Here is a 57671-nt window from a genome sequence, read left to right on the forward strand (position 1 = left end):
ATTATATGTGCACTGGCCGGCAGAAATCTGATTAAAAACACACAACAGGCAGAAGATAAAAAAGGCGGTGAATGATGAATGAAGCATTTACACTGGCAACTTGTTTTGCCCTTGCCGGTGGCTTTCTGGGCTCGCTGGTAGTGTCTGATTATCGACGCTATGGGGTAATGCTTACTGTGACATTCATCATTATAGGGATGGTTTTTTCAGCCGCTATAACAGAGTATTTCTTCACGCAGAATCACCCGTGGCTGTTTGCCGGTGCCGGTGTGTTTGCCGGAATGGCTTCGAAATCTCTGTTAGATGCATTCAAAGCAACTGCGCCGAAGCTGGCTAAAAAACTGATCAATGCTGTGTGTAACAGGGCAGAAAAGATAATCGGTGATACAGATGATAAGCAGAAATAGTGATTTGATTACGTAACTGATTCAAGCCGGCTAAATGCCGGCTTTTCTATTTGGAGCGCTGGTGCCATTGATACAGTTATAACTATAGAAGATATGAAAAAATCATCTTTATAAAAATTAACTACTTGTTGTATATTTAAAATATAAATATAATATACTTACAACTAAGGGGATAGAATAATTAATGGCTTTGAATGGAATCAGGAAAAAGCAGCAAGCAATATCAAAAAGCACGGTGTATCATTTGATGAAGCTGTTACGGTACTTTGGGACGAAAATGCTTTAATAATTAATGATCCAGATCATTCCGAAGATGAAGACCGTTTCATATTGCTAGGGATGAGTGAGAATTTACGTGTATTAGTGGTTATTCATTGCGAAAGAGGCAATACAATTCGTTTGATTTCAGCAGGGACGGCCACCAAGCAAGAACGCAAACAGTACGAGGCACATTTATGAAAAAAGAGTACGATTTTAGTCAGGCAAAACGTAATCCGTATTCAGGACAGCTAAAAAAAACAATCACTATTCGGATTGATGAAGATAGTATTACTTATTTCAAAGATATGGCTGATGAAACCGGATTGCCGTATCAGGTTTTAATGAATATGTATTTAAAGGATTGTGCCGAAAACAAGCGCAAGCTTGATATTAAATGGACTAAGTGAATTTTAAAGAATTGAATAAGCTGCCAGTAGGCAGCTTTTTTCATGTCAAAAAAATACCCTCACGACTGAGGGAAGTCTCTGAGGGTTAATCGTGGTAAGAAGTTTTAAAGCAATTCAATAATACAAGAATAAATTTAAATTATCTATACAAAGCAGCCGTTATGGCTGCTTTTTTTATGCATGAAAGGTTTAGCAATGAATGAATTATCATGGATTAGTGAGGCACGCAGGCACATAGGTTTACGTGAGATTAAAGGTGCTAAATACAACCCGACAATCATGGCATGGCTTGACAATATGGGTAAGTACAGCAAGGAAAGCACAGCATGGTGGCGTGATGATGAAACGCCATGGTGTGGCTTATTTGTCGGGCACTGTTTGGGTGAAACTAGGCGGTATGTAGTCAAAAACTGGTTCAGAGCCAGAGAATGGGATAATGCTCAATTAATGACCAAGCTGGATAAACCCGCATATGGCTGTATTGTTACCTTTACCCGGCAGGGTGGCGGTCATGTTGGTTTTGTTGTGGGAGTAGATGCAAAAGGTAATGTGATGGTACTAGGCGGTAATCAAGGGGACGAGGTCAAGATTGCCGCTTTTTCACGTAGTAGGGTAACCGGTTATTACTGGCCTAGCATATGGTCTGATAAAGCAGTTAAATCATCTCCTTTACCTGGTCGATATGCGCTCCCTGTTTTAACTTCTTCCGGAAAACTCTGTACTAATGAGGCTTAGTTATTAGAAAGTAAAGCCAGCTAATTTTTGCTGGCTTTATTTATGTTCATCAGGACTTTCATAAAAAATATACCCGTCGACTATTCCGCCATTGATATTTTCAATATTGATAGTGTTAACGTCTCCATAAATCAATCCACCATCGTTAATAATTTCATCGGCATCAACAAAACCGCGGATTTGACCACCTTTAAAATTAATAACCTTAGCTTCAGTATTTCCGAAAATCAGAGCAGAACGCAATCTTATACTATTAGCTACAATATCCCCGCCAATAACAGCATGATCACTCATGATAATAGAATTAGCTTTAACTTGTGCGTGAATAGATGCTTCTCCACTAATATAAATTTCATCAGCATTTACACAGCCTTTAGCCGAGCAGACATCCAAATGTTTGTTGATTGTTAATTTCCCATCTACCTTAAGATTTCCTTTGATGCGAATAACCCCTTGTGTAGAAATATCTCCTTTAATATGTACATCACCGGGGTAGAGAAGATTACCTACAAAAGTATTAAGCTCTAAAGGTGGATAAGTGAGAGGCAATAAACTTATCAACCATGTTCCAAAATATATATCATTTAACTCTACACATCGCTCTAATACCTCTAAAGCTTCTCCGCCATTAGGGAAATACTTTTCAAAAGCTTGAAGCTCATCTACACAAGCGCCCATTTCTTCAAGCCACTCTTGAGTAACTATAAACTCTTCTTTTTTGGCTTCCATTTTTTGATCCTTTAAATAATAAAGCCCAGCCAAAACGCTGGCTTTTTCTATAATATGTATCAGATTAATTGAGGTTGGCATATATAGGTATTTGATCGGTATTAATCTCTAGTTTTCCTTCAAATTTAATTTTACCTTTTATATAAATCGAAAATTCTGAACAGTTATCAATAATTATATCTCCTTTAACAATAATATCGCCATTATGAACAATGCTAGCTTTTAATGTATCAACCACTACAGGTATATTTGTGGGAGTTACTTGTTATATCAGCCAATACACAGTGGTTATCTCCACCACAACTTGATTTTAGAATGCTAATTGCATTTTTCCATTCCGCAAAAAAATAACAGCATTTGATTTTTCAGCATTTATTTTCAAGTAAAAAAGCATATTTGCGGAACAAGAAATAAGCTAAAACCCCCGCAAAAGGTTTTTTTTTGCTGATAAGTAGTCATTATTAAAAAAGCAGCTTTTCCTCTAAGGAATAAGCTGCTTTTGTTTAAACGGAAAATCTATTGATTAATCTGTGCTGTTAATTCGCGGGTTTCATGAAAACGAATATCCGGCCAGCGTTCTTCTGTCAGAGACAGGTTTACACGGTTGGGAGCCAGATAGGTTAGGTTACCACCTGCATCTGTAGCGAGATTAAGTATGTTGGCTTTTTCAAATTCAGCCAGTTTTTTCCGATCAGGGCAGGATACCCAGCGTGCAGACCAGATGCTGACAGATTCAAATACGGCATCAACACCATATTCGTTGGCGAGACGAGCGGTAACTACTTCAAACTGCAATACACCTACAGCACCGAGTATTAGATCGCCGCCATTGTGGGGTCTGAATACCTGTACTGCACCTTCTTCACCAAGTTGTTGTAATCCTTTTTGCAGCTGTTTCATTTTCAGCGGATTTTTAATTCTCACAGCACGAAACAGTTCCGGTGCGAAAAACGGGATGCCGGTAAAGGTGAGGCGTTCACCTTCTGTGAAGCTGTCGCCAATCTGGATGTTACCGTGATTAGGGATACCGATAATATCACCGGCAAAAGCCTCTTCAACCAGTTCACGGGTATGTGACATAAAAGTGACAACACTGGATGCAGCAATGTCTCGGTTAAGACGCAGGTGTTTGATTTTCATGCCCCGGGTAAATTCACCGGAACACACGCGTAAAAAAGCAATACGGTCGCGATGCTTGGCGTCCATATTGGCCTGTATTTTGAATACAAAACCGGAAAATTTGTTTTCAGTTGGTTCGATCACACGCTCAAGTGCTTCTCTGGGCTGCGGAGCCGGTGCCCAGTCAATCAATGCATTGAGGATTTCCTGAATACCGAAATTGTTGATAGCTGAACCAAAGAAGACAGGTGTCAGCTCGCCACGCAAAAATGCTTCTAAATCAAATTCATTTGAAGCAGCCTGCACGAGCTCAATTTCTTCGCGCAGTTGCTGAATTTCTATCGGAAAGAGCTCATCCAGTCGGGAATTATTGATACCTTTGATTACATCAAATTCATGTGGCAGCTTCTCGCCACCGGCTTCAAAGAGGTAAATCTCATCATTCAGGATGTGATAGACACCTTTGAAATTTTTTCCCATACCAATCGGCCAGGTAATCGGAGCGCAGCGGATGTGCAGTATGTTTTCAACTTCATCAAGCAGTTCAAGTGAATCGCGAACTTCGCGATCATATTTGTTCATGAAGGTAACAATTGGTGTGTCACGCAGGCGACAAACATTTAAAAGTTTGATTGTTTGTGCTTCTACGCCTTTGGCTGCATCGATAACCATCAAGGCACTGTCAACGGCAGTGAGTACGCGATAAGTATCTTCAGAAAAATCTTCGTGGCCGGGTGTATCAAGTAGGTTAACAACATATTGACGATAATCAAACTGCATCACAGATGAGGCTACGGAAATACCACGCTGTTTTTCGATTTCCATCCAGTCTGATGTGGCAAATTTACCGGATTTTTTTCCTTTTACTGTACCTGCAGAGAGGATAGCTCCTGAAAACAGTAGCAGTTTTTCTGTTAGGGTGGTTTTACCGGCATCCGGATGGGAAATAATCGCAAATGTGCGGCGTCGTGCCGCTTCCTGGGCAATCTGACTCATGATTTTTATATTCTGAAAACAATAAAAACAAGACGGCTGTGGCCGTCTTGTAAAGAGATACATATTGTAGCACAGGTTGATATGAAATCTGTTAATTGGATATTTTAGTGCTGTTAATCATGACTTTTTATGAATATAAATTTTATTTATCGGCTGTTTACTAGTGATTTAAACTGGTTAGTCATTAGCTGTAGAAAAAAAGCATTTTTTCATATTTAAAACTTGGTTGTTACATTGTAGCTGCGCCTGGGCAGCATTGTGTTTAATAACTGCCAGTGCCAATGAAACTGAGTCTTTTTGTACCTGATTGATAATCAGCCCCGCTTCTTCATTGTTGCTATCATATATGCTGTCTCCGTCGGAAAGCGGGGTAGTACTTTCAATAAGTACCAAGCCGCGTTTTACCTGACCGCGGTACTGGGCCCGGGCGATAATTTCCTGTCCTGGATAACATCCTTTTTTAAAATGCACGGCACCGATAAGCTGCTGATTGAGCATTTGTGCCACACATGTTTCTGTGGTGGCTGCACTAATCCATGGATTGCCGCAGGTAATTTCATGAGTTTTCCATGCTATGGCATTTTCGGTATTCAGTGGTGGTAGCTGATCGATTTTGCCGACGCTGACCTCTGAGTGATCTGGCAATTGTATCTGCCAGATCTGATTGGTCGTCGTTGCTGATAAAACATATTGAGGTTGTTCTGGTGCATTTGATACAGGAATATCATTTGGTAAACCAACTGCCACACCCCATTCGGGCATGGTTTCTAATTTTACTTTGCTGCGCAAAATGTACATTTGCAATTTTTTCTGTAGCGTTTCACACAGATCGGCTGCAGCAATCAGAATAATATCGTCTCCTCTGTTAAGTAGAAGCATATTGGCGATGACACGGCCTTTGGCTGTATTATAAGTTGCCAGACATGCCTGTTCTTCTGCAAGATGATTAATGTCATTTGAAAGCTGATTATGCAAAAATGTGGTGCGATCTTCGCCGCTAACCCGAATAAGGCCGAAAAAGGGCATCAGGGTAGATGCTGTGTGTGTCATGTTGAATCCTGATTAATTTAAATTCGCCGGTTCTTATTATAAATCTGAATTTTTAGTAAACAAATAAAAAGCTCCGCCCAAATTCTGGGACGGAGCCAGGGAAAATACTATTAATTAACCTATTTTCCTTCAGCTTTTGCTTTTAACTGCTGATACATATCAGGATGTTCGTTTTTAAGCAGTTCTGCTACCTCCATATTTGCACGATTCAGTTTGCTTAATTCCAGTTGTTCGACATGAACCAGACGAACCAGCTCGCGAACTGGTTTCGGAATATTGCGTCCTGCTTCGTAACGCGAACCACCGGATTGGGTAACACCAACCTGACTCCAGAACTCAATTTGATTTAAACCAAGTTTTTTACGGATTTCACGCACATTGTTAATAGGTTTGAATGCTTTCATAATTTTTATACCTTAAAAGCGAGTTGTCTATGTGTTAGTAAATTAATATGGTCATTCATAAATAATTAATTATTTTGGTAAAATTTGTCAGGAAAACTGATGGCAAATGTTTTACCATTATGCATAATTATCTATTGGCTTCAATATTATCACAATTGTTTTTACATTCAATACAATATTGCTATTGTTTTATTAAAATGTGGTATAACAGGATAATACAGATTTATTTTAATTAAACTAAATAAAGATTTATTGTTTTATATCAGATATTAATATTATATTAATGTAAAGTTATGATATTTTTATGCTTTTAAGGTTTGCCTGTTAAAGGGCTGACTGTAAGTATTTCATAGCCGTTTTCAGTAACCAGAACCTCATGTTCCCATTGTGCTGAAAGCTTATGGTCTTTGGTCACAACCGTCCATCCGTCATTTAATATACGTAAATGACGTTTACCTTGATTAACCATTGGCTCGATTGTGAAAATCATTCCGGGTTGTAATTTTAATCCTGTATTGCGACGACCATAATGCAACACTTGCGGTTCTTCATGAAAGCCGCGACCGACTCCATGTCCGCAAAATTCCTGCACCATAGAGTAACCCGCATTCTCAGCTACTTGCTGGCAGGCGTAACCAATATCACCAAGTGTTGCCCCCGGTTTGACTACTGATATACCGGCCATCATACTTTGATGGGTAATGTTGATCAGGCGCCGGGCCTGCGGGCTGATTTCTCCGACGGCATACATACGGCTTGAGTCTCCATGAAAACCATCTTTGATAATGGTGACATCTATATTTAATATATCGCCGTTTTTTAGGGGTTTATCATCGGGTATGCCGTGACAAATTACATGGTTGACAGAAGTACAGCATGACTTGGGAAATGGCGGGTTGCCATAGCCTAATGGGGCAGGATAGCCGCCCTGAACATTGATATGATAATCGTGGATCAGACGGTCAATTTCATTGGTGGTGATTCCCGGTTTGATAAACTGGCCTATGTAGTCAAGTGCTTCGGCAGCCAGTCGGCCAGCAACACGCATTGCAGCAATTTCTTCTGCATTCTTAATAATCACGGCCATGATTCTTCCTTTTACGGTAATTAAAATAATTCAGTTAATGTGTATAATAATTTAAGCATTCACCAGTAAACTTAGTTCATCGGTAATATTCTGTTTGCGCATAAGACTTTCACCGATAAGAAAAGTGTTCACCTGATGTTGTCGCATCATATGAATATCATTTGTGGTGAAAATACCACTTTCAGCTACAACAGTTTTTCCTGTCAACGCGGGCAGAAGCTTGATGGTTTGTTGTAAATCTACTTCAAAAGTACGCAGATTACGATTGTTTACACCCCATAGTGAGGTTTGCATATTGGTACATTTTTCAAGTTCGTCTTCATTATGTATTTCAAGCAGTACGGTCATACCTAGTTCATGAGCAATAGCCTCATATTCGGTCAACTGAGCACTGCTCAGTGCCGCAGCAATAAGCAGGATTGCATCTGCATTGTATGCCCGGGACTGGTATATTTGATAGGCATCAATGATGAAATCTTTGCGCAGTACTGGCAGATTGCAGGCATTGCGTGCGATATTCAGATAGTCAAGGCTACCCTGAAAATAGTTTTTATCTGTTAATACAGACATGCAGGCTGCGCCACCAAGCTGATAATCTCTGGCAATCTCTGCTGGTGAAAAATCAGGACGAATCAAACCTTTAGATGGGCTGGCTTTTTTTACTTCGGCAATAATGGCAGCCTTTCCCTGATGATGTTTTGTCTGTATTGCTTCAAGAAAAGGACGCGCAGGGTTCTGTTCATAGGCTTTCGCCCGTACTTCAGCCAGTGTTTCAGCCGTTTTGGCAGTAACCATTTCAGTTTTTTTGGTGGCAATAATTTTATTTAAGATATCACTCATGAGTTGTGTCCAAAAGTGGATGCTGAAGCAGAATTAATCAAAAAGGGAAGGCGGGTTATCGCCAGAAGGAAAACCATCTTTTAGAAAGAACTATCTTCACTAATTTCTGCTTTCAATACTTGAAAAATAGCCCGGAAAGCTTTAGGTGGTTTTCCTGCAGCCTGTTCCTTACGGGCATTGCGAATTAATGTGCGCAGATTGCTGATATCAATATGCGGATAGCGGCTGATGATTTCAGTAAGGCTGCTGTCATCGGAAATTAAACGATCACGCAGATTTTCCAGCCGTTGTAAATAAGCATTATGTGTACTGTTTTCACCTTTGAGGCGCGCAAGATAATCGCTGATGGGTTTGGTATCGGTTTCACGCATCAGACGACCGATAAACTGAGCCTGGCGTTTAAGCGCGCTGTTGGAGCTGATTTTCTGATAGCTTAATACTGCCTGTAATAAATCTTCAGGCAAATTCATTTTTTTCAATGTATCTGCAGATAATTTGGTTAATTCCATACCTAATTGCTGCAAATCATTCATTTGCTTTTTCAATTGGGTTTTACTTATCCATTTTTCGTCTGCAAAAGCCTGGCTATCGGGATTACTGTTCATATTTATCGGGTCATGTGTGTATCTGAATTTCAAGTATCTATTTTAGCAAAAAATCCATATTATTTCAGTTGGCACGCTTGTTTAACTGCTGCCAGTGCCTAAACCGGCATGTTAGAATGCAAACTTCTTTGCAAGAGAGTAGATTAATGTTTCATCATAGTGCCGACCAGTTACAAGAATTGTGCCAGCAGGCAATCAATAAATCGAGACTGCAAGGGGCAACTGCTGTTGAAATCGATATTAGCGAATCTGCAGGCCAGAATGTACAAGTGCGTCAGCAGAATGTTGAGCATATTGAATACCAGCAGGATAAATCCTTAGATATAACAGTTTACCTGGGTCAGGCTAAGGGGCGTGCGAGTACTGCTGATTTCAATGAAAAAGCAATAGAAGAGGTAATCAGAGCAGCTTTAAGTATTGCCCGTTATACAGCTCAGGATGACTGTGCCGGTCTGGCAGAAGCCGCATTACTGGCTACAGAGTTCGGCGATACAGAATCTTTTTTCCCCTGGTCACTGTCTGCCGATGAAGCGATTGAGATTGGTAAAAAAGCCGAACAGGCCGCGCTTGATGCCGATGAGCGTATCAAAAATTCTGAAGGAGCAGAGGTACAGACTGATCATTATCAGTTTGTATATGCCAACAGTAATGATTTTTGTGCTTATCAGCGCGGCAGCCGACACAGTATTTCCTGTAGTGTGGTGGCTGCGGATGACTCAGGGATGCAGCGTGATTACTGGTATGATTTGGCACGAGATGCACGAGATCTTGATAATGCTGAAATTATCGGACAGACAGCAGCAACACGTACAGTACGGCGTTTAAACGGTCGGTCAGTTGCTACAGGGAAATATCCGGTTATTTTTGATACTACGGTTGCCGGAAGTTTAATTGGTCATTTGGTAGGTGCACTGAGTGGTAGTGCGTTATACCGGCAAACCAGCTTTCTGGTGGACAGTCTTGGCAAACAGGTTATGGCGCCCTGGGTATGTCTTACAGAGAAACCACATGTAAAAAAAGCACTGGCCAGTACTTATTTTGATGCAGAAGGGGTGGCTACACTTGACCGTACTGTTATCAGTGAAGGACAGGTTGCAGGTTATTTTCTTAGTAGTTACAGTGCGCGTAAGCTGGGTATGCGCACCACGGGAAATGCCGGTGGTGTTCATAATTTATATCTGAATCATACTCATGCCAGTCAGGCTGATTTGTTGAAAACGATGGGAACCGGTTTACTGGTTACTGAGCTGATGGGGCAGGGTGTAAATGCTATTACCGGAGACTATTCGCGCGGCGCTGCAGGTTTCTGGGTGGAAAACGGAGTAATTGCCTATCCGGTTGAAGGTATTACCATTGCTTCACGTTTACAGGATATGTTTATGGCAATGGCTGGTGTAGCAGATGATTCGTTAAAGCGCAGTACGCATAAGGTTGGTTCGATTTTGATTGATAATATGATTATTGCTGGAGCCTGAAGTGTAACTGGTAATGGGAATTTGTATGGATAATGGTCAGGCGAAAGTACAAATATTTGATAACTGCGTGTTTAAAAGGATTGAAAATGAGCTTCCGTAAAGCATTGTGGTGTGTATTTTTTCTGGCAGTACTTTGTGCGGCAGGGTCGTTTATAGGTCAGTATGTTCTGGGAATGAACCCGTGTGTGTTGTGTATAGTTCAGCGTGTAGCGGTCATTGCTACTGCGTTACTGGCTTTTTTGTGTGCCTGCTGTCCTAACCGCAGCTGTATTGAGCGGGTGATAAATGCCATTGTAGTCAGTCTGGCACCCATAGGCGGACTGGGTGTAGCTGTATATCAGATATATATTCAGCATCTTCCTTTGATGGATCAACCTTCCTGCGGCGCACCGTGGACGTTCCGTTTGCGTGATGCGCCGTTATTTCATTGGTATGAACCGATTATTCGCGGTACAGGTAATTGTGGTGAGGTTCAGAAAATTTTACTGATACCTTTACCGATATGGAGTGCGTTATTTTTTACTGCTGTATTACTTTGGGTCTGGGTATGGTTCTGGCGCAGTCGTAAATGCTGAAGCTGTGCCGGATCAGCGGCTGATAATTTGTTTTGTTTGAATGAATGCTATGGTATGAATGCTAGATTTTTACTGAAGACAATTGGTCATATTACACTGGCTGGATTATTCCTGTGCGGTATGTCTGCCTGTAAGGACAAGGGCAGATGGTCTGGCGGGGATGATAATTCGCCGGATGACAGCAGCCGGGTATTAAATCAGCCAGCACAGATAAGCCGGTTGATTCCGGCTCGGGTAGCAGATCGTGATGCATGGGCTGCAGATATCAGTCGGATCATGGATGAGCTGAAAATCAGTAAGACTCAGGAAAATGTATGTAGTGTGATTGCTGTGGTTGATCAGGAATCAAATTTTGTTGCAAACCCTTCGGTTCCTGATCTTGGCAATAAAGCAATCAAGGCTTTTCAGACGGAAGTGCCGCAAAAATTTGTCAGGCAGTTTGGTCCGGCTCTGGGACCGGCAGTTTCACGTTATTTTAATTCAGTACTGGTTAATGAACCGAGCAAAGAAAACAGTTTTCTGGTACAGATGCGTAATGTAAAAACTGAACAGCAGCTGGACTTAATTTACCGGCAGATATTTGCTTATGTATCAAAGCAATTTTATGCTGATTCAATTACTAATGCCGCAGCCAGGTTTATGGGTAAGGATATCGGAGAAGATAATAATCCTATTACTACTATTGGTTCGATGCAGGTATTAGTAAAATATGCACGTGAACATCAGCGCGATAATGCTACGGTAAATGAGTTACGTGATTATATGTATACCCGGGAGGGTGGTTTATATTACGGTATCCACCGGTTGATGAAGTATCCTGCGGCCTATGATAATCCTCAATACCGTTTTGCTGATTATAACTCCGGCATGTATTCGAGCCGCAATGCAGCCTTTCAGCAAGATATAAATAAACTGCTCAATACAGATATGGCTTTGGATGGGGATTTATTGCTATATGATAAAGATGATAAGGCGCAGTCAATGCCTAGTCAGACTGAAACAGCATTGAATCAGTTATTTGCTGATCATGGTGTCGCAATGAAAACGGAACAGATACGTTCAGATTTGTTGCAGGAAAAACAGGCAGAATTTGAAAATACATCCACCTATCAGAATGTAATTGCTTTATATAAACAGCAATTCGGTAAAAATCCGCCATATGCTATTATGCCGCAAGTGATAATTAGCGGACCGAAGTTAAGCAAAGATTATAATACCAACTGGTATGCTACTAATGTCACCCGTCGTTATGAAACTTGTATGCGGCATGGTGGCGGTACCGGACGCCACCGTAAAAGATAAATTCGAACATAAAAAAGCCAGTATATTCATATACTGGCTTTTTTATCGGATTATTCCTGATTTTTTTGTTTTGCTTCAAGGATTTCCCAACGTTCAAGTTTTTCCAGCAGCAGCTCTTCAATTTCAGCAATACGTGTTTGCCATTCAGTTGCCAGTTTATAGTCATTTTTGAATATTTCCGGATCGGAAAGTTTATTATTCAGCTCTTGTTGTTCTGCTTCGAGAGCAGCAAGCTCGTCGGGTAAGCTGGTGAGTTCACGTTGTTCGTTGTAGGAAAGTTTATCGTTGCGTCGGCTTTTTTGCCGGTTTTTATCAGGATTACTGGTATTTTTGCTTGTTGTGGGCGCTGGTGTTAGTAAGCTTTGTTCACGTTTTTGGGCGTCAATATAATCCTGATAACCGCCTATGTATTCTTTTAATTGACCATTACCTTTGAAAACTATGGATTGAGTAACTACATTATCCAGAAAAGTACGATCGTGACTGACAAGAAATACGGTGCCGTTATAATCCCGCAATAACTCTTCCAGTAATTCCTGCGTATCGATATCCAAATCATTTGTTGGTTCATCAAGTACCAGAATATTAGCTGGTCGGATAAATAGTTTGGCCAGTAATAGCCTGTTGCGCTCGCCACCAGAAAGTGATTTGACTTCACTACGAACTCTGGCCGGAGAAAACAGAAATTCTTCAAGATAACCAATTACATGTTTACGCTGACCACCAATATCAATGTAATCATTACCCTGACCTATAGTATCAAAAACAGTATCGTTTTCATTTAATGCACTACGAAACTGATCAAAATAGGCAACTTCCTGACGTGAGCCCAGCCGAATTTTGCCTGAGGTTGGCTGTAATTCACCTAAAATCAATTTTAAAAAGGTAGTTTTGCCAACACCATTTGATCCGATCAGACCAATTTTGTCACCGCGCTGAATAACACAAGAGAAATCACGCATAATAAGGTGTTCACCATAAGCAAATCCGGCGTGTTCAAGCTCTGCTATAATTTTCCCGCTGGCTTCACCGCGATTTAAATTAAAGCTGACCTGCCCCTGTACTTCACGACGTGCAGCGCGTTCGCGGCGTAGTTGTTCCAGCCGTTTAACCCGCCCCTGGTTACGTGTGCGGCGTGCTTCAATTCCTTTGCGAATCCATGCTTCTTCCTGAGCATGAAATTTATCAAAAAGCCGGTTATGTTCAGCTTCAACAGCTAGTTCCTGTGCTTTTTTTTCACTATAGGCACTAAAACTTCCCGGGTAACTACGTAAATGTCCGCGATCTAGTTCGATGATACGCGTAGCTACACGATCCAGAAAGCGTCGGTCATGTGTCACGACAATCAGACTGCCGGCAAAATTACCAAGCAGATTTTCCATCCATTCTATCGCTTCGATATCCAGATGATTGGTTGGTTCATCCAGTAACAGGATATCCGGTTTTTGTACCCATGCCTGAGCCAGTGCAACACGCTTTTTCTGACCACCGCTTAAGTTGCTGATTAATTCGTTTTCCGGTAGTTGTAATTCACTTAAGGTTTGCGCAATTAAGGCATCAAATTGCCAGCCGTTAAGGTTTTCAAGCTTATTCTGTAATTCAGTTAACCGATTCAGACTGGTTTCATCACCAATATTCTGGCTGAGCTCATGATACTCACGTAACAGATTTTGCAGTTCGCCCAATCCTTGGGCTATGGTGTCAAATACAGTAGCCTGCGGTTCAAAAAAGGATTCCTGCGGTACATAAACAACTTTTTGGTTGTTCTGGATAGTTAATAATCCGTCATCCAGTTTCTGTACTCGGGCAAGAATTTTCAGTAATGAGGATTTCCCGGCACCATTGCGACCAATAAAGCCTATTTTTTCACCTGCATCCATTTGCAAAGATGTATGATCCAGTAAGGGGTGGTGACCTACAGTAAAGCAGGCATTATCGAGTGACAGAATACTCATGATTAAGACGAATACGTTTGATTATGGTTTATGGAAATGAGTTATTGTATCAGGTTCATAGTTAATATGTTGCAGCAATACTGAACTTACCTTTAATTAAAAAATCCGGCAATTTTTGTCTGGCTGTCCTTTGCCATTAAAAAAATGATTTTCTTCATCGCAGCGGCTGGAGCTGCTTTGGCAGATAAATATTCTTCCATCCTGATTTAATTTGATTATACGAGGTTCAGCTTCGGTATCAATCGCCACTGCTTTGAGTGTGAAATGTTCTTCAGGTGCAAAACGCGGATTTCCCTGTATGCGAAAACAAAAATGCTGGTTCTCAATAATAGGTAATTCTGGCCAGTTGTGTTTGTTTTGCTTATAGCTAATGTGTTTTTGATAATGTTTGGACAGGAATTGAGCATTGATAAGCAATGCCGCCTTTGCCTGATTTAATCTACCCTGTAGTACATGCTGGCGATAATATGGATAAGCAATCAGAATTATCATGAGGATAACAGTCAGTATAAGCATAAGCTCAAATAAGCTGTATCCCTGTTCGGTTTTTCGGAGTGAAGACATACGATATCTGTATTTATGCTTATAGAATATACTAACCATTTATTTGATAAAAGAAATTATTTTTCGAATTAATAGTATATATGAATATATCTATATTGTATATTTTATTTTTTTATGCTATGAATTTATTGTTAAATTCTATAATAAATAAAATTATTTATGATACGCATAAATAGTATAATTATTTTGTTTTTTGTTTATTTAAAATTCAAAATATTTATAATAAATAGTCAGGTATTAGTGTCCAGATAATTCTTGTAGATATTATTAATTAAAATCAGGATTTTATTTTTTATTTAAAAAATTCATGATCAGTTTGTGTTGACAGGTATAACAGCAGTAAAAAAACGGGCTATAACGCCCGTATTTAAAAAATTTATTTGGCTGATATGGAATTAACGATGATGTAAGCTTTCCATCCGGATCATGGTAACCGGGGATAAAACTCGTGGTAATGCCTGAATTCTAGCCATTGACTGTTTGATAAAACGTTCTTTGGTTGAATGTGTCAGGATAACAATTTCGGCAGATTCCTTATTAATAATACCTTTTTGGATGAGAGCCTCAATAGAAATATTTTCTGCAGCAAGAATATTCGCAATTTCTCCCAGCACACCCGGTTCATCGCAGGCAGATACACGCAGATAATAACTACTGGTGATTTCATCCATTGGCAGAATGGAAATATTTTGTAATGAATTAGACTGAAAAGCCAGATAGGGAACACGGTAGCTGGCTTCAGCATTCTGTAATCGGGTTACATCAATAATATCAGCCATCACTGCACTGGCAGTTGGGCCGGCACCAGCACCAGCACCATAATAGAGTGTCTGCCCAATCATATCTGCCTGAACAGATACAGCATTCATTACTCCTTCTACTTTTGCCAGTAATCGGCTTTCAGGGATTAAAGTAGGGTGTACACGCAGCTCGATACCTTGCGAAGTTTTGCGGGTAATACCAAGTAATTTAATGCGATAGCCTAGTTCCTCAGCATAACAGATGTCCAGACTCTCCAGATGACTGATGCCTTCCAGATAACACTGGCTGAAATTAATCGGGGTTCCGAATGCCAGTGCAGAAATAATACTTAATTTATGACCGGCATCATGACCTTCAATATCGAATGTAGGATCGGCTTCTGCATAACCCAGTTCTTGTGCCTGTTTTAATGCTTCCGGAAAAGTACTGCCTCGGGTACGCATTTCACTCAGAATAAAATTACTGGTGCCATTGATAATGCCGGCAATAGATTCGATATGGTTGGCAGCCAGCCCCTCACGTAAAGCTTTAATAATGGGAATACCGCCGGCAACTGCAGCTTCATACATCACCATTACATTGTGTTCAGAAGCCAGTCGGAAAATTTCGTTACCGTACTCTGCCAGTAGTTTTTTATTGGCTGTAACGATGTGTTTTCCGTTTTTGATTGCCTGAATCACAGCGTCTTTAGCTATTGTTGTACCGCCAATTAGTTCTACTACAACATCAACATCAGTTGCATTTACTACTTCAAATACATCATCACTAACAAAAGTGTTATTGCCGCATATTTCCCGGGTACGTTCAATATTACGACTTGCTGCTCGGGTAATAATTAATTCGCGGCCAAGCCGGCGGGTAATTTCATCCGCATTATTCTGTAATAACTTGACGGTACCACCACCTACTGTGCCGACGCCCAGCAAGCCTATACGCAGAGGCTGCATGTTTACTCCTTCAAATAGACAAATTTAATTTATGGACTGCCTGATACTTGCAATTTTACGTGAATAATCTACTATGCTAGCCGAAAACTGCTTTTTTGACTACTACAGCCATAGTATGTTGTGTGGTTATGCATAAGGAAATTTTAATGCAAATTGAAGAAATTCGGGATAAACAAGGATTATGGATTGAGGAAGTTGATATCGGAAAAATTACTGTAAACGGCCGGCAATATACTCAACCTGTATGTATTACTGCTGATGAAGTGCTCACACTGGATAAGCAAGCAGCCAGTGAGTTAACCATTGATGATTTTACTCAGGCTTTACAGTTTAAGCCTGAAGTGATTTTAATCGGTACCGGAAATCATCATGTGTTTATTCATCCGCGTCTGACTTCACAATTAGTCGAAAAAGGAATCGGTGTAGAAAGTATGTCTACAGCTGCTGCTTGCCGTACTTTTATGGTGTTGCGCAGTGAAGGCCGCAGTGTCTGGGCATGGTTGTGGCCGTTAATAGAAGAGTAGTATTTATTTAAATATATTGCTTTTAAAAAGAATAATTTAGAAATAATCAGTATCAGGGTTAAGGATAAAAAATCAGGCTGCCGGTATCATTAACCGGAACCTGATTTTTTAATAGTTACGTAAGTTATTTATTTAACTGCTGTGCTGTTCTGACCTTTGATAATGCTCATGCCAGCACTTACCAGACTACCAATATCTGCAACATTAGCAGGCATAATCAGAGTGTTATTGGTTTTTGCCAGTTTAGCAAAAGCATCTACGTACTGTTCAGCCACTTTCAGATTCACAGCTTCTGTACCGCCCGGTTCTTTTACTGCGGCAGCTACCTGACGAATTGCTTCCGCGGTCGCCTGAGCAACCAGACGCAAAGCTTCAGCTTCACCTTCAGCGCGATTAATTTGTGCTACTTTTGCACCCTGAGATTCATTGATAGAGGCTTGAGCTTCGCCCTGTGATTTCTGAATTTCCGCTTCACGCTGACCGGCCGCCAGATTAATCTGTTCCTGTTTAATCCCTTCAGACTGAGCAATACGTGCGCGTTTTTCCCGTTCGGCCGTGATCTGAGCCTGCATTGAGCGCAGAATTTCCTGAGGCGGAACCAGATCCTTGATTTCATAACGCAATACTTTAACACCCCATGAAACCGCTGCTTCATCCAGAGAGGCTACCACGGTATGGTTAATATCATCACGTTCTTCAAAAGTTTTATCCAGTTCCATACGACCGATAACTGAACGTAATGTTGTTTGTGCCAGTTGGGTAATGGCAACTACAAAGTTACTGGAGCCATAGGATGCAAGTTTAGGATCAGTTACCTGAAAATAGATAATACCATCCACTGTAAGCTGAGTATTGTCACGGGTAATACAAACCTGACTGGGTACATCCAGTGGGATTTCCTTTAAGGTATGTTTATAAGCGACACGGTCGATAATCGGAATAATAAAATTAAGACCGGCCACTAGAGTAGCATGATAGCGGCCTAAACGTTCAACTATATAGACTTCCTGCTGCGGTACAACTTTAAATGCCATGCAGATAAATGCGACAATAGCGGCGAGAAAAATAAATGTCAAAATCATAATTATTCCTGCGAAGTAGATGGGACCTGAGAAGTAATATTTAAAATGTTGCCTTGATGGCTGATGATTTGCGCACTGTCACCGGATTTTGCTTCTGCCGGATGATTAAAACGAGCCTGCCAAATAGTACCCCGATATTGTACCTGCCATAATCCGTCGGGTAGCAGCTGACTAAGTATCACTGTCTGACCGTAGTCCGGATCATCAGTTGGTTTGGCCATGTTTTCACGCGGATGCTTCTTTTGCCAGGCACGTACAATGACAATACCCAGAATAGAAAAAACTATTGCAATAACAGCATTGACGCTCTCACTGGTTTTCAGCAGCCATTCAGCCAGACCGGCACTAAGTAATGAGGCACTGATTACCAGCATATAAAAAGTGCCGCTAAACATTTCCAATACAAACAGAACCAAAGCTGCAATACACCAAATCATCATTATCTCCTTAATTTTATAATCTTTAACAGAAATATGTTGTATTGTAAAGTAATTTTAGGATGATAGTATCCGTTGCCTACGGGTTTCGCTCAGAACGATACCAGTGCTGACAGAAACATTCAGGCTTTCAACGGTTCCGAACATAGGAATGGATACCAGTGTATCACACAGATCTCGTGTTAAACGGCGCATGCCATTACCTTCTGCACCCATTACCCATGCTACTGCTTCCGGAGCCGTAAAGTGATATAAGTCATCACTACCGTTCATATCAGTACCGATAATCCAGATACCGCGCTGTTTCAATTCACGAATGGTGCGTGCCAGATTTGTTACTGTAATATAAGGTACTGTTTCAGCAGCACCACAGGCTACTTTACTTACGGTAGCATTTAATCCGACACTTTTATCTTTGGGAGCAATTACTGCGTGAACTCCCATAACATCTGCTACACGCAAACAGGCTCCCAGATTATGCGGATCTGTAATGCCGTCAAGAATCAGCAATAACGGTGGTTCATTCAGATTTTCAAGTACATCTTCTATGTCTACATGTTGTCTGGAAGCATCGATAAAGCCCACTACACCCTGATGGCGGGCATGTTTACTCAAAGTATCGAGCCGTGCCTGATCTGCGCTGATAATGCGCACATTTTCTGCTTCAGCTTTATTTAATACATCGCGCATACGGGCATCATGTTTACCCTCCAGTACATAAAGTTCAATTATGCTGTCCGGGTTTTGCCATAAACGGGCATTAACTGCGTGAAAGCCAATGATGAGGCGCTGATTTGACATGTATATTTCATTTAGTGTGTAAAGAAACCAATTATAACGGAAATTAGTGTACTAATCTGATTATACCGAATAAATATCATTCTTCATTTAAAAATGTAATTGTGATGTAATTTTCCTGATAAAAGAAATAAATACCGTTGACAGGTAATTAAATTTTCCGCTCAGGGTTAAGACAGTATCAGTTACATCTTGATAAAAATTTCTTGCTTATAAAATGTTATCTTTATCATTTATTTAAAATAAAGCAAATTAAACTAAAGTATCTTAATGTTCATTTTCAGAGTTTATGAATAAAGTTAAGAATAATGCTTGTATGAGGGGAATAAACTCTGACCGGTAATAGCTGGTCGGGAATTTAACTTTAATACAGGAAAAATTCTTATGGAATATTATTTATGGGTGCTGGCTAAGTTTCTTGTTGGTTTTATTATTGTCATTCTGCATTTGAATGTAACAGGTAAAACGCAGTTGAATCAGATGACCCCGGTAGATTTCATTGGTAACTTTGTACTTGGCGGTATTATCGGTGGGGTGATTTATAATCAGGATATTCCGATTTATCAGTATATTATTGTGTTATTAATCGGTGTTTGCCTTATTTCATTATTAAACTGGGTATGTAAGCATGTCAGCTTTATCCGAATGTTTGCTATTGGTGAACCGATTCCGATTATGAAAGACGGACATTTTTTGATGGATAATATTCTGCGTAAAAAGAATAAGATTGATATTCTTAATGTGGCTTCACTTTTGCATGCTCAGGGTATTACTTCGTTTCAGGAAGTCAGTTATGCACAGATTGAGCCCAGTGGTTCGCTGACGGTGTTAACAGATAAAGGCAAATATCCTTCATTAATTTTATTTAAGGAAGGAGAGGTGCGTACAACGGAATTGCATCGGATAAATAAGGATGAAAAGTGGCTGGAGCAAAAAATTCAGCAGCAGCACCTGACAGAAGATGATTTATTTCTGGTTGAATTCTGGAATAATAGTTTAAATTTTGTACTGCGTAACGGCGAAGTAAAAAAAGATACGCTAAAAAGTTAATTTTTATTGCAGATTAGTGGCTGGAGAAATATCCGGAAAAGGTTACAATACTGTTTTAGGTTAATTTAATTTATTGCTGTGCAGCCACTCGAATATTGTCTTCAGAAAATTTGCCATAGCAGGAATGCTATGGCTTTTCGTTTTCCTTTTCTTTCCTCGGTGCAGCGTCATGCACTGATAGCTTTGTATGCTTTGCAGCAAGAATTAAATGATGTAGTTGAAGATTGTTCTGATGCTAATGTGGCTTTGACAACACTGCGATGGTGGGAGCAACAACTAGATAAGCTGTATAACTCTGATTCTGTTCCTGAACATCCTTTATTACAGGCTTTGAAACCATTTATTACCCGATATTCTTTACCGTTGGCTGAAATACTGGTTTTGCCTGATGCACATCGTACGCAATTAACTCAGGCCAGATTTCAGAATATGGAACAGTTATGCCATTATAGTAAACAGGCAGGGATGGTGCAGGGACGTTTAACAAGCAGAGTTCTGGGGTTCAGTGCAGAACAAACTTTGGATTTTGCCGATAAAGTGGGTGAAATATGTCAGCTAGTGACGATTTACTCACGGATTGGTGCGGATACAAGGCTGGGAAAGCTGTATATTCCAGTAGAGTTATTACAGCAATTTAATGTTTCGGCTCATTTGGTACTTAACCGACACGGTGGAGTTGAATTTACGGCATTGATGAACGCATGGCTTGCTACATTAAAACAGCAGTTTAATTCTGCTCTTGCTTTGCTGCCCTCCGCAGATAACCGCAGGCAGCGCCCCAGTCTGGCCATGCTCTCAGTAGCCTGGGCTCAGCTTAATGAAATTGAGCAGGACGGTCTACAAAATATCATGCAATATCAGCTGGTCGTACCGCGACCGCGTCAGCAACGGTTATTCTGGAAAACATGGTTGTGTGGTTTTCGGCCGGTATAGATTAAAAAATGTGAAGCAGGGTGTTTTCTAATAAAAGTGCGATATGGCGAGTATTATGAGTTATGAGAACTATTTTTGTAATTTAATTATTTTTTTAAAATTTTATTGCTTAAATAAATAAAATATTGAAATTATATTTCAATGTAAAAGCGTATGTCTGAGCAATTTTAATTACTCAATAAGGCTGGTTTTTTGTATAATTTATGCCATCATCTGCTTACTGGTGCAGGTGTAAGCAATTTTATTGCTAAATTGCTTCCGGATTAATCCTGTGCTGAGGAACCTCATATGCTCAGAGCAAAAAAAACCTTATTTATTCTGGGTTTAACTGCTGCCTGTTTGCTTTCTGCCTGTTCGCAATCCGAACAGGGAAATAAAACCAGCGATACCAATACGAAAAAAGTAGCCATTACGGCAATTGTTGAACATCCTGCTATGGATGCTGTACGTCAGGGTGTGATTGATGAATTGCGTGCTGAAGGCTATGAGCAGGGTAAAAATCTTCAGCTGGATTTTCAAAGTGCACAAGGGAATACTGCTACTGCCGGTCAGATTGCTAAAAAATTCGCTGGTAATAATCCGGATGTAATTGTTACTATCGGCACGCCAAGCGCGCAGTCTATGGTTGCAGCAACGCGCAAAATTCCGATAGTGTTTGCAGCAGTAACCGATCCGGTTGCAGCCAAACTGGTAACAAGCTGGGAACCCAGCAAAACCAATGTTACCGGTGTATCTGATAAACTGCCTTTACAGCCACAGATTGATTTAATGAAACAAGTGGTACCTAACCTGAAAACAGTGGGTTATGTATATAGCCCGGGGGAAATCAATTCAACCGTTGTGCTCGGACAACTACAGTCTTTACTGGCTAAGGACGGTATTACTGTGGCAGCAGCTCCGGCACAGCGTACAACTGATGTCCCCATGGCTACTAAAAGCTTGCAGGGTAAGGCAGATCTGATTTATACCTCTCTGGACAATAATGTGGTTTCTGCTTATGAATCCATGTACAAAGTTGCCAAAGATATGAAAATGCCCTTGGTGGCTTCAGATACCGGCTCAGTAAAACGCGGTGCAGCTGTAGCACTGGGGGTTAATTATCATGAGCTTGGTACAGCTACTGGTAAAATTGTAGGTCGGATTCTCAAAGGAGAGCAGGCTGGTAACATTGCTCCGCAGCGTATGACCGCAGATCAGCTTGATTTGATGGTAAGTAAATCTCATGCTGCCGAACAAGGTATTACATTTTCGGAGCAATTACTCAAACAGGCTAAATTAGTCGATTAGGATTATAGAAAGCCTCTGGGACGGATACCGTAACATCGGCAAGCTGATTCAGGCTTTGCCGATGTTGTTTTTATTTTCAACCACAATTTATTAATTGGTTAATATGTCTTCTATAGCTTTATTTGGCGCTTTAGAAAGCGGACTGATATATGCTCTCGTTGCTCTGGGTGTACTGATTTCATTCCGTATTCTGGATTTTCCTGATTTAACTGCCGATGGCAGTTTTCCGCTCGGCGGTGCTGTATTTGCCATTTGTGTTACCCATGGTATTAATCCGTGGCTGGCTACTGCACTTGGCGGAGTTGCCGGTGCATGTGCAGGTTTGGTAACAGCATGGCTGCATGTTTCTTTAAAAATCATGCAGCTGTTGGCCAGTATTCTGGTTATGGTTGCTTTGTATTCGGTTAACCTGCGTATTATGGGGGCACCTAATTTGCCTTTACTGGATCAGCCCAGTGTATTTACGCCGTTTTTTAATGCAGACGGAAGTAACCAGTATTGGGTGCAGCCGCTGGTAATTTTTGGTTTTGTGCTGATTGCCAAATTTTTTCTGGACTGGTTTTTTGCTACAGAAATTGGCTTATCAATGCGAGCTACCGGCGTAAATGCACGAATGGCTCGTGCTCAGGGTGTAAATACCTCACGTATTTTACTGTTAGGCATGGCGATATCAAACGCATTTATTGCCTTGGCCGGTGCACTATTTGTGCAGACTCAGGGCGGTGCAGATATATCAATCGGTATCGGCACGATTGTCGTCGGGCTGGCCGCAGTGATTATTGGTGAAACCCTGATTCCGGGAAAACGGTTCATCATTATTACACTGGCCGTTATAGTGGGAGCAGTACTTTACCGTGCATTTATTGCGCTGGCGCTGGGCAGTGATACATTGCAGCATATAGGCTTTGGACCGCAGGATTTAAATCTGGTTACAGCAATTTTAGTTGTACTTGCGCTGCGGTTGCCGGCAATCAAAGGTTACTTTAAAAGGAAATTCAAAGCATGATGCGCGCAGATAATTTACGCCTTACATTCAATGCGGGAACACCAATTGAAAATCCTGCTTTGCGAGGCATGAGTTTAAGTATTGCAGATGGTGAGTTTGTTACCGTTATCGGCAGTAATGGTGCCGGTAAATCTACTTTTCTTAATGCCATCAGCGGTGACACCATGGTGGATTCCGGTACGATTACTATCAATAGTAAAGATGTTACCAGTGAACCTGCTTATAAACGTGCTCCATTAGTAGCACGTGTTTTTCAAGACCCTCTTGCCGGTACCTGTGAAGCCTTAACCATTGAAGAAAATATGGCTCTGGCACTGCGGCGTGGCAGCAGTCGTGGTTTGCGTCCGGCTATTAAACGTCAGTATCGTGAACTGTTCCGTGAAAAACTGGCAATGCTTAACCTGGGGCTGGAGAACCGATTGAGCGACAGAATTGGTTTGCTTTCCGGTGGGCAGCGACAGGCAGTCAGTTTGTTGATGGCTTCGTTGCAAAGTTCTAAAATTTTATTGCTTGATGAGCATACTGCGGCACTGGATCCTAAAACAGCCGCTTTTGTACTGGAGCTGACAGACCGTATTGTGCGTGAAAATAAATTAACTGCAATGATGGTAACACATTCGATGCAGCAGGCTCTGGATCACGGATCACGTACTGTTATGCTACATCAGGGGCGTGTGGTGCTGGATGTGGCTGGTGACAAACGTGCTGGTATGAGTGTGGCGGATCTATTAAAGATGTTCGAACATACTCAGGGCGAAAAAGTATCTGATGATGCTTTATTACTGAGCTAAACCTTTGTGTTTATAAAACAGGCTGTCAGCATTCCTGACAGCCTGATTTTCTGATTGGAAGCATAATGTCTGTACCTGAACTGATTGTACTGAATAAACCCTATGGTGTGATTTGTCAGTTTAGCGCTCATGAGAAACATCCTACCTTGAAGCAATATGTATCATTACCCGATGTCTATCCGGCAGGCCGGCTGGATACAGATAGTGAAGGATTGCTTTTATTAACTGCGAACGGACGTTTACAGGCAAAAATTGCTCATCCTAAGTATAAACTGATAAAAACATACTGGGCACAGGTAGAAGGTAAACCGGATAATGAACGCATGCAGCAATTGGCTGATGGGGTAAATCTGAGCGACTTTATTACACAGCCGGCTCAAGTCCAATTGGTTAGTGCTGCTGATAGTGCCCGTTTATGGCCACGAGTACCGCCAATTCGAGAACGCAAAACAGTAAGTGATTTCTGGTTGCAAATTCGAATCAGTGAAGGTAAAAACAGGCAGGTACGACGCATGTGTGCAAAAGTCGGCTGGCCTTGTTTACGTTTAGTGCGAGTAGGAATAGGGCAGCTTGATGTTTTTTCCCTTAAGTTACCTTTGGGTAAGTGGCAGGCTGTGAATCCAAAAGATTTATCATAAATATTTTTTGAATTGCCCTAAATTAAAAATAACCCTTATGTTATAAACATAAGGGTTATGTGTATTTCCTAAAATGAAATAATTAATCAGAATGCAGGGATGATGGCACCCTGATATTTTTCTTCAATAAATTTTTTCACTTCAGGTGAAGTCATGGCCTGTTTCAGCTTTTGGATTGCATCACGGTTTTCATCCCCTGTGCGGACAACCAGAATATTTGCATAAGGTGAATCTTTTGATTCAATAAATAAAGCATCTTTGGTTGGTACCAGTTTAGCTTCCATAGCAAAATTGGTATTAATTACAGACAGAGTAGCATCATTTAAAGTACGCGGTAACTGAGGCGCATCCATTGGTGTAATTTTGAGATGTTTCGGATTATCAACAATATCACGTACAGTAGCACTGATACCCGCATCTGCTTTTAATTTAATTAAACCGGCTTTTTGCAGCAATAACAAAGCTCGACCACCATTGGTAGCATCATTTGGAATAGTAACCAGCCCGTCATCAGGTATTTCACTGAGTGCTTTTACTTTTTTAGAGTAAATACCCATCGGTTCTACATGAATATTGGCAATCGGTGTTAACTGCATTTTGTGTTTCTGGACAAAATCTTCCAGATAAGGTTTATGCTGAGAGAAGTTAGCATCTACATCTTTCTCATTCAGGGCGATATTCGGACGTACATAGTCAGTCATCTGAATGATTTGTAAATCAATTCCTTCTTTTTCCAGTAATGGTTTAGCTACCTGAAGAATTTCTGCATGGGGAACAGGTGAAGCAGCAACTTTCAGTATTGTTTTATCTGTTGTTGCAGGAGTACTGCCAGAACTGGCGGCCGGTACGGATTCAGTTTTCTGAGTACAGGCTGTCAGTACTGTACTGATTGCTGCCACTGACAATAATGCAAATAACAATTTTTTCATATTTAACCTTGAGTAAGATACGCAATAAAAATATACAGCTGAACATTAACACAAAATGCATGTTACTTGTATTTTTTACATGCATGTTTACTTTGGTTAATAGTTTTTTAACTGGTAATTAAACTGTGCGGCCGATAACAGCTCCACAGTTTAATTTATTCATTTGCCAAGCATTGGCTTAAGGTATTTTCCGGTATAGCTTTTAGGATTGGCTGCAACTTCTTCCGGAGTACCTTCCGCGATAATCGTACCGCCGCCATCACCACCTTCCGGACCCAGATCAACGATATAGTCAGCTGTTTTAATCACATCCAGATTATGTTCGATAATAACAATGCTATTACCTTTCCCTTTCAGGCGATGAATAACGTCCAGTAACAGAGCTATATCGGCAAAGTGTAAGCCGGTGGTTGGTTCATCAAGTATATAAAGTGTCCGCCCAGTATCGCGTTTGGAGAGTTCCAGCGCCAGTTTTACCCGTTGAGCTTCCCCGCCGGAAAGTGTGGTGGCAGACTGTCCTAATCGTACATAACCCAGTCCTACGTCCAGCAATGTCTGCAATTTTCGTTTAACTGTTGGTACAGCATCGAAAAATATGCAGGCTTCTTCCACGGTCATTTCCAGAATTTCACTGATATTTTTGCCTTTGTATTGTATTTCCAGTGTTTCACGATTATAGCGTTTTCCATGGCAAACCTCGCAGGGTACATAAATATCAGGAAGAAAATGCATTTCTACTTTAATAACCCCATCACCCTGACAGGCTTCACAGCGTCCGCCTTTTACATTAAAAGAGAATCGGCCAACTGTATATCCGCGTTCACGAGAAAGGGGTACCCCGGCAAACAGTTCGCGGATGGGTGTAAACAGGCCGGTATACGTGGCAGGATTAGAACGCGGAGTCCTTCCTATGGGAGACTGATCAACATTAATGACTTTATCCAGATGCTCCAGTCCTTTGATATCTTCATAAGGAGCAGGCTCTTCACTAGCACGATTTAATTCACGTGCAGTAATTTTTGCCAGTGTGTCGTTAATCAAAGTTGATTTGCCACTCCCGGAAACGCCGGTAATACAGGTAATCAGGCCGAGAGGTAAGGTAAGGGTTACATTTTTAAGATTATTGCCACTGGCGCCGCTTAATATCAGTAAGCGCTCTTTATCAACCGGACTGCGCTGTTCCGGCATGCTAATGGCTTTTTTCCCGCTCAGATATTGTCCTGTTATGGATTCTTTGCATGCTGCCACCTTTTCAGGTGAAGCTGCGATAATAACTTGTCCGCCATGCTCACCGGCACCGGGTCCCATATCGACAACAAAATCGGCGGCACGGATAGCATCTTCATCATGCTCAACGACAATTACGCTGTTACCCAGATCGCGCAGATGTTTCAGTGTATCGAGCAGGCGGTCATTATCGCGCTGGTGCAGGCCGATAGACGGTTCATCCAGTACATACATGACACCTGTCAGGCCGGAACCAATCTGGCTGGCCAGCCGGATACGCTGAGCTTCACCACCAGATAAGGTTTCAGCACTGCGTGCCAGACTCAGGTAATTCAGGCCGACATTAATCAGAAAACCAAGGCGCTCATTAATTTCTTTAAGAATTTTTTCAGCAATCTGTTTTTTATTACCTTCCAGATTCAGATTCTGGAAAAAATCAAGTGTCGCTGTTAACGGCCATGCATTGACATCCGGTAATGATTTTCCGCCTATAAAGACATATCGGGCTTCTGTTCGCAAACGAGCACCGCCGCAGGCCGGGCAGGCTCGATGACTTTGATACTGGGCTAATTCTTCGCGTACAGTAGCGGAATCTGTTTCGCGGTAGCGCCGCTCCAGATTGGGCAGAATACCTTCAAACGGATGACTGCGGGTAAATTTTGTGCCCCGTTCAGACAGATAGGTAAATTCAATCTGCTCTTTACCAGAACCATAAAGAATAATATTCTGGATTTCTTCCTTTAATTCATTAAATGGCGTATTAACGTCAAATTTAAAATGTTGCCCGAGTGACTGAATCATCTGGAAATAGAAAGTATTACGTTTATCCCAGCCCTTGATTGCTCCAGCGGCCAGCGATAAATCCGGATGCATTACTACTCGCTCAGGATCAAAATAATCCATGCTGCCGAGTCCGTCACAACTGGGACAGGCTCCGACAGGGTTGTTAAAGCTGAAAAGACGTGGTTCGAGTTCCTGCAGACTATACGAACATACCGGACAGGCAAAGCGTGCTGAAAACCAGTGTTCTTTACCACTATCCATTTCGATGGCCAGAGCACGCTCATTACCCAGACGCAGTGCAGTTTCAAAACTTTCAGCCAAACGCTGTTTGATATCCGCGCGTACTTTTACCCGGTCAATAACCACATCTATATCATGTTTGATATTTTTTTGCAGTTTTGGTACTTCTTCAATCGCGTATACCTCACCATCAACACGAACTCGTGCAAAACCCTGTACTTGTAAATCAGCAAAGTATTCAAGAAATTCACCTTTGCGACCGCGTACCGCCGGAGCCAGAATCATTACCCGGCTTTCTTCAGGCAGGTTCAGTATATGGTCAACCATCTGGGAAACAGTCTGACTGGATAAAGGCAGGTTATGTTCAGGACAATACGGTGTGCCGACACGTGCATACAATAAGCGCAAATAGTCATGAATTTCAGTGACTGTTCCTACGGTAGAGCGCGGATTATGACTGGTTGCTTTCTGCTCAATGGAAATAGCTGGTGACAAACCTTCAATTAAATCTACATCCGGTTTTTCCATCATTTGCAAAAACTGGCGAGCATAGGCCGACAGGCTTTCTACGTAGCGTCGTTGTCCTTCTGCATACAAAGTATCAAAAGCCAGCGAGGATTTACCACTACCGGACAAACCGGTAATGACAACCAGTTGATGACGGGGAATATCCAGATCTATATTTTTAAGATTGTGTGTGCGTGCACCGCGAATATGAATCGTATCGTTATCTGACATAATGCCTTGCCCAAACTAGCTGGATAAAAGAGGATACCGGCTTTAATTAAATTGCTGTTTATTAAAACCATCCGGTATTATACCTATTTCAAAACGCTAATTTAAAGCTATCAGGTAAACGTTTTAATGTTTTCGTAAAATAAATTCCTTAAAATCAATACGTAACTCTTGACTTCGTAATAAGTAAATTAAAATGGGCACATTTCCCAGCGCCACAATCATGTATAGGGCATTAATACTGTTAAACAGCCAGATCAGTACAGCACTTAATATGGCTGCACAAACCATAAACAGACCGTTGATAATATTATTGGCAGCAATTGCATGCGAACGGAACTGATCGCTGCTGGCTGTTTGCAACCATGTGTATAATGGCAGTGAGAAAAAGCCGCCGAAAAAACCAATACCGATTATGCAAATGATTATTGCCATGCTGTCCGGCCGGCCGATAAATGTACCGATACCGGCAACTGGCAGATTAGGTTGTGACGGTGTGAACCATACCAGCAGCAGACCGAATATACTCAGGCCGATTGTCCCGATCACAACCAGACTAAGATGTAACTGATGGCGGCTAATCCGTGCACAAACAATAGAACCCGTACCTATGCCAAGGGAGAAGAGTGTTAGCATTAAATTAAATACAGCCTCGTTTCCACCAAGATTCAAACGGGTAAAAGTAGGGAGCTGGGTTATATATACAGAACCAATCAGCCAGAACCAGGAAATACCGATTATGGCAATCCAGAGATTTTTTTGCAGATAAGTTTGCCGAAGTAGCTGTTTTGTACTCCGCATGATGTTTGAATCAATATATTGCTGTGGAATTTTTGCGGGTACCCTTGGCATAAATATACTGGCAATCTGTCCCAGAATAGCGACGAACAGCAGGATACCAAACAGCCATGCTGTATTGGTGCCAGCCAGAATAGTACCTAAAATCTGCCCGAATAATATGGATAGAAAAGTACCGCTTTCAATCAGGCTATTACCGTTGAGTAGTTCATATTTAGGGAGATATTCTGGTAACACCGCATATTTCAACGGACCGAACAAGGTAGAATGTGTGCCCATCAGAAACAGGCATAACATCAATATTGTCACAGACTGCATCCAAAAGCCGATACCTGCTATCAGCATAATGCAGATTTCAGCAGTTTTTATCCAGCGCGCCAGAATGGCTTTATCCATTTTATTAGATAATTCACCAGATAATGCAGAGAAAAGAAAAAAGGGCAGAATATATAGCAGGGCACCAGCATTCAGCATCTGGCTTGCTGGTAACCATGAATTAGCACCAAGCCCATAAAAACTGATTAAAACGAATAATGAGGTTTTAAACAAATTATCATTAAACGCACCAAAAAACTGAGTACCAAACAGCGGTAGAAATCGTCTGGTACGGGCAAAAGCAAACTGGTTGCCGGATGGGAGCATATCAGGTGTAGACATAAATAACCTTACCAATACATATGTTGTGGTTACAGGGTGCCGGTGAGGTCATTCAGTACAAAATGCTGACCACATAAGATGAGATATTGTTGCTGTAAACGCCCTATAATATTGTTTTCAGCATCACAAAGCTGAACATAATCGGCTTTGCGAAACCAACGAAGGCTTTCTTGCTCTGATAATTGCTGCAATATCTGCCATTGTACCGGACAGGCTTGCTGGTCTGTTTCATCAGCCTGTGCTTTAACAGCATAATAGCCAGTAGCTCCATCAGTATAAGCTGAATTATCTTCATCCATGAGTACCAGAAAACCAAGATGACAGTTGTCCGGGCTGTTAATACTAAAATAAAACATAGTCAAAAATTTCTTTTAATTCTGAGAAGAGCTTAGTCAAATTATTTATTCTGCTGGGAGGATTCTAGCAGTTTATAAATGTTTGTGTATGCTAATATGCATGCTTTTGTGTACAGAAAAGCGTACTGGCTTTGAAACGTATTGCAAATAGACATGATATTTGGTTAAAACACTGACAAATATTTGTTCAGATTGATTGAATCATGTATTTAAAACGGGTCAGTGCGCAGAATTTTTGGTTGGTTTTAGTTTGAAATTATGCTTTATCTCTTAATTGCTTCATTTATGTGGGGTAGCTCGTTTATTGCTACAAAAATGGCTTATGACATGCTGGATCCGTCACTTGTGGTACTCGGCAGGCTGATATTGGCAGCAGTAGTTACCTTACCCATCACGTGGAGCTATTTTAAAAACCATAATGTTATTTCCAAAGTACAACTGATCAAAATTATCGGACTAGGATTGCTGACATATCCTGTAACTTATCTGTTACAGGTTACAGGTTTGAAACTTATTCCTGCGGTCAATGCGGTCACCATTATCGGTATGGAACCAATTATTATAGTACTGGTGGGTCTGATTTTTTTTCGCGAAAAAACACCATTGCTGGTATTTATACTGGGCATTGTGGCTTTTATAGGGGTGCTGCTGGTAGTAGGTAAACCGGAAAAAGCCAGTGGTAATACTGCCTTGTTGGGAGCCTCGCTGGTATTTACTTCAACTATTGTCATGGCTTTCTGGATACGTTTGTCACAAAAGTTACTACGCGAAATAAATGTTAAGATATATACAGCCTTAACGTTGCAAACGGGTACTGTATTTGGTTTGCCGTTTATGCTGTTTCTAGTTGAAAACTGGGATATTCATTATTCTTTTCAGGGTGTTGGTGCTATAGCTTATCTGGGTATAGGATGCAGTCTGGTGGCTGCATGGTGCTGGAATAAAGGGCTGGAAAATGTTTCTGCCAGTGTGAGTGGGATATTTCTGGCTATGGAACCGGTTTTCGGAGTAATAACGGCCATTCTGTTATTGAATGAAACGGTAAATATACAGGCTTTTGCCGGAATAGTTATGGTTATTGGAGCGGCAACTACCTGTATATTTATTCCAAAAAAGAATTAAATTTATATAGCTAAAAATAAAAGGTTAGTGAATGTACACTAACCTTTTTGAGTTAATTGCAATGATATGCTGTAAAACTACAGATTGGTCAGCTTAATTTTCTGACCGGGACGTAATACTTGTTTCCCATGTACTTTTTGCAATTTACTTACAGGAATATTCAGGCGCTGAGCTATGCTGCTAAGCGTATCGCCTTTTTTTACCGTGTATGAAACAGGAACTACACCGGATTTGGAGTCTTTACCTTTACGTACAGCAGCCAGCATCCGTTTATTATCCTGATTCGGGCTAATTTTCAGTACCTGACCAACCTGCAGATTATGACCGCGCAGATTATTGGCAGTAACCAGATCAGCTACATTAATATTATAGCGCTGGGCAATTGAATACAATGTATCACCCTTATTTACTTTATGAGCAATATTACTGCGGCTGTCCGCAACGTTGATGACATTGCGTGTTGTGCGTTCATTACGGTTTTCTGCCAGACGGGCAGCATTCTGAACTTCTTCACGTTCAGCCTGTGCCAGTGCTTTTTGAACGGAAGCTGCAGCAGCTGCCTGTAATTGCGCATCCTGTGCAACCTGCATCAGTGCATCCTTATTGGTTGCAACAGGGGCAGGCAATTCTGCTGGGGTTGCTGCGTTTTCAGCCACGGTTATGGTTTGGGTTTGTACTGTTGTATTGACCGGTGACGGCTGGTCAGTATTCAGTACAGTGGATGTTGTGGTTGTAACTGTTTCAGTAAGAGCTGGTACAGGTGCATTGCCGGTATCAGTAACTTTATCAGCCTGAGCAACATTGGTTGCTGCCGGATGAGTCACAAACGTGCCCGGAGGTAATACTGGTTTTGCCATAGCAATATTCAGTAATGGATCTGTATCACTGTTGCGGAAAGAATCCATAAGCTGAGTGTTCAAACTATTTTTACTGATAAGCAGGCTGCGACCGGCTGGTACAGTATTGCTGGTCAGATTATTCAATCGCTTGATTTCAGCACTGCTCATTCCAGTTTGTGCAGCTAAATCAGCTACACTGGTGGTTGAATATGCTTTAAAGATATTCCATGAAAGCAGAGTATTTTTATCTGCGTTGCGATAATTGCGTTCAAAAGTATTTACTGCGGTAATAGGCAGCAGCATTTTACGATTTTCTTTAGGAATAAAAACCGGACTCTTGAAACTTGGATTAAGGGTTAGAAATTCTGAAGTCGAAATATTCGCCAGTCGAGCAGCTGCATCAATATCAATCGGCTGATCAATACTGATTGCTTCAAAGTAAGGACGGTTCGGTACAGAAACCAGATTAACACCAAAGGCCTGCGGATTTTCGATAATATTCCGCACAGCCAGCAATTTCGGCACATAATTACGGGTTTCATTTGGCATGCGCAGATTTTCATAGGTAGGATCTATACCCGCCAGCTGAGCACGTTTAATGGCCTTACCAACATTACCCTCTCCCCAGTTATAGGCCGCAAGAGCCAGTGACCAGTCACCAAACAGGCTATAAAGATATTGCAGATAAGTTAAAGCAGCATCAGTCGCTGCATATACGTCGTGACGACCATCATACAGATTAGTCTGCTCCAGTCCGTACTGTCGACCGCTGCTGGGCATAAACTGCCACAGACCGGAAGCTCCTACCCGTGACTGAGCTTTGCTGACGAAAGCACTCTCAATAAACGGCAGTAAAGCTACTTCAGCCGGCATCTGACGTTTTTCTGCTTCATTTACGATGTGATATAAATAAGGCTGGCTGCGCACAACCGTGCGGTTAAAGTAATCGCTGTGGCTTGAATAATACTGCTCCTGCCGGCGAATAATTTCAGGATTAACCTCTGTCATACGGAAATCCTGACGCAAGCGTCCCCAGATATCATGATTGGAATTCGCTTTTCCCTTCAGGGTAGCCGCATTTAGATTCATTATTGATAAGCCAATACCATTACTGGTGTAAGATTGGGCAAATGATAATGAGGGAGCAAGTATCAGGCCAGTAAGTGCCAGTACCATATGCTTCAATTTAGCCATTCGTTTAACCGTAAAATTTGTGCAAAATCCTATTAATATTAAAGAGGAAGTTCTTAACGGTCAAGGATAAATCCCTATTTTTACAGTAATGATGTAAATGCAATAAAATAATTCAATAGTCTGCAGCTTAGATTTAATATGGTACATAATGGTGTTTAAATGAATACTCAGCAATTGGAAAACTGGCTGGCCGAACATAAATTTGGTCTCTATTTAAGCCGGCTGGAGCAGCAGTTCATCCTGCATAAATTAGCAGGGTTGCGTTTTGGCACCATATTACAATGCGGTATATCACAATGGCAGTTCCGGCATGTTTTTGCAGCTGATTCCCAGTATATTGTACAAAGTAATATAGTCGATTGTGGTACAGCAGTTATTGCTGAATGTAAGGCCTTACCCTGGGCTCAGCAAAGTATAGATACCATTATCTGGCCTCATGGTCTGGATACTTTATCCGATTATGAAGAGTCTATAGCTGAAATAGCTCGTGTTCTGGTGCCCGGTGGGCATCTTGTAATGACTGGCTTAAATATTCATGGATATTGGCGCCTGTTTTATCAGAGCAGTCTGAAAGGCCATTTTGCTTTAAAGTTACTGTCTGCTCGTACGGCTGTTGATAAGATGCAACGCTTTGGCCTGTTTCTGGAAGAAGGACAGTTTATGGGTTATGGTATTCCGGCCTGTTACGGTGATAGTCACAAGGCTATAGAATATATGGGTAATCGCTGGTGGCCGCATCTGGCAGCTGTTTACGGGCTGGTACTGGTCAAGCGAACTGTACCGCTCACTTTAACTGCGCAGAATGCAAATATATTACTGAATCCAGCACCATCGGTTGCTTTGAAAAGCATAGAATAAGAGCGATAAATTCACTCTCTAAAATAAACAAAAACCTGAGCTATCACTCAGGTTTTTGTTTAATCAAATTCAGGCAGCCTTATCTGTATCACAATCCAGCTTTTTGTCCATAAGTTCCTCAAATTCGCGCATACACACACTGGCGATTGCCAGCATATTATCAATTTCCTTTTTGGAAATAATTAGCGGAGGAGCCGCTACGATGTGGTCACCGCAGGCGCGGAAAATCAGATTGTTCTTAAAAAAGATATCCCGGCAAATCAAACCTGTAGCGCCGAAATCGTCAAAGAACTCGCGATTATCACGATTTTTTACCAGTGTAAAACCACACATCAATCCTTCACTGCGAATATCAGCAACATATTTAAACTGACTGAATGTTTCCTGCCAGCGCTTGCGCATATAAGGACCTGTTTTATTACGTACCTTTTCAATCAGATTCTTTTTATCAATTATATTCAGGTTTGCGCAGGCAACTGCAGCTGAAACCGGATGCCCGCTGTAAGTGAAACCATGATTAAACTCACCCCCGGCCAGTAGACCTTCTGTTACTTTGTCATTGACCAGAACTGCCCCGATTGGTAAATAGCCGGAAGACAGTCCTTTAGCGGTCGTAAAAATATCTGGCGTGAAACCAAAGGTTTCGAATCCAAACCATCTGCCAGTACGCCCATAACCGCAAATTACTTCATCAGCCACCAGTAGTACGTCATATTTTTTACAGATGGCTTCAATTCGCGGCCAGTAACTTGCAGGAGGAATGATCACTCCGCCAGCACCCTGAATCGGTTCTGCAACAAACGCTGCAATTTTGTCCGCACCCAATGACAGAATTTTTTCTTCAAGCCAGTTAGCAGCACGAATGCCGAATTCTTCTTCACTTTCACTAGTTTTGGCTAAGCCGTAATACCAGGGTTGTTCAATATGAACTATATTGGCAATCGGTAAATCACCTTGCTCATGCATGCCTTTCATACCTCCCAGACTTGCTCCGCCTAAGGTAGAGCCGTGATAACCGTTCCAGCGACCAATGATCACTTTTTTAGAAGGCTTGCCGACAGAAGCCCAGTAATGGCGAACCATGCGTATCATGGTATCAACCGATTCAGAACCAGAATTGGTATAAAACACATGGTTAAATCCCTCTGGTGTGATTTCAACTAGTTTTTCCGATAACTTAATGATTGCAGGATGGGTTGTTTTGAAGAAAGTATTGTAAAATGGCAGCACTTGCATTTGTTTCTCGGCAATTTTAGCCAGTTTTTTTACTCCGTATCCGATATTGACACACCATAATCCGGCCATACCATCGATAATTTCATTGCCGTCACTATCGTATACATAAATGCCTTTTGCTTTAACCATCATGCGTACACCGTGTTTTTTAAGCTCAGCATTATCGGAAAAAGGATGTAAATGATGTTTTACAGCCAGTCTGACATCGGTTTTATTATTCATAAAAACTCCTTTGTTATAAAATGTTATAAGCTATCATTCAATGTATTAGCACAAGTATAACAGATGAAATATGCTATTAAGATGGTTTTAGACATGCAACAGTAGATATTTGCGCTCCCAAGGACTGATAACACGAAAATATTCAGAAACTTCCTGTTCTTTTACGGCAATGTACATTTCAACAAAGCGCTGCCCCAGTATTTCATGAATTGATTCACACTGGCGTAAACGTTCTATCGATTCTTCCAGTGTAGTAGGGAACTGATAAGGTAATGAATACGCATTACTACTCAACGGAGCACGCGGTTGTAGCTGTTCTTTAATTCCCAGATAACCACAGGCCAGTGAGCAGGCAATTGCCAGATAAGGATTGACATCCACTCCGGCCAGTCGGTTTTCAATCCGTCTTCCTTTGGCTTTGGCTCGCGGAACACGTAAACCCACAGTGCGATTGTCATAACCCCATTCAACATTAGTTGGTGCAGCTGTAAACCGGGTCAGCCGGCGGAAAGAATTAACATACGGAGCAAAAAAGGGCATGGTTTGCGGCAGGTATTTTTGCAAACCGCCAATAAAATGAAAAAATAGTTCTGAAGGAGTGCCATCATCACTGCTGAATGCATTATTACCATTTTCTACGTTGTTCAGACTCTGATGGATATGCATGGCACTGCCCGGTTCTCCTTCCATAGGCTTAGCCATAAAAGTGGCATACATTTTATGATGAAAGGCAGATTCACGTACTGTGCGTTTGAATAAAAATACCTGATCGGCTAAATCTAGAGCATTACCATGCAGGAAATTGATTTCCATCTGTGCGGCACCAATTTCATGAATCAGCGTATCAACTTCAAGGTTCTGTTCATGGCAGTAGTCGTAAATTTCTTCAAACAGAGGGTCAAATTCATTTACTGCATCCACAGCATAAGACCGTCGTCCGAATTCACTGCGTCCAGTACGTCCGATCGGAGGTTGCAGTGGGACATCCGGATCGGGGTTGGGTGAAATCAGATAGAATTCCATTTCCGGAGCAACGATTGGTTCCAGCCCCATATTTTCATACAATTTTAATATGCGTTTGAGTACATTGCGCGGTGCGGTTTCAACCGGTAAACCGTCGGGAGAAAAGCAATCAAATATCAGTGATGCTGTCGGATCCTGAGCCCAGGGAACAAAGCGCAGAGTAGTCTGGTCTGGCTTTAATTCCATATCCGCATCAGTTTCATCAAGAAGGCTGGATTGCGGATATTCTCCGGTTACTGTTTGCAATAGTACTGCCTCGGGTAGTCGCATATCCGGTTCAGATATAAATTTATCTTTGGGAATAATTTTACCGCGAGCCACACCTGTAATATCTGGTAATATACATTCTACTTCAGTGATACCATGTTCTTTAAGCCAGTTAAATATGTCATCATACATAAGTCACCTTAAAATGATTCCTTTCGCCTGTGCAATTTATATTGCATACATGCTTCACGAAAAGCTTTAAAAATAGCGATAGAAAGTGGCTTATTCCCATATTGCCATTCGGGATGCCACTGTACTGCATAGCCAAATATTGATGCTGCATCAATCCTGAATGCTTCAATAAGACCATCTGGAGCAGTTGCTTCTATGCTAAGCCCGGGTGCTAACGTTTTTACTCCTTGCTGATGTAAAGAATTGACCTGATACTGTTTGTGGTCTGTTGCCAGCCACAGCATCAATAAACTGTCTGTTTCCAGATTAATAGCATGCGCATCGCCATACTGAATTTCAATTGGCTGATTATCAGGTTCACGATGATCCAGATAACCGGGTATTTCCTGTATATGCTGGTGCAGGTCACCACCAAGTGCAACATTGATTTCCTGAAGACCGCGGCAAACACCCAGAAGTGGTATACCACTATCAATAATATATTTAATTAGCGGTAAAACAGTATGGTCACGGGCTGCATCCTGTAACGTTCCATCTCGTGCCGATAATTCACTATACCATTTCGGGTCTATATTTGAATAAGAACCGGGTAAAAAAACACCATCAACCAATTTGAGCAGGCGAGTTAAAACTTCCTGATCAGACAGCACCGGAAGTAAAATAACATCGCCGACACTGTCCTGAACCGCATGAATGTATTTTTCACCTACAGCGTGAAAATTCCACTTACCTATCTGCTTTACATCACAGGGTATGCCTATAATTGGACGCGGCTGCATAAAACTGTCTCAAAGGATTAATAGTTAAAACAATTTTGAATTTTATGATTCATAATCCCATGAGAAAAACAAAATGGCAAGAAAACTTAACCCAAATTGAAAACAATTCGATTTATAGATAACAAAAGATATCATCTATACGCATAAAAATAAATTTTTAGAATTAAATTAAAAATATTATGGTTATATTGATGCCAAGATTATTTGTTGTTTTTGCTGGTGTGAAAATCTACTGACTAAGAAATAATTACTGTTGTTATCGATTATGTTAATTAATTGTTAATTATATAATATAATTACGAAATACAGATAAGTATGCTTTGCTAATTACGCCACTAAAGCAAGAGAAAAATAATCTAAAGTATATCTTTGCGACAATTCGACTACGGAATAAAAAACTCAGTACTTCTGGATGGTATCTGAATATTCAGACATATTTTAATTTGGAAATTTAGATATAGTACAGTTACCTTGGATAGTACATAAAAACATGTTATGTGCTCAGGTAATAATATTCATGTATTCAAAGATTTGATTTGATATAAATTCTGCTTAACTTATTTGTCTGTTACTGATACCAGATAAATATAAAACATGATTGAAAAGCCCTGAATTTATTCAGGGCAAAATTTTATAACGAAAGACCTAAAATCGCCGTTGTAATTTAGCCGCTAAAATAATACTTGCAGCCAGTTCTTCAATAGATTTATGAGTTGTATTGGTGTAAGGAATATTAAAACGGCGGAACATATCTTCAGCTGTTAAAATTTCATGCCGGCAATTATCACGACTGGCATAGCGTGAATCAGGACGGCGCTCTGAACGAATATGATGCAAACGATCTGCATCTATGGTTAATCCGTATAATTTTTGCCGGAATGGTTGCAGCATTCTGGGCAGTTCGCTACTTTGCAGATCTTCAGGTATAAGAGGATAATTTGCAGCCCGAATACCATACTGTAATGCCAGATAAAGGCATGTAGGTGTTTTCCCGCTACGGGACACGCCCATCAGAATCACATCAGCTTTTTTCAGTTCGCGATCGGTAATTCCGTCATCATGATTCAAAGCAAAATTAATTGCTTCCATTCTTTTATCGTATCGTTCTGTATCATGCATTCCGTGAGTTCGGCCAATGGAGTGATTTGCCTCTGTGGCGAGTTCATCTTCAAGCTCACCGATAAATGCATCGTAAAAGCTCATATGCAGCCCGGCACTGGTTTTGATCAGTTTACGGACATTTTCATCAACAATGCTGGAAAAAACCAAAGGACGTGTTTCACTATGATTAGCAGCATTATTAATTAACGCAACAATTTCACGTGCTTTTTTTTCAGTGTCTACAAAAGGGTAGGTAGCACGCTTAAATTCTATATTGTCAAACTGGTTTAATAAAGCCAGACCCATACTTTCGGCAGTAATGCCGGTACGGTCGGAAACAAAAAAAACTTGACGTACTGGTTTCATATTTATCTGCATAATTCAGAGTTCAAAAAGCGGCGACTAAACGAATTATCCATCGTAAATGAAGTTTCTTCCAGCTCATGCTTAAATATTGGATTATTTTCAACATATGTTCTTAAAATATAAAATTAAGCTGAATATGCAATATTTAAGCAATAAAATTAATATTTTATTGAATGTAAAAGATATTTATGAAATAAAATTGCTGAAAAATTAATTATTTTGATATGTTAATCCAATTAATTGAGATTTAAATTAAAATATTCAAGGTATCAAGGATTTGTATCTGAATAGTGTTTGATTATGGATAAATTATCCTCAATTAAGGCCGGATAAATAGCCAAAAATACATGACATTTTATACCTGACTAGTTAGAATAGGTCGTCTTCAACTTTCCCACTCCTCACTGGATAACCATCATGGCCGGTAATAACGTAATCTGGTTTGAAAATCTGCGCATGACTGATGTTGAAAGCGTCGGCGGCAAAAATGCATCTCTTGGCGAGATGATTTCACAGCTCACCGAAAAAGGTGTGCGTGTACCCGGTGGTTTTGCTACCACTGCCGAAGCCTATCGCAATTTTCTTGCTTACGAAGGTTTGAGTGAACGTATCAATAACGAGCTAAAGGCACTAGATGTAGATAATGTTGCCGAACTGGCCCGGGTAGGTAAACAGATCCGTCAATGGATCATGGACACCCCATTTCCGCCTGAACTGGAAGCAGATTTACAGGCAGCATGGGAAAAAATGGTAGCTGATGCCGGTACTGACCAGATTTGCGTGGCTGTACGCTCTTCTGCGACTGCTGAAGATTTACCTGATGCATCTTTTGCCGGTCAGCAGGAAACATTTCTGAATATAAGCGGTTATGATAATGTCAAAGAAGCTATGCACCATGTATTTGCTTCTTTGTATAACGATCGTGCCATTTCCTATCGTGTGCACAAAAATTTTGCTCATGATGTAGTGGCTCTGTCTGCCGGTGTTCAGCGGATGGTACGTTCTGATAAAGGCGCCTCCGGGGTAATGTTCACCATGGATACAGAATCTGGTTTTGATCAGGTTGTATTCATTACATCATCCTATGGTCTGGGTGAGACTGTTGTACAGGGTGCAGTAAATCCGGATGAATTCTATGTACATAAACCAACTCTGCGTGCCGGACGTCCTGCGATTCTGCGTAAAACCATGGGTTCTAAACTGATTAAAATGGTTTTCACTGATGCGGCTCAGGCAGGTAAATCTGTACAGACAGTAGATGTTGATGCTGCCGACCGGAAAAAATTCTCAATCAGTGCCGAAGAAATTACTGAGCTGGCACAGTATGCACTGACAATTGAAGAACACTATGGCCGTCCGATGGATATTGAATGGGGGCGTGATGGTGTTGATGGCAAACTGTATATCTTGCAGGCTCGTCCTGAAACTGTGAAATCACAGGAAAATAACAGCCGTGTTCTACGTCGCTATCAGATTAATGATAAATCTGCCATTCTGGTAGAAGGTCGTGCCATCGGTCAGAAAGTCGGTCAGGGTAAAGTACGTCTGGTTAAATCTGTTGATGAGATGGATAAAGTGTTGCCAGGTGACGTACTGGTTACTGATATGACCGATCCGGACTGGGAGCCGGTTATGAAACGTGCCTCTGCGATTATTACCAATCGTGGCGGACGTACTTGTCACGCAGCCATTATTGCGCGTGAGCTGGGTATTCCGGCAGTGGTTGGCTGTGGTAATGCAACTTCTGCTTTGCAGGATGGTCAGGAAGTAACGGTGTCCTGTGCTGAAGGGGATACAGGCTATGTATATGAAGGTTTACTGAAAGTTGATGTCAATGAAATACCTTTGGATAATATGCCTGAATCACCAGCCAAAATCATGATGAATGTAGGTAATCCTGAGCTGGCATTCAGCTTCTCAGGTTTACCGGGCTATGGTATTGGTCTGGCACGAATGGAATTTATTATTAACCGCCAGATTGGTATTCATCCTCGTGCTTTGCTGGAATTTGATCAGCAGGATGAACAGATGAAAGCCACCATTACTGACAGAATTTCCGGCTATTCATCTCCGGTAGACTTTTATATTGATAAAATTGCTGAAGGTGTGGCAACACTGGCTGCCTCTGTATATCCGAAAAAAGTAATTGTGCGTATGTCTGACTTTAAGTCTAATGAGTACGCCAATCTTTTAGGTGGTAATAAATACGAGCCTCATGAAGAAAATCCGATGCTGGGTTTCCGCGGTGCAGCCCGATATGTTTCTGATGATTTCAAAGATTGCTTTGCACTTGAATGTAAAGCACTGAAATATGTGCGTGATGAAATGGGATTGACTAATGTTGAAATTATGATTCCATTTGTACGTACATTGAAAGAGGCAGAAAATGTCGTACGCGCATTGAAAGACAACGGGCTGGAGCGTGGTAAAAATGGTCTGCGTCTGATTATGATGTGTGAACTGCCAACAAATGCAGTCCTTGCTGAACAGTTCCTGAAATATTTTGATGGGTTCTCTATTGGCTCAAATGATATGACTCAGCTAACTCTGGGTGTGGATCGTGATAGCGGTGGGCCGATTGCAGGTACTTTCGATGAACGCGATCCGGCTGTAAAAGTGATGTTTAGTCTGGCAATTCAGGCTTGTCGTAAATTAAACAAATATATCGGTATTTGCGGGCAAGGACCATCTGATCATGCTGATTTTGCTAAATGGTTGATTGAGGAAGGAATTGAAACAATTTCTCTGAATCCTGATACTGTAATTGAAACATGGTTATATCTTGCTAAGGAACTGAAGAAATAAATCTTTTCAGTTAAAAATAAACAAATAAAGGCTGCCATTTAAATGGCAGTCTTTTATTTATTCTGGATTAATAAAATCACTGTGACACTAATTATTAATATTACTTCTTATTTAATCAAAATTAAAAAATTAATTTTATAAATATTTTAAATTACATTATTATATTCATATGTTAATGAATTAATTGATAATCAAGGGCAAAAATATGTATGTATGAAAAATTAAAAAAGTATATTTTTAATTTTCACTATTTATATTGTTGTTATAGAGATATGATATCGCTACTGTAAATTGCTAATATGTAAATTAGTGTTTTTATTTCAAATTTAGTAATAATCGCAAAGGAGATAGTAGTGAAATACAGAAAACTGGTGGTTATGGGTTTATTGTTTATCTTTAGCAGTCAATTTTCCTATTCGAAAGCTATTATTTTTTCTGCTGGTATGGTTCCTTATAGGTTCTATAATACCATGCTCACAAAAAATATAGCTTATGATATGAATAGAATTGACTATAATGATAAAATATTAAAAAAAATAGAAAAATCGGCCAAAAGAGGGAATAGTATGGATCAATTGAAGTTGGCGATTTACTATGATTTAGAATCCACCAATCTTGACTATTTTTCAATAGTGAATTTAGATGAAAGCAAACAAAAACAAACAGATGAAAGTTTGAAACAATTATGTGAAAACCAGTTTACAGATAAAGATATTAAGACCTGGAAAAAAGCATTTAATCAAAAACATGATAGTTCTGTAAAAATTAAGCTGAAGGTTGTTTATGCTATTAAAGCATTGCAGCTGTATGATCTGATATTAAATAGTAATAATTCGAATGAAATAGAAACTGCTGTCAAGCCATTAAGACAAGAAATAATAAATAGATTACCTTGTACTAATTACTCGAATTTGCCAGTCAAAAATAATATATAACTATTTCTGATATTAATAGGTGTGATATCACAGTCATATTAAATTTAAATCAGAAAGATTTTTAATATTATAAAATATAAAAAAAACAGATAGCAAAGCTATCTGTTTTTTTAGATAAAATGCTATTTTTTATCTTTTTTGTCATCCGTTTTAACTGGTTTTTTTGCAGCCAGTCCAAGTGATTGATTCCATTTTACTGGATCTTTTACCAAGTCCAGAGCAGCTTTCAATTGAACATCTTTCGCCGGATTAGGCACACGTTTTTCCAGCCAGTCTTCATTATCCTTTTTCTTGCTGTCTTTATTATTGGAAATATTACTGGTTTTTATATCTTTAGCGCCGTCTCTATCTGTTGTATTTTCAGAATTTTGATTTACAGATTTACTATCAGCAACCGGAGCCGGAGCAGCCGTTTTCTTCTGACTGCCTGTTAACTCCCCTTTAACTTCTTTACCACCTAACGGGTTGCTCAGATGTCCGCCAAGATTGGCTTCTCGACTTTCGAATTTACGATTTTCATCTTTCACTTCAACATCAGGCACGATACCTTGTGCCTGAATTGAACGGTCATTAGGGGTGTAATAAAGTGCAGTTGTTAATTTAACTGCACCGCCATTAGATAACGGAATAACTGTTTGTACAGAACCTTTACCAAAGCTCTGAGTTCCTACAATTACAGCACGTTTATAGTCTTGAAGCGCACCGGAAACAATTTCTGAAGCAGAAGCTGTACCTGAATTTACTAAAACCGTAATAGGAATATTTTTTATTTCCTCTGGCATATTTATCAGCGGGTCATTACCTCTAACTACGTAATCTTTAGGAATGGCCTTTAATATCATGCCTTCTTTTTTATCTCGGCTTTTGGTACTAACTACTTTTACTCCCGGTTTCAGGAAAACAGCAGAAACACCAACAGCACTGTTTAACAGACCACCCGGATCATCGCGTAAGTCTAGTACCAGACCTTTCAGCGGTTGCTTATTCTCTTTTTCCAGATCTCTGATGGCATCGGCCAGCAGGCTTACAGTATGTTCCTGAAACTGCATGATGCGCACATAACCGTAACCAGGTTCGAGAAGCTTGGAGCGGACACTTTTAACTTTAATGATAGCTCTTGTCAGGCGTACCACAATCGGCTGAGTTTCATCTTTACGAGCCAGAGTCAGCGTTATGCTGGTTCCGGGTTTACCACGCATTTTTTTCACAGCTTCAGTAGCAGTCATGTTACGGGTGGACTCATTGTCAATTTTAACAATGTAGTCACCACTTTTAATACCGGCACGCTCAGCAGGTGTATCTTCGATAGGCGCCACAATTTTAATCAGTCCGTCTTCTGAGCTGATTTCCATTCCCAGTCCGCCAAATTCACCAGTAGTACTTTCCTGCAAATCTGAATAATCTTTAACTGTCAGATATTCTGAATGCGGATCAAGGTTACTGACCATACCTTTCATTGCGCCTTCAAGAATAGCATCGTCAGTTTTGTTCTCAACATAATTAGCTTTAATTTGTCCGTAAACTTCAGCCATAGTATGAAGAGATTGTACTGGTAGAGGTTCGGATTTCTCGTTAGCATAACCCTGTATGCTCAGAGTGAGAATAACACCGCTAAAAGCGCCGAATGTATATAGAGCTGCTTTTTTAAATCTAGATTTAGCCATTATTACTATTGTTCTTTCTGATAACGACATTAATTCAGGATACTAATAACCGTATATAACAGGTTATGATGAAAATTCAAAATTTGTCAGAGTGTACACTATAAAATAATTAGAGGTAATAGCAATGTATAGTCTGTGTTAGTGTAGCCATGATAATGGATTCATTGCCTGATTATGATAACGAATTTCAAAATACAGTCCGTTCTGACCGTCTGGTAATTTACCACTTATACCAATGGTTTGACCAGTACTGACAGTATTACCCGCAGAAACACTGATTGAAGACAAACCAGTATAAATACTGAGATAACCTTCACCATGATCAATGATAACGGTATTGCCGTAACCTTGCAAAAATGCAGCATAAATTACCTTACCATCAGATATGTTTTGTACTGTCGTATTATTGCAGGAAAAAAACAATCCTTTCCAGATGCCGCCATTTGGTCTGTTTTCTCCGAATCTTCCTGATATGCTGCCGTTAACCGGTCGGGAAAGACGTCCCTGTTTCTGTGCTAGCCCTTTTAGCGGAGTTTTAATATTTTCTGTAGCCTGTAAAGCTAAATCTTCTGCAGTTAAAGTTGATGGCTGTTTTGTATTATTTGTATCAATGATTACAGGATTTTTAGTAGTGGGAGAAGTGTGCGGTTGACTGGTATTTTCCGGTTTAACGGTATTTTGTTTAGGTGGTTTAGCCGGATTCTGTGCCAGACGACGCATCGTTCCCTGGGCTGACAGCCTACTTAATAAATTATTCAATCTTTTCTCATCAGCTTTTAATGATTGTAACTGCTTATTCTGTACTTGTAGTTGTTGGTTTAATACGCTGGATTTGCTTTGCTGAATAGCATGTTCAGCATGCAGTTTATTAATAAGGAGCTGTTGTTTTTTTTGTAAAGAAGAAAGTTGCTGTTGCTGATTATTGATAGCCTGTTGCTGTGCATTCATTCGCAATTGTTGTTGGCGTAAACGCTGAATAACCTGCTCATTGGCTTCATTTAAATATCGGATATATTGTAACGAGCGTCCTTTTTGGTCGGAGGGGTCCTTTTTTAGCATTAAATATACGCTGTTAGGCTGACGGTTTCGATAATGAGCATTAAGTAAACGGGCTATCTGGGTCTGAGTTTCTGCAATCTGGGTACGGGTTTTATCCAGGTTGGTTTGCAGGGTTTGTAACTGCCGCATACTGGTCTGTTGCTGTTGCTGAATGCGGTTAAGCTCATTTTTTGCCTGATTAAGCTGCTGGCTAGTTGCTGCCATTGATGCATCAATTTTTTTCTGTTCAACCGTAGTTTTACTGATCTGGTTTTGTGTTGCAGAAATAGCTTGGTGAACCTGTTTCAGTTCACCGGGTGGTTGTTGAATTTTCTGATTATTGGCAGCGATAGCCAAAGAGAAAAGGGTACTGCACCATATCAGAATGAGACAGAATAAAGATTTCATTATTTATCTGTGAATTCAATTAGGTTCTGGCCTGTCATTTCTGCAGGCGGAGTCAGTCCCAGAGCAGTTAAAAGAGAAGGCGCTACATCTTTAAGTGCTCCGCCGGAACGGATTGTTGCCTTACGCCCTATATAGATAAATGGGACAGGTTCAACTGTATGCTGTGTGTGAGGTTGCTGATTTTTTTCATCATACATGTGTTCACAGTTACCGTGATCAGCTGTAATGATCACTTCTCCGCCTGCAGAAAGTGTCGTTTCGACAACCTGTGCTACACAGCTATCCAGTGTTTCTACTGCTTTTATAGCGGCCTCAAGTGAGCCGGTATGTCCAACCATATCACCATTGGCAAAGTTACAAATAATAACATCATGGCGATGATGTTTCAGACTATCAATAATCTGTTCAGTAATGCCGACAGCACTCATTTCTGGCTGTAAATCGTATGTGTTCACTTTGGGTGAAGGAATCATAATTCTTTCTTCACCAATATAAGGCTCTTCCCGACCACCGCTGAAGAAATAAGTTACGTGCGGGTATTTTTCTGTTTCTGCTATACGGAGCTGGCTAAGACCCTGTCCGGCCAAAAATTCTCCCAGACCATTATTTACTGATTGTTTTTCGAACATTACTGGATTGCTGAATTGTGTGCCGTAAGCAGTAATCGTGGAAAAATATCCCGGTTGTACACGATATTTGCGTTTAAATCCGTCGAAATCAGCAAAAGTAAGAGCCTGAGTTAATTGACGTGCGCGATCAGCGCGGAAGTTGAGAAACAGAATGGCATCACCATCCAGCAGCTTTGCCTGAGGGCTGACAATGGTAGGTTTAACAAATTCATCCTGCTCGCCACGGGTATAAGCAGCATCTAATGCAGCAACAGGTGAATCAGCCTGATAAGGCGCATCGCCAAATAAGGCATTATAAGCAGCTTCAACCCGATCCCAGCGATTATCTCTGTCCATGGCAAAAAAACGTCCGACAACTGCTCCGCATAATATCTGAGAATGCTGTTGCATATATTGTTGCAGTCGTTGCAGATAGGGACGGGCACTTTGCGGCGGTGTATCACGACCATCAAGAAACGGATGGACAACAATTTTTTGCATGCCGGCAGCTAATGCGGCTTCTATAACTGCAAAAAAATGTTCTATATGGCTATGCACACCACCATCAGAAAATAACCCCATCAGATGTACAGTATGATTCGGATTATTCCATGCCTGTCGCAAAACCGGATTTTGTTCGAGAGTATGGTCTTCAATGGCCATATCGATTCGGGTAATATCCTGAGGTACAATTCTGCCTGCACCAATATTCAGGTGACCTACTTCTGAATTGCCAAACTGGCCAACTGGCAATCCGACCATTCGTTCTGAAGCATCTATTGTGCCATAAGCATATTGCTGACGATAGTTATCGATATGAGGAGTATGCGCCAGTAAAATAGCATTGTCATTTCCTTCAACACGATGGCCGAAACCATCCAGAATTAAAAGAACAACAGGTTTAATTAATGACACAATTGACCTTTCTGTAATGGCCGCTTTTGACCAAGTTTGCCAGTATTATTTGCTTTAATGAGAATTTAAAAAACGGTTAAAACAATCCGCTTTGGAGTAAGATAGAATTATAACGAAAAGAGCAGGCTTGAGAAACTGCAAAACAAACCCAATTTAACGACAAATTCATTTTATCTGGTCTGATATCATTTTATGGATAAGCACAATATGGTTGCACAACAAAACGCTCCTTCCGGTTTTTCTCTGGCAAATCATTTTTTGATTGCCATGCCGTCAATGGAGGACCCGTTTTTTAAAGAAAGCGTGATTTACCTGTGCGAACATAATGCAGACGGTGCCATGGGCATTATTGTGAATAAACCATCGCCGATTATGATGGATTTACTGTTTGATTCTGCTAAAGCTCCCACACCGGAACGATTCCACGGACAAAGTGTTCTGATGGGCGGTCCGGTACAGGTTGACCGCGGATTTCTGGTACATACTCCGACAGGTTCCTGGGAGAGCAGTTTATTGGTAACTGATGATATAGCCATGACAACTTCCCGTGATATTATTCTGGGACTGACACAGGAAAATACAGTGGATAAAGCTGTAGCTACTATTGGTTACTCCAGCTGGTCAGCCGGACAGCTGGAGCAGGAACTGGCAAATAATAGCTGGATAACAGTACCTGCTGACACTCAGATCTTATTTGATATGCCTTATAAGCAACGTTATAAAGCTGCTTTGCAGTTATTAAATATTGATATTACCAATCTGAGTATGATGGTGGGTCATGCCTGATTCAGCTCTTTCTCCAATAAAGCGTGGTACTGTACTTGGTTTTGATTTTGGAACTGCCCGTATCGGGATAGCCATCGGAGAGGCCGAGCTTACAAGCGCACATCCGCTGGAGACGATTACTATTGTCAACAACGAGCAGTATTTCAACCGTATTCAGGCTTTAATTAAAGAGTGGCAGCCACAGGCTCTTATTGTGGGTTTTCCAACTCATGCTGATGGTGCTGAAGACGAGGCCACTGCTCTTTGTCGTCGTTTTGGTAATCGTTTACATGGACGTTTTAATTTACCGGTATACTGGGTAGATGAACGCTGGACATCTGTTGTTGCAGAAAGTTTACTGAACGAAGCATTGGTATTTGGAAAAAAACGCAAGCAAGTATTGGATCAGGTCGCCGCACAGGCTATTTTAGCGACGTATTTTAGTACGGGAGCATGTATGGCAAAACTTGATTAAATTTTATCCGTCATCTTTTTAAAAAATCTTATAGATCACATCCTGTCTGCTGATAACACTGAATACATTGTCTGTATAAAAATGTTTTAATGTATTTAGTTATCAGTAAAGTCAATGTCAGCTGATTTGCTTTTCCTATCTGCTTTTCTCGTTTGTTTACAGTTGTGTTTTTATCTGTTCAGTACCTGGTTTAAACATCTAATTACAAATTATGGTTTTAATTTATCAAAACAGAAGATAAACTTAACCATAGAAAAAATAATCAATTCAATCAAACTGGGATAAGTAATGAGCACAGACACCATCATTAATATTGATACCATTGAGGCTAAAACAAAAGCTAATATTTTAGCAGAGGCGCTTCCATATATCCGGCGATTTTCCGGTGTGACTATGGTAATCAAATATGGTGGTAATGCCATGACTGACCCGCAATTAAAAGAATCTTTTGCTAAAGATGTCGTTTTGCTCAAGCTGGTCGGTATTCATCCGATTATCGTACATGGTGGCGGTCCGCAAATTAATGAACTACTACATAAAGTCGGCAAGGAAAATCATTTTATTCAGGGTATGCGGGTGACAGACAGTGAAACCATGGATATTGTTGAAATGGTATTGGGTGGTTGTGTTAATAAGGAAATCACGTCTTTACTGAATTTGCACGGAGGACATGCTGTAGGCATTACCGGCCGTGATAATCATTTTATTAAGGCTAAAAAACTGTTTGTTACCAACTCTGAAAATGAAAAGCAGGATATCGGCCAGGTTGGAGAAGTTGAAGAAATAGACACCGCTCTGATTCGGGAAATGGTAGAGCATGGGTATATTCCTGTTGTAGCACCTATCGGGGTGGGTGAACATGGAGAAGCTTTTAATATCAATGCTGATGTAGTAGCAGGTAAACTGGCAGAAAGTCTGAAAGCGGAAAAGCTGATCATGCTGACCAATACTATCGGCGTACTGGATAAAAATAATAATTTATTAAGCCGGTTAACACCATGCGATATCAGTGCTTTAATTGCTGACGGTACTTTGCAGAATGGTATGCTGCCTAAAATTAATGCTACTTTGCAGGCTGCCATGCATGGCGTTCATAATACCCATATCATTGACGGACGTGTACCACATGCCTTATTACTGGAAATTTTTACTGACAAAGGTGTCGGAACCATGATACTTGGTCAGAACGAGCGATCTGAATAATTAACAATATAAATTATTCATCAATATTTAATTATTGTGTAATGAACAATTTAATTGAATTATAATTATTAAGTTGCTTAAAAGGCTTGACAGTAAAAATACAATCGCTATAATCTCGCCTCATTCCCTGATAGCTCAGTCGGTAGAGCGACGGACTGTTAATCCGCAGGTCCCAGGTTCGAGCCCTGGTCGGGGAGCCAGATTTGAAAACGCACTCAGTTTACTGAGTGCGTTTTCCATTATCGATATGATCAATTTAATTTGTTTAATTACTCTCCAACCTTTATCAGCTTGACATCAAATACCAGAACGCTGTTAGCCGGAATAGCACTGGTAGGACTTTGTTCGCCATACGCCAGTTGGGCTGGAATATAGAATGTGTAATCACTGCCTTCTGACATTAGCTGCAGACCTTCAGTCCATCCTGGAATTACTCCGTTAAGCGGAAAGGTAGCCGGTTGATTATTTCGCTGAGCAGTGCTGTCGAATATCGTACCGTCAATTAATCGTCCTTCATACTGAACTGTCACCATATCAGTAGCTTTAGGTTTTTTGCCTGAACCTTCATGATTAACTTTGTATTGTAAACCTGAAGCTGTAGTTTTTACTCCCGGGGCATTTTTATTTTTGGCCAGAAACTCATCCCCTGTAAGCTGTGGGTTTCGAGTAGCCTGTGCAGTAGCAGTAGAGGCTGCTACCGGCTCACTGCTGTTATTTTTATATCCATTATCAGCAAAATTACAGGCTGATAAAATAAGTGCAGTAGTGATTCCCAGCGTGATTAAAGACAAGTGTTTCATAATTTCTCTTTTAGGGTTAATGGAAAGATGATTATAGCAGCCATCTGCGAAAATACATTTTCTTATCGGCTGTATACCTTGGTTATTTTGTAACAGCTTTAAATCCGTAAAATTTTGGGTTTGATATATTATTTGTTCGTAGCTGTTGTCTTTTTGAGATGGCTTGTTTTTATTTACATTAATATACTTATTTTAATAATATGAATAATATCTAGGCTGAGTAATAAAGTGTGATTAAAATAATTGGATTAATATAACAATAAAAAAATTATATTAACCATAATTATTGCTTTATCAGATTAATTGAGCATATAAATTTAAAAAATGAATTTTGTTTCTTTAATCCATCAGTATCAACTGATGCGATAATCAATATTTAAGGGTATGCTTATTAACAGTAGCGTTTGGATGTTGATAACGGCTTGACATTATAAGGCTTAACGAATAGAATTAATGTCTATAAGAAGATGTCAATTCTAATATCTTTGATTAATGTCTTTTGTGACGAAATTAAACCAAATCAACATTCAATAAAAATCTTGCCATGCTTGGGTGTGTTTTTTGCATTATAAAGCTTGGCGAACGGAACTATTATGAGTTTTTTTACTCATTTTATCTTCAATTCTAATAAATAAGTTCATTTATATCTTTATGCACGTTTCTGAATTACAAAATCTACATGTGTCTGAATTACTGGGCATAGCTGAAGAGTTTGGTATTGAAAATGCCAATCGTTTGCGCAAACAGGATCTGGTGTTTGCTATTGTGCGCATTAAAATGAAGCAGGGAGAAGCGTTTACCTGCTCGGGTACACTGGAAATTCTTCCGGATGGCTTTGGCTTTTTGCGTAGCATGGATACATCTTATCTGGCAGGGCCTGATGATATTTATGTCAGCCCAAGTCAGATACGGCGCTTTAATCTGCATACAGGTGACACGATTGAAGGCAGTGTGCGTGTACCTAAAGATAATGAACGCTATTTTGCGCTGGTTCGTCTGGATAAAATTAACGGAGACGATCCGGATGTATGCAAACATAAAATTTTATTTGAAAATCTGACCCCGTTATTCCCTGATCGTCAGTTTGTTCTGGAGCGGGATATTCGTTCCGGAGAAAATCTTACCGGACGTGCAATTGATCTGATTGCACCTATCGGATTTGGTCAGCGCGCTTTGCTGGTAGCTCCGCCGAAATCAGGTAAAACAGTTATGTTGCAGAATATCGCACATGCGATTACAGCTAATTATCCTGAAGCTGAACTGATTGTTCTGCTGATTGATGAGCGTCCTGAAGAAGTTACGGAAATGACCCGTTCAGTACGGGGTGAGGTAGTATCTTCCACTTTTGATGAACCGGCGACTCGGCATGTTCAGGTAGCAGAAATGGTGATTGAAAAAGCCAAGCGTCTGGTAGAGCACAGAAAAGATGTAATCATTCTGCTAGATTCGATTACTCGTCTGGCGCGTGCTTACAATACTGTTATTCCTGCTTCCGGAAAAATTCTGACTGGTGGTATTGACGCAAATGCATTGCATCGTCCTAAGCGTTTTTTCGGCGCTGCCCGTAATGTGGAAGAGGGTGGTTCTCTGACCATTATCGCAACTGCTCTGGTAGAAACCGGTAGCCGTATGGATGATGTGATTTATGAAGAGTTCAAAGGAACAGGTAATATGGAATTGCATCTGGATCGGCGTATGGCTGAAAAACGTCTGTTTCCTGCAATCAATATTAATCGTTCAGGTACTCGCCGGGAAGAGTTGCTGGTTTCTAATGAGCATTTGCAAAAAATGTGGCTGCTGCGGAAATTTTTGCATCCAATGGATGATATTGAAGCAATGGAATTTATTATTGATAAACTCAAGCAGTCTAAAAATAATGCTGATTTTTTTGATTTAATGCGCGGCAAGTAAATATTTATTTTTAAACTAGTATCAACCGTGTTTACGCTTAGTAGACACGGTTTTTATTTTAAAATCTCTGTATATAGCGGGTGACTTAATAATGATATGCTATTACCCGGATAAATCAGGGTATTTGGGAATGAAAAATAATAAATAAAAACCGAAAAGAATTTTTAATCTTTTCGGTTTTTATTTTACTGGAGTTGTATTCAGATACGAAATCTGACTGCCTAGTTAATAATGAGATAATTAACTTCTAGGAGCATTCCCATTAACAGTATCGATGTATTTTTTCTATTTATAGCTTAAGCTCATGTACATGTACACCATCTGTGTCTACAGCCAGATAGCCGCCGTAATTATCAGCCCAGTCCTGTATGACATAACGTTTGAAAGATTGGTTGTTCAACTGTGATTCATGTACGGCCGGACGATGGGTATGACCATGAATCAGTGTAGGCAAAGTAGGTTGCATATGGCTACTCATCAGTTCATTAATGGCTTGTTCTGTTACATCAGAAATCTCACTTTTACCTTCATTATTTTTACGTGTTTCACTCATTTGGCGGATTTGTCCGGCTAGTAAGCGACGCTCTTCAATAGATTTACTTAATACTGCCATTTGCCATAAAGGATTGCGGGACTGGGCACGGAATTGCTGATATGCAATATCGTCAGTGCATAATTCATCCCCATGCATAATAATATATTCATGCTCGTAAAGGTTTATTTGCTGAGGTGATGTAAGTAGTTGTATTCCGGTTTCTGCAGCAAATTTTTCACCAATCAGGAAATCCCGGTTACCATGAATGAAAAAAACTGGAGTCGCAGAAGAAAAAGATTTTAACTGAGATTTAATATGACGAATGAAATCACTATCATCATCGTCACCTATCCAGACATCAAAAAAATCACCCAAAATATATAAAGCATCAATATTTCCTTGCCATTGTTGCAGGCAGCGATCAAATAATTGATTTAAAGGTGGAGTCTGTTCAGAAAGATGTAAATCAGAAATAAATATTGTTGTGTTGTTCATGGTTTGTATCTGGAAATATCAGGCAAAAAAATCAGTATAGCGCTGCGGATCAAAACCGACCAATATAAATTGATTTTTGACCAGAACTGGTCGTTTAATCACTGAAGGCTGGTTTATCATTAGGCGAATGGCTTCTTCATCATTACTTAAAGCAATTGTCTGTTCACTGGTACTTAATTTTCTCCATGTAGTACCTTTACGGTTAATTAATATTTCTTTGGGTACTTTTGTAAGCCAGAACTGGATATCAGTTATTGTCGGCGATATTTTTTTATAATCGATAAATTCAGCATTAATATGATGTTCAGCCAACCATTGGCGTGCTTTTTTTACAGTATTACACTGGCTGATACCGTAAATTTGTATACTCATTTTTGAAAGCCTGTTTGCGGAAATAAGCCTGCTATTATACCGTTTTGCTTATATTTGCTTAAAGTGTTGGTTTTATGTCGATGGTTCGTTTTAAATTGTTTCCGTATATTGAGTTGAACAGCTTGCGTTGCTAATCAGACATATTGGCAGTATGCTTTAACAAGTACAGATTTTATAAGGAAGACCGGAATGAAAAAAATAAGTGTATTAGCTATTAGCTTATTGCTAGCGGCCTGCGGAGGTAAACGAGAGGCAAATAATACTAATTTTGCTGAGGCGATCAATGACTTTGCTAAAAATGATAAGGTTTGTCTGGCGGTAAATTTGATGCTGGATAATGCTCAGGGTGGTATGAATAACACGATTGCATTAGGCAGTAAAGAAATACGTATTGCCAGAAAAAATAGTGATGGCGATAAAGTTAATAAAACGGCTTTAAAGCAAATGGATATTTTAACTGATGCAGGCTTGTATGAAAAAGGTAAGGATGCAACACTGACTGTTAATGGTGGAAAAGATATACCGCAGGCGGTGTATTACCGTACAAGTAAAAGTGAGGATAATGTGATCAATAATACTCAGGGAAATTTGCTCTGCCTCGGAACACAAAAGGTAGATAAAATTGTACTCTTTACTGAACCTACCCCTGCAAATGGGATGACTGTTTCTAAAGTGGTTTATGATGCAAAACTGGTACCTGAGAAATGGGCTGAAAAATTATTAAAAAATACTGATGAAAACTGGTGGAAATCTTTGCAAGAACCTCAACGTCGTGCGGCTGTGTTGGTTTTAACGGATAAAGGTTGGAAAGACGAACGGGCATTACATTAGCAATCAGTTATTATCCCGTCGAAGAGTATAGGTTTGTAATTTCTTTAAATTTTATTTTGATTGCCGTACAGATAAACCTAAATTTGTAGATAAATTTTATAATCATACAAAAAATCCAGAATAAAAAATTATTCTGGATTTTTTTGTATGATTTGGGAAGACAATTGTTATTAAACCTTAAACTACAGCTTCCTCTTTTCGTTTGGGCGGCTTAACCAGATTTTGCCGGTTCAGACCAAACATCAGTAGTAACGGGCTGGCTACTAATACTGAGGAATAAATACCAAACACAATACCAATTGTTAATGCCATTGCGAAACCATGCAAAGCAGCTCCGCCAAATACCAGCATAGAAATAACCATTGCTTCTGTTGATCCGTGAGTAATAATTGTACGGCTCATGGTTGCGGTAATGGCATTATCTATGATTGCCGGTACGCTTTTACCACGCATATGTGGCTTACGGAAATTTTCACGAATACGGTCAAAGACTACTACGGATTCATTAACAGAGTAGCCGAGCACGGCAAGAACGCCTGCAAGTACAGTAAGAGAAAATTCCCATTGGAACAGAGCAAAACAGCCGAGAATAATCACAACGTCGTGCATATTGGCAATAATAGCAGACACAGCAAATCGCCATTCGAAACGCATGGATAAGTAAATAATGATACCAATCACAACCATGCCTAAAGCCAGCAAGCCATGAGTAACCAGTTCCTCGCCTACTTGCGGCCCGATGAATTCAACCTGACGCAAGCTTACACCTTTCTGATGCTGCTTGAGTAAATCCATCACTTGATTGGATAGTTGTGCTGAAGTCATATTGGCTTTATTGGGCAGACGTATCATAATCTGCTTATTTGTACCCAATGCCTGTACCTGTATATCTCCCAGTTTTAATCCATCCAGTTCTGTGCGAATTTTATTTAAATCAGCACTCTGTTTGAATTCCACTTCCATTACAGTTCCGCCGGTAAATTCTACAGAAAAATTCAACCCGCGAGTCACGAGAAAAAATACAGCCAGAATAAAAGTAATTAATGAGATCGCCGTAGTCAGCTTACCATAGCTCATAAACGGGATATCACGTTTTATTTTGAAGAATTCCATAATTTATTAAGCCTTACTTTTATCGGTGGCAGCTTTATCTGCAATCCAGATGTGACCGATAGACAGTGTTTTCAGTTTGCGTTTGCGACCATACCACAAATTAACAATAGCACGGGAAACTACTACTGACGAATACATAGATGTAATAATACCTAGACAATGTACTACAGCAAATCCGCGAATAGGCCCTGAACCAAAAATCAGTAGTGCTAGACCGGCAATCAAAGAAGTGATATTAGAATCCACAATGGTATGCCAGGCATGATCGTAACCGGCATTAATTGATATCTGCGGTGTGTTGCCATGACGCAGCTCCTCGCGGATACGTTCATTGATCAGTACATTCGAGTCTATTGCCATACCCAGTGTAAGAGCAATAGCTGCAATACCCGGTAGTGTCAGAGTTGCCTGCATTGCTGACAAGATGGCAATCAGGAACAACAGATTACATGACAGGGCAATTACTGAAAACAGCCCGAACATCCGGTAGTAAAGCATCATGAATATGGCTACTACTACGAAGCCCCATAAGGTGGAATGAAAGCCTTTACTGATATTTTCTTTACCCAATGAAGGACCAATAGTACGTTCTTCAATAATTTTCATTGGTGCTGCCAGTGAACCTGCGCGCAACAGCAAAGCGGTATCATTGGCTTCGGCAATATTCATATTGCCTGAAATAATGGTTTTACCACCGGGAATCGGTTCATTGATTACTGGTGCAGTAATGACTTCAGCTTTACCCTGATCGATAAGTACCATTGCCATGCGTTTACCGACATTGTTTCGGGTAAGATCGGCAAAAATACTGGCGCCTGTGCTGTCAAAGTTTACGCTGACGCCTGGTTGCCCGCGGTCGTTAAAGCTGGCCTGAGCATCATTAATATTGTCACCGGTTAGTTCGACCTGTTTGCTGACCAGTGTAGGCGCCCCATTACCTGCGGAAGACAATAGTTCAAATCCATCAGGGTTATGGCCTTGCAGTGCCTGTTGATACTGATTAGGATCATCACTAACCATACGTACTTGTAAAGTGGCAGTACGGCCAATAATATCCTTGGCTTTAGCTGTATCCTGAACGCCCGGCAGTTGTACGACAATCCTGTCCGGCCCGGCCTGTTGAATAACCGGTTCAGCAACACCTAGCTCATTAACGCGGTTATGCAGG

53 protein-coding genes and 1 tRNA gene (1 of these 54 running past the window's edge) are annotated in these 57671 nt (G+C 40.5%); 24 read left to right on the top strand and 30 right to left on the bottom strand.

Annotated features, from left to right (window positions below):
- The first annotated feature begins 74 nt into the window (after window positions 1-74).
- From GY065_RS04930 to GY065_RS04945, 4 genes are all read left to right on the top strand, one after another.
- Entirely contained in the window at window positions 75-407 is a 333-nt protein-coding gene (locus tag GY065_RS04930; protein ID WP_100117085.1) for a hypothetical protein, read from the top strand.
- 180 nt (window positions 408-587) lie between these two features.
- The gene (locus GY065_RS04935) at window positions 588-866 is read left to right on the top strand and encodes a BrnT family toxin (RefSeq protein WP_371731935.1); all 279 of its coding nucleotides are present in this window, start codon (window positions 588-590) and stop codon (window positions 864-866) included.
- Window positions 863-1075 (top strand): CopG family antitoxin, encoded by a 213-nt coding sequence (locus tag GY065_RS04940; protein WP_025330149.1) that lies wholly within the window; start codon window positions 863-865, stop codon window positions 1073-1075. Before GY065_RS04935 ends, GY065_RS04940 begins: the two co-directional genes overlap by 4 nt.
- 195 nt (window positions 1076-1270) lie before the next feature.
- Window positions 1271-1810 (top strand): TIGR02594 family protein, encoded by a 540-nt coding sequence (locus tag GY065_RS04945; protein WP_174833291.1) that lies wholly within the window; start codon window positions 1271-1273, stop codon window positions 1808-1810.
- A gap of 36 nt (window positions 1811-1846) precedes the next feature.
- Here GY065_RS04945 and GY065_RS04950 read toward each other — a convergent pair whose 3' ends face one another.
- From GY065_RS04950 to yjgA, 7 genes are all read right to left on the bottom strand, one after another.
- Window positions 1847-2539, bottom strand: a complete 693-nt coding sequence (locus GY065_RS04950; RefSeq protein WP_174833292.1) for a polymer-forming cytoskeletal protein — start codon at window positions 2537-2539, stop codon at window positions 1847-1849.
- A gap of 516 nt (window positions 2540-3055) precedes the next feature.
- Window positions 3056-4654, bottom strand: coding sequence for a peptide chain release factor 3 (locus tag GY065_RS04955; RefSeq protein ID WP_174833293.1), 1599 nt, complete (start codon window positions 4652-4654; stop codon window positions 3056-3058).
- 177 nt (window positions 4655-4831) lie between these two features.
- Window positions 4832-5704 (bottom strand): folate-binding protein YgfZ, encoded by an 873-nt coding sequence (locus GY065_RS04960; protein ID WP_174833294.1) that lies wholly within the window; start codon window positions 5702-5704, stop codon window positions 4832-4834.
- Window positions 5705-5823: 119 nt separating this feature from the next.
- The gene (locus GY065_RS04965; protein WP_174833295.1) at window positions 5824-6108 is read right to left on the bottom strand and encodes a DNA-binding transcriptional regulator; all 285 of its coding nucleotides are present in this window, start codon (window positions 6106-6108) and stop codon (window positions 5824-5826) included.
- A gap of 310 nt (window positions 6109-6418) precedes the next feature.
- On the bottom strand, window positions 6419-7198 hold the full coding sequence (gene map / locus GY065_RS04970) for a type I methionyl aminopeptidase (RefSeq protein ID WP_174833355.1): 780 nt from the start codon (window positions 7196-7198) through the stop codon (window positions 6419-6421).
- A 48-nt stretch (window positions 7199-7246) separates the two neighbouring features.
- Window positions 7247-8035, bottom strand: coding sequence for an indole-3-glycerol phosphate synthase TrpC (gene trpC, locus GY065_RS04975; RefSeq protein WP_037474924.1), 789 nt, complete (start codon window positions 8033-8035; stop codon window positions 7247-7249).
- Window positions 8036-8115: 80 nt separating this feature from the next.
- A complete protein-coding gene (gene yjgA / locus GY065_RS04980; protein WP_037474927.1) occupies window positions 8116-8640 on the bottom strand; it encodes a ribosome biogenesis factor YjgA in 525 nt (174 codons plus the stop codon).
- Window positions 8641-8756: 116 nt separating this feature from the next.
- On the opposite strand from yjgA, the gene pmbA reads away from it, so the two are divergent.
- From pmbA to GY065_RS04995, 3 genes are all read left to right on the top strand, one after another.
- Window positions 8757-10115: a metalloprotease PmbA gene (gene pmbA, locus GY065_RS04985; protein ID WP_244621486.1), complete on the top strand. Its 1359-nt coding sequence runs from the start codon at window positions 8757-8759 to the stop codon at window positions 10113-10115.
- A gap of 86 nt (window positions 10116-10201) precedes the next feature.
- The gene (locus GY065_RS04990) at window positions 10202-10690 is read left to right on the top strand and encodes a disulfide bond formation protein B (protein WP_174833296.1); all 489 of its coding nucleotides are present in this window, start codon (window positions 10202-10204) and stop codon (window positions 10688-10690) included.
- A 54-nt stretch (window positions 10691-10744) separates the two neighbouring features.
- Window positions 10745-11992, top strand: a complete 1248-nt coding sequence (locus GY065_RS04995) for a DUF1615 domain-containing protein (protein WP_202984036.1) — start codon at window positions 10745-10747, stop codon at window positions 11990-11992.
- 50 nt (window positions 11993-12042) lie between these two features.
- Here the strand turns inward: GY065_RS04995 and GY065_RS05000 are convergent, their stop codons facing one another.
- The 3 genes from GY065_RS05000 to GY065_RS05010 all read right to left on the bottom strand — a co-directional run bounded on the left by GY065_RS05000 (window position 12043) and on the right by GY065_RS05010 (window position 16220).
- Window positions 12043-13947, bottom strand: coding sequence for an ATP-binding cassette domain-containing protein (locus GY065_RS05000; RefSeq protein ID WP_174833297.1), 1905 nt, complete (start codon window positions 13945-13947; stop codon window positions 12043-12045).
- Window positions 13948-14043: 96 nt separating this feature from the next.
- Entirely contained in the window at window positions 14044-14511 is a 468-nt protein-coding gene (locus GY065_RS05005) for a type IV pilin protein (RefSeq protein WP_037474938.1), read from the bottom strand.
- Between the two features lie 395 nt (window positions 14512-14906).
- Window positions 14907-16220 carry a homoserine dehydrogenase gene (locus tag GY065_RS05010; RefSeq protein WP_174833298.1) on the bottom strand — a complete coding sequence of 438 codons (1314 nt, stop codon included), beginning with the start codon at window positions 16218-16220 and terminating at the stop codon, window positions 14907-14909.
- 146 nt (window positions 16221-16366) lie between these two features.
- Between GY065_RS05010 and GY065_RS05015 the strand changes: the two genes are divergently transcribed.
- Complete coding sequence (locus tag GY065_RS05015) at window positions 16367-16744, top strand: Mth938-like domain-containing protein (protein ID WP_084585067.1); 378 nt, start codon at window positions 16367-16369, stop codon at window positions 16742-16744.
- Window positions 16745-16872: 128 nt separating this feature from the next.
- On the opposite strand, the gene GY065_RS05020 is transcribed toward GY065_RS05015, so the two are convergent.
- From GY065_RS05020 to rlmB, 3 genes are read right to left on the bottom strand one after another with little or no spacing between them, the layout of a single operon-like run.
- Window positions 16873-17826 (bottom strand): SPFH domain-containing protein, encoded by a 954-nt coding sequence (locus GY065_RS05020; protein WP_025330623.1) that lies wholly within the window; start codon window positions 17824-17826, stop codon window positions 16873-16875.
- A gap of 2 nt (window positions 17827-17828) precedes the next feature.
- Entirely contained in the window at window positions 17829-18263 is a 435-nt protein-coding gene (locus GY065_RS05025; RefSeq protein WP_232346166.1) for an NfeD family protein, read from the bottom strand.
- A 57-nt stretch (window positions 18264-18320) separates the two neighbouring features.
- Entirely contained in the window at window positions 18321-19064 is a 744-nt protein-coding gene (gene rlmB / locus GY065_RS05030) for a 23S rRNA (guanosine(2251)-2'-O)-methyltransferase RlmB (RefSeq protein ID WP_174833300.1), read from the bottom strand.
- Window positions 19065-19445: 381 nt separating this feature from the next.
- On the opposite strand from rlmB, the gene GY065_RS05035 reads away from it, so the two are divergent.
- The 6 genes from GY065_RS05035 (at window position 19446) to GY065_RS05060 (ending at window position 24766) form a co-directional block, all read left to right on the top strand.
- Entirely contained in the window at window positions 19446-20111 is a 666-nt protein-coding gene (locus GY065_RS05035; RefSeq protein WP_025330626.1) for a DUF421 domain-containing protein, read from the top strand.
- A gap of 129 nt (window positions 20112-20240) precedes the next feature.
- Window positions 20241-21044 carry a squalene/phytoene synthase family protein gene (locus tag GY065_RS05040; protein WP_174833301.1) on the top strand — a complete coding sequence of 268 codons (804 nt, stop codon included), beginning with the start codon at window positions 20241-20243 and terminating at the stop codon, window positions 21042-21044.
- Between the two features lie 288 nt (window positions 21045-21332).
- Complete coding sequence (locus GY065_RS05045; protein WP_100115458.1) at window positions 21333-22331, top strand: ABC transporter substrate-binding protein; 999 nt, start codon at window positions 21333-21335, stop codon at window positions 22329-22331.
- Between the two features lie 103 nt (window positions 22332-22434).
- Window positions 22435-23337, top strand: a complete 903-nt coding sequence (locus GY065_RS05050) for an ABC transporter permease (protein ID WP_025330629.1) — start codon at window positions 22435-22437, stop codon at window positions 23335-23337.
- On the top strand, window positions 23334-24128 hold the full coding sequence (locus GY065_RS05055) for an ABC transporter ATP-binding protein (protein ID WP_037393448.1): 795 nt from the start codon (window positions 23334-23336) through the stop codon (window positions 24126-24128). The genes GY065_RS05050 and GY065_RS05055 overlap by 4 nt, the downstream gene beginning before the upstream one ends.
- Window positions 24129-24193: 65 nt before the next feature.
- Entirely contained in the window at window positions 24194-24766 is a 573-nt protein-coding gene (locus tag GY065_RS05060; protein WP_174833302.1) for a pseudouridine synthase, read from the top strand.
- 86 nt (window positions 24767-24852) lie between these two features.
- Here the strand turns inward: GY065_RS05060 and GY065_RS05065 are convergent, their stop codons facing one another.
- The 4 genes from GY065_RS05065 to GY065_RS05080 all read right to left on the bottom strand — a co-directional run bounded on the left by GY065_RS05065 (window position 24853) and on the right by GY065_RS05080 (window position 30491).
- Window positions 24853-25695, bottom strand: a complete 843-nt coding sequence (locus tag GY065_RS05065) for a MetQ/NlpA family ABC transporter substrate-binding protein (protein WP_100115461.1) — start codon at window positions 25693-25695, stop codon at window positions 24853-24855.
- Window positions 25696-25854: 159 nt separating this feature from the next.
- Window positions 25855-28683 carry an excinuclease ABC subunit UvrA gene (gene uvrA / locus GY065_RS05070; protein WP_174833303.1) on the bottom strand — a complete coding sequence of 943 codons (2829 nt, stop codon included), beginning with the start codon at window positions 28681-28683 and terminating at the stop codon, window positions 25855-25857.
- Window positions 28684-28806: 123 nt separating this feature from the next.
- Window positions 28807-30135 (bottom strand): MFS transporter, encoded by a 1329-nt coding sequence (locus tag GY065_RS05075; RefSeq protein ID WP_244621487.1) that lies wholly within the window; start codon window positions 30133-30135, stop codon window positions 28807-28809.
- Window positions 30136-30164: 29 nt separating this feature from the next.
- Complete coding sequence (locus GY065_RS05080; protein WP_174833304.1) at window positions 30165-30491, bottom strand: hypothetical protein; 327 nt, start codon at window positions 30489-30491, stop codon at window positions 30165-30167.
- 258 nt (window positions 30492-30749) lie between these two features.
- On the opposite strand from GY065_RS05080, the gene GY065_RS05085 reads away from it, so the two are divergent.
- Window positions 30750-31613, top strand: a complete 864-nt coding sequence (locus GY065_RS05085) for a DMT family transporter (RefSeq protein WP_174833305.1) — start codon at window positions 30750-30752, stop codon at window positions 31611-31613.
- 77 nt (window positions 31614-31690) lie between these two features.
- Here GY065_RS05085 and GY065_RS05090 read toward each other — a convergent pair whose 3' ends face one another.
- Window positions 31691-33646: a LysM peptidoglycan-binding domain-containing protein gene (locus GY065_RS05090; RefSeq protein ID WP_174833306.1), complete on the bottom strand. Its 1956-nt coding sequence runs from the start codon at window positions 33644-33646 to the stop codon at window positions 31691-31693.
- A gap of 159 nt (window positions 33647-33805) precedes the next feature.
- Here GY065_RS05090 and GY065_RS05095 point away from each other — a divergent pair, with 159 nt between their 5' ends.
- On the top strand, window positions 33806-34504 hold the full coding sequence (locus tag GY065_RS05095) for a class I SAM-dependent methyltransferase (protein WP_174833307.1): 699 nt from the start codon (window positions 33806-33808) through the stop codon (window positions 34502-34504).
- A gap of 69 nt (window positions 34505-34573) precedes the next feature.
- On the opposite strand, the gene GY065_RS05100 is transcribed toward GY065_RS05095, so the two are convergent.
- The 4 genes from GY065_RS05100 to GY065_RS05115 form a co-directional block, all read right to left on the bottom strand.
- Window positions 34574-35962, bottom strand: coding sequence for an aspartate aminotransferase family protein (locus tag GY065_RS05100; protein WP_174833308.1), 1389 nt, complete (start codon window positions 35960-35962; stop codon window positions 34574-34576).
- 87 nt (window positions 35963-36049) lie between these two features.
- On the bottom strand, window positions 36050-37384 hold the full coding sequence (locus GY065_RS05105; RefSeq protein ID WP_174833309.1) for a glutamine synthetase family protein: 1335 nt from the start codon (window positions 37382-37384) through the stop codon (window positions 36050-36052).
- 8 nt (window positions 37385-37392) lie between these two features.
- Window positions 37393-38163, bottom strand: a complete 771-nt coding sequence (locus tag GY065_RS05110) for a gamma-glutamyl-gamma-aminobutyrate hydrolase family protein (RefSeq protein ID WP_174833310.1) — start codon at window positions 38161-38163, stop codon at window positions 37393-37395.
- A gap of 645 nt (window positions 38164-38808) precedes the next feature.
- A complete protein-coding gene (locus GY065_RS05115) occupies window positions 38809-39630 on the bottom strand; it encodes a pyruvate, water dikinase regulatory protein (RefSeq protein ID WP_100115470.1) in 822 nt (273 codons plus the stop codon).
- Window positions 39631-40047: 417 nt separating this feature from the next.
- Here GY065_RS05115 and ppsA point away from each other — a divergent pair, with 417 nt between their 5' ends.
- A complete protein-coding gene (gene ppsA / locus GY065_RS05120) occupies window positions 40048-42435 on the top strand; it encodes a phosphoenolpyruvate synthase (protein ID WP_174833311.1) in 2388 nt (795 codons plus the stop codon).
- Between the two features lie 353 nt (window positions 42436-42788).
- Window positions 42789-43370, top strand: a complete 582-nt coding sequence (locus tag GY065_RS05125) for a hypothetical protein (protein WP_100141592.1) — start codon at window positions 42789-42791, stop codon at window positions 43368-43370.
- Between the two features lie 122 nt (window positions 43371-43492).
- Here GY065_RS05125 and GY065_RS05130 read toward each other — a convergent pair whose 3' ends face one another.
- The 3 genes from GY065_RS05130 to gpmI form a co-directional block, all read right to left on the bottom strand.
- Window positions 43493-45034: a S41 family peptidase gene (locus tag GY065_RS05130; RefSeq protein WP_174833312.1), complete on the bottom strand. Its 1542-nt coding sequence runs from the start codon at window positions 45032-45034 to the stop codon at window positions 43493-43495.
- A gap of 138 nt (window positions 45035-45172) precedes the next feature.
- Window positions 45173-46480: a murein hydrolase activator EnvC gene (locus GY065_RS05135; RefSeq protein WP_174833313.1), complete on the bottom strand. Its 1308-nt coding sequence runs from the start codon at window positions 46478-46480 to the stop codon at window positions 45173-45175.
- Window positions 46480-48003 carry a 2,3-bisphosphoglycerate-independent phosphoglycerate mutase gene (gene gpmI / locus GY065_RS05140; RefSeq protein ID WP_174833314.1) on the bottom strand — a complete coding sequence of 508 codons (1524 nt, stop codon included), beginning with the start codon at window positions 48001-48003 and terminating at the stop codon, window positions 46480-46482. The genes GY065_RS05135 and gpmI overlap by 1 nt, the downstream gene beginning before the upstream one ends.
- A 207-nt stretch (window positions 48004-48210) precedes the next feature.
- Here gpmI and GY065_RS05145 point away from each other — a divergent pair, with 207 nt between their 5' ends.
- From GY065_RS05145 to GY065_RS05160, 4 genes are all read left to right on the top strand, one after another.
- The gene (locus GY065_RS05145) at window positions 48211-48789 is read left to right on the top strand and encodes a YqgE/AlgH family protein (protein ID WP_174833315.1); all 579 of its coding nucleotides are present in this window, start codon (window positions 48211-48213) and stop codon (window positions 48787-48789) included.
- Window positions 48782-49243 carry a Holliday junction resolvase RuvX gene (ruvX, locus tag GY065_RS05150; RefSeq protein WP_174833316.1) on the top strand — a complete coding sequence of 154 codons (462 nt, stop codon included), beginning with the start codon at window positions 48782-48784 and terminating at the stop codon, window positions 49241-49243. The genes GY065_RS05145 and ruvX overlap by 8 nt, the downstream gene beginning before the upstream one ends.
- 288 nt (window positions 49244-49531) lie before the next feature.
- Window positions 49532-50446, top strand: coding sequence for an acetylglutamate kinase (gene argB, locus GY065_RS05155; RefSeq protein ID WP_174833317.1), 915 nt, complete (start codon window positions 49532-49534; stop codon window positions 50444-50446).
- Window positions 50447-50570: 124 nt separating this feature from the next.
- A tRNA-Asn gene (locus GY065_RS05160) sits at window positions 50571-50646 on the top strand.
- 69 nt (window positions 50647-50715) lie between these two features.
- On the opposite strand, the gene GY065_RS05165 is transcribed toward GY065_RS05160, so the two are convergent.
- Window positions 50716-51246 (bottom strand): FKBP-type peptidyl-prolyl cis-trans isomerase, encoded by a 531-nt coding sequence (locus GY065_RS05165; protein ID WP_174833318.1) that lies wholly within the window; start codon window positions 51244-51246, stop codon window positions 50716-50718.
- A gap of 651 nt (window positions 51247-51897) precedes the next feature.
- Here GY065_RS05165 and rho point away from each other — a divergent pair.
- Complete coding sequence (rho, locus tag GY065_RS05170; RefSeq protein WP_084554251.1) at window positions 51898-53157, top strand: transcription termination factor Rho; 1260 nt, start codon at window positions 51898-51900, stop codon at window positions 53155-53157.
- Between the two features lie 289 nt (window positions 53158-53446).
- Here the strand turns inward: rho and GY065_RS05175 are convergent, their stop codons facing one another.
- Together GY065_RS05175 and GY065_RS05180 are read right to left on the bottom strand one after the other, a co-directional pair.
- Window positions 53447-54187 (bottom strand): UDP-2,3-diacylglucosamine diphosphatase, encoded by a 741-nt coding sequence (locus GY065_RS05175; RefSeq protein ID WP_174833319.1) that lies wholly within the window; start codon window positions 54185-54187, stop codon window positions 53447-53449.
- A gap of 18 nt (window positions 54188-54205) precedes the next feature.
- On the bottom strand, window positions 54206-54559 hold the full coding sequence (locus GY065_RS05180) for a Spx/MgsR family RNA polymerase-binding regulatory protein (protein ID WP_174833320.1): 354 nt from the start codon (window positions 54557-54559) through the stop codon (window positions 54206-54208).
- 189 nt (window positions 54560-54748) lie between these two features.
- Here GY065_RS05180 and GY065_RS05185 point away from each other — a divergent pair, with 189 nt between their 5' ends.
- Window positions 54749-55390, top strand: coding sequence for a hypothetical protein (locus tag GY065_RS05185; RefSeq protein ID WP_174833321.1), 642 nt, complete (start codon window positions 54749-54751; stop codon window positions 55388-55390).
- A gap of 177 nt (window positions 55391-55567) precedes the next feature.
- On the opposite strand, the gene secF is transcribed toward GY065_RS05185, so the two are convergent.
- Together secF and secD are read right to left on the bottom strand one after the other, a co-directional pair.
- Complete coding sequence (secF, locus tag GY065_RS05190; protein ID WP_174833322.1) at window positions 55568-56503, bottom strand: protein translocase subunit SecF; 936 nt, start codon at window positions 56501-56503, stop codon at window positions 55568-55570.
- A gap of 6 nt (window positions 56504-56509) precedes the next feature.
- A protein-coding gene (secD, locus tag GY065_RS05195) for a protein translocase subunit SecD (RefSeq protein WP_174833323.1) crosses the window boundary here: on the bottom strand, window positions 56510-57671 show its 3' portion. Its footprint extends 692 nt past the window's final position; only the last 1162 of its 1854 coding nucleotides appear in the window; the start codon falls outside the window, past its right edge; the stop codon is at window positions 56510-56512.

Origin of the sequence: Snodgrassella sp. ESL0323 (assembly GCF_013346865.1) — a bacterium.
Classification (GTDB): domain Bacteria; phylum Pseudomonadota; class Gammaproteobacteria; order Burkholderiales; family Neisseriaceae; genus Snodgrassella; species Snodgrassella alvi.

Excerpts from the sequence above, each read along its gene's own strand:
- GY065_RS05015 (WP_084585067.1), top strand. The coding sequence starts at position 16,367 with ATGCAAATTGAAGAAATTCGGGATAAACAAGGATTATGGATTGAGGAA.
- GY065_RS05110 (WP_174833310.1), bottom strand. The coding sequence starts at position 38,163 with ATGCAGCCGCGTCCAATTATAGGCATACCCTGTGATGTAAAGCAGATA.
- argB (WP_174833317.1), top strand. The coding sequence starts at position 49,532 with ATGAGCACAGACACCATCATTAATATTGATACCATTGAGGCTAAAACA.
- uvrA (WP_174833303.1), bottom strand. The coding sequence starts at position 28,683 with ATGTCAGATAACGATACGATTCATATTCGCGGTGCACGCACACACAAT.
- GY065_RS05145 (WP_174833315.1), top strand. The coding sequence starts at position 48,211 with ATGGTTGCACAACAAAACGCTCCTTCCGGTTTTTCTCTGGCAAATCAT.
- GY065_RS05095 (WP_174833307.1), top strand. The coding sequence starts at position 33,806 with ATGAATACTCAGCAATTGGAAAACTGGCTGGCCGAACATAAATTTGGT.
- GY065_RS05130 (WP_174833312.1), bottom strand. The coding sequence starts at position 45,034 with ATGGCTAAATCTAGATTTAAAAAAGCAGCTCTATATACATTCGGCGCT.
- GY065_RS05080 (WP_174833304.1), bottom strand. The coding sequence starts at position 30,491 with ATGTTTTATTTTAGTATTAACAGCCCGGACAACTGTCATCTTGGTTTT.
- GY065_RS05180 (WP_174833320.1), bottom strand. The coding sequence starts at position 54,559 with ATGAGTATACAAATTTACGGTATCAGCCAGTGTAATACTGTAAAAAAA.
- GY065_RS05100 (WP_174833308.1), bottom strand. The coding sequence starts at position 35,962 with ATGAATAATAAAACCGATGTCAGACTGGCTGTAAAACATCATTTACAT.
- GY065_RS05105 (WP_174833309.1), bottom strand. The coding sequence starts at position 37,384 with ATGTATGATGACATATTTAACTGGCTTAAAGAACATGGTATCACTGAA.
- secF (WP_174833322.1), bottom strand. The coding sequence starts at position 56,503 with ATGGAATTCTTCAAAATAAAACGTGATATCCCGTTTATGAGCTATGGT.
- GY065_RS05090 (WP_174833306.1), bottom strand. The coding sequence starts at position 33,646 with ATGGCTAAATTGAAGCATATGGTACTGGCACTTACTGGCCTGATACTT.
- GY065_RS05165 (WP_174833318.1), bottom strand. The coding sequence starts at position 51,246 with ATGAAACACTTGTCTTTAATCACGCTGGGAATCACTACTGCACTTATT.
- GY065_RS05060 (WP_174833302.1), top strand. The coding sequence starts at position 24,194 with ATGTCTGTACCTGAACTGATTGTACTGAATAAACCCTATGGTGTGATT.
- GY065_RS05055 (WP_037393448.1), top strand. The coding sequence starts at position 23,334 with ATGATGCGCGCAGATAATTTACGCCTTACATTCAATGCGGGAACACCA.
- rho (WP_084554251.1), top strand. The coding sequence starts at position 51,898 with ATGCACGTTTCTGAATTACAAAATCTACATGTGTCTGAATTACTGGGC.
- GY065_RS05005 (WP_037474938.1), bottom strand. The coding sequence starts at position 14,511 with ATGTCTTCACTCCGAAAAACCGAACAGGGATACAGCTTATTTGAGCTT.
- GY065_RS05115 (WP_100115470.1), bottom strand. The coding sequence starts at position 39,630 with ATGAAACCAGTACGTCAAGTTTTTTTTGTTTCCGACCGTACCGGCATT.
- GY065_RS05050 (WP_025330629.1), top strand. The coding sequence starts at position 22,435 with ATGTCTTCTATAGCTTTATTTGGCGCTTTAGAAAGCGGACTGATATAT.
- pmbA (WP_244621486.1), top strand. The coding sequence starts at position 8,757 with ATGCAAACTTCTTTGCAAGAGAGTAGATTAATGTTTCATCATAGTGCC.
- GY065_RS05175 (WP_174833319.1), bottom strand. The coding sequence starts at position 54,187 with ATGAACAACACAACAATATTTATTTCTGATTTACATCTTTCTGAACAG.
- GY065_RS05185 (WP_174833321.1), top strand. The coding sequence starts at position 54,749 with ATGAAAAAAATAAGTGTATTAGCTATTAGCTTATTGCTAGCGGCCTGC.
- GY065_RS05020 (WP_025330623.1), bottom strand. The coding sequence starts at position 17,826 with ATGATTTTGACATTTATTTTTCTCGCCGCTATTGTCGCATTTATCTGC.
- GY065_RS04995 (WP_202984036.1), top strand. The coding sequence starts at position 10,745 with ATGAATGCTAGATTTTTACTGAAGACAATTGGTCATATTACACTGGCT.
- ppsA (WP_174833311.1), top strand. The coding sequence starts at position 40,048 with ATGGCCGGTAATAACGTAATCTGGTTTGAAAATCTGCGCATGACTGAT.
- GY065_RS05085 (WP_174833305.1), top strand. The coding sequence starts at position 30,750 with ATGCTTTATCTCTTAATTGCTTCATTTATGTGGGGTAGCTCGTTTATT.
- GY065_RS05065 (WP_100115461.1), bottom strand. The coding sequence starts at position 25,695 with ATGAAAAAATTGTTATTTGCATTATTGTCAGTGGCAGCAATCAGTACA.
- GY065_RS04955 (WP_174833293.1), bottom strand. The coding sequence starts at position 4,654 with ATGAGTCAGATTGCCCAGGAAGCGGCACGACGCCGCACATTTGCGATT.
- GY065_RS04950 (WP_174833292.1), bottom strand. The coding sequence starts at position 2,539 with ATGGAAGCCAAAAAAGAAGAGTTTATAGTTACTCAAGAGTGGCTTGAA.
- GY065_RS05075 (WP_244621487.1), bottom strand. The coding sequence starts at position 30,135 with ATGTCTACACCTGATATGCTCCCATCCGGCAACCAGTTTGCTTTTGCC.
- GY065_RS05025 (WP_232346166.1), bottom strand. The coding sequence starts at position 18,263 with ATGATTTGGTGTATTGCAGCTTTGGTTCTGTTTGTATTGGAAATGTTT.
- GY065_RS04930 (WP_100117085.1), top strand. The coding sequence starts at position 75 with ATGAATGAAGCATTTACACTGGCAACTTGTTTTGCCCTTGCCGGTGGC.
- GY065_RS04965 (WP_174833295.1), bottom strand. The coding sequence starts at position 6,108 with ATGAAAGCATTCAAACCTATTAACAATGTGCGTGAAATCCGTAAAAAA.
- rlmB (WP_174833300.1), bottom strand. The coding sequence starts at position 19,064 with ATGTCAAATCAGCGCCTCATCATTGGCTTTCACGCAGTTAATGCCCGT.
- GY065_RS04960 (WP_174833294.1), bottom strand. The coding sequence starts at position 5,704 with ATGACACACACAGCATCTACCCTGATGCCCTTTTTCGGCCTTATTCGG.
- GY065_RS05000 (WP_174833297.1), bottom strand. The coding sequence starts at position 13,947 with ATGAGTATTCTGTCACTCGATAATGCCTGCTTTACTGTAGGTCACCAC.
- GY065_RS05035 (WP_025330626.1), top strand. The coding sequence starts at position 19,446 with ATGGAATATTATTTATGGGTGCTGGCTAAGTTTCTTGTTGGTTTTATT.
- GY065_RS05040 (WP_174833301.1), top strand. The coding sequence starts at position 20,241 with ATGGCTTTTCGTTTTCCTTTTCTTTCCTCGGTGCAGCGTCATGCACTG.
- GY065_RS05010 (WP_174833298.1), bottom strand. The coding sequence starts at position 16,220 with ATGCAGCCTCTGCGTATAGGCTTGCTGGGCGTCGGCACAGTAGGTGGT.
- GY065_RS04945 (WP_174833291.1), top strand. The coding sequence starts at position 1,271 with ATGAATGAATTATCATGGATTAGTGAGGCACGCAGGCACATAGGTTTA.
- GY065_RS05045 (WP_100115458.1), top strand. The coding sequence starts at position 21,333 with ATGCTCAGAGCAAAAAAAACCTTATTTATTCTGGGTTTAACTGCTGCC.
- GY065_RS05135 (WP_174833313.1), bottom strand. The coding sequence starts at position 46,480 with ATGAAATCTTTATTCTGTCTCATTCTGATATGGTGCAGTACCCTTTTC.
- GY065_RS04990 (WP_174833296.1), top strand. The coding sequence starts at position 10,202 with ATGAGCTTCCGTAAAGCATTGTGGTGTGTATTTTTTCTGGCAGTACTT.
- GY065_RS04940 (WP_025330149.1), top strand. The coding sequence starts at position 863 with ATGAAAAAAGAGTACGATTTTAGTCAGGCAAAACGTAATCCGTATTCA.
- yjgA (WP_037474927.1), bottom strand. The coding sequence starts at position 8,640 with ATGAACAGTAATCCCGATAGCCAGGCTTTTGCAGACGAAAAATGGATA.
- trpC (WP_037474924.1), bottom strand. The coding sequence starts at position 8,035 with ATGAGTGATATCTTAAATAAAATTATTGCCACCAAAAAAACTGAAATG.
- ruvX (WP_174833316.1), top strand. The coding sequence starts at position 48,782 with ATGCCTGATTCAGCTCTTTCTCCAATAAAGCGTGGTACTGTACTTGGT.